The sequence below is a fragment of the Streptomyces varsoviensis genome (assembly GCF_000718635.1).
In the GTDB taxonomy this organism is placed as follows: Bacteria; Actinomycetota; Actinomycetes; order Streptomycetales; family Streptomycetaceae; genus Streptomyces; species Streptomyces varsoviensis.
In genome coordinates this window covers 804,935-861,472 of the sequence record NZ_JOBF01000003.1, presented here as the reverse complement: position 1 = coordinate 861,472, position 56,538 = coordinate 804,935, and the positions used below count along the sequence as shown (strand labels likewise).

At 72.8% G+C, this 56,538-nt stretch carries 51 protein-coding genes and 3 tRNA genes (2 of these 54 only partly in view); 29 read left to right on the top strand and 25 right to left on the bottom strand.

Annotated elements, in window-relative coordinates; all coding sequences use genetic code 11:
- The 3 genes from IF55_RS08200 to IF55_RS08190 all read left to right on the top strand — a co-directional run.
- A protein-coding gene (locus IF55_RS08200; RefSeq protein WP_048831695.1) for a class E sortase crosses the window boundary here: on the top strand, positions 1-179 show its 3' end. It extends 619 nt beyond the left edge of the window; the window shows 179 of its 798 coding nt (coding positions 620-798); the start codon falls outside the window, past its left edge; its stop codon occupies positions 177-179.
- Positions 180-335: 156 nt separating this feature from the next.
- Complete coding sequence (locus IF55_RS08195) at positions 336-554, top strand: DUF3311 domain-containing protein (RefSeq protein ID WP_245661093.1); 219 nt, start codon at positions 336-338, stop codon at positions 552-554.
- On the top strand, positions 551-2,077 hold the full coding sequence (locus IF55_RS08190; RefSeq protein ID WP_030875259.1) for a sodium:solute symporter family protein: 1,527 nt from the start codon (positions 551-553) through the stop codon (positions 2,075-2,077). The genes IF55_RS08195 and IF55_RS08190 overlap by 4 nt, the downstream gene beginning before the upstream one ends.
- Here IF55_RS08190 and IF55_RS41155 read toward each other — a convergent pair.
- Positions 2,064-2,714, bottom strand: coding sequence for a hypothetical protein (locus IF55_RS41155; RefSeq protein WP_078643824.1), 651 nt, complete (start codon positions 2,712-2,714; stop codon positions 2,064-2,066). The genes IF55_RS08190 and IF55_RS41155 overlap by 14 nt on opposite strands.
- Before the next feature lie 664 nt (positions 2,715-3,378).
- On the opposite strand from IF55_RS41155, the gene IF55_RS08180 reads away from it, so the two are divergent.
- Entirely contained in the window at positions 3,379-3,705 is a 327-nt protein-coding gene (locus IF55_RS08180; RefSeq protein ID WP_030875265.1) for a DUF6412 domain-containing protein, read from the top strand.
- Positions 3,706-4,005: 300 nt separating this feature from the next.
- Here the strand turns inward: IF55_RS08180 and IF55_RS08175 are convergent, their stop codons facing one another.
- Both IF55_RS08175 and IF55_RS08170 read right to left on the bottom strand, forming a co-directional pair.
- The gene (locus IF55_RS08175) at positions 4,006-4,473 is read right to left on the bottom strand and encodes a heme-degrading domain-containing protein (protein ID WP_030875266.1); all 468 of its coding nucleotides are present in this window, start codon (positions 4,471-4,473) and stop codon (positions 4,006-4,008) included.
- 32 nt (positions 4,474-4,505) lie between these two features.
- Positions 4,506-5,624, bottom strand: a complete 1,119-nt coding sequence (locus tag IF55_RS08170) for a Gfo/Idh/MocA family protein (protein WP_030875269.1) — start codon at positions 5,622-5,624, stop codon at positions 4,506-4,508.
- Positions 5,625-5,680: 56 nt separating this feature from the next.
- Here IF55_RS08170 and IF55_RS08165 point away from each other — a divergent pair, with 56 nt between their 5' ends.
- From IF55_RS08165 to IF55_RS08120, 10 genes are all read left to right on the top strand, one after another.
- Positions 5,681-6,865: an ROK family transcriptional regulator gene (locus tag IF55_RS08165; protein WP_037962531.1), complete on the top strand. Its 1,185-nt coding sequence runs from the start codon at positions 5,681-5,683 to the stop codon at positions 6,863-6,865.
- Between the two features lie 197 nt (positions 6,866-7,062).
- Positions 7,063-7,995: a hypothetical protein gene (locus IF55_RS08160; RefSeq protein WP_030875274.1), complete on the top strand. Its 933-nt coding sequence runs from the start codon at positions 7,063-7,065 to the stop codon at positions 7,993-7,995.
- A 29-nt stretch (positions 7,996-8,024) separates the two neighbouring features.
- Positions 8,025-8,837 carry a GntR family transcriptional regulator gene (locus tag IF55_RS08155; RefSeq protein WP_048831692.1) on the top strand — a complete coding sequence of 271 codons (813 nt, stop codon included), beginning with the start codon at positions 8,025-8,027 and terminating at the stop codon, positions 8,835-8,837.
- Positions 8,838-9,032: 195 nt separating this feature from the next.
- Entirely contained in the window at positions 9,033-10,157 is a 1,125-nt protein-coding gene (locus IF55_RS08150; protein WP_030875278.1) for a TIGR03364 family FAD-dependent oxidoreductase, read from the top strand.
- A 5-nt stretch (positions 10,158-10,162) separates the two neighbouring features.
- Entirely contained in the window at positions 10,163-10,915 is a 753-nt protein-coding gene (locus tag IF55_RS08145; RefSeq protein WP_048831769.1) for a phosphonatase-like hydrolase, read from the top strand.
- Entirely contained in the window at positions 10,912-12,009 is a 1,098-nt protein-coding gene (locus IF55_RS08140) for an ABC transporter ATP-binding protein (protein WP_048831690.1), read from the top strand. Before IF55_RS08145 ends, IF55_RS08140 begins: the two co-directional genes overlap by 4 nt.
- A gap of 280 nt (positions 12,010-12,289) precedes the next feature.
- Positions 12,290-13,216 carry a 2-aminoethylphosphonate ABC transporter permease subunit gene (locus IF55_RS08135; RefSeq protein WP_078643921.1) on the top strand — a complete coding sequence of 309 codons (927 nt, stop codon included), beginning with the start codon at positions 12,290-12,292 and terminating at the stop codon, positions 13,214-13,216.
- Positions 13,203-14,000, top strand: coding sequence for an ABC transporter permease subunit (locus IF55_RS08130; RefSeq protein WP_030875292.1), 798 nt, complete (start codon positions 13,203-13,205; stop codon positions 13,998-14,000). The genes IF55_RS08135 and IF55_RS08130 overlap by 14 nt, the downstream gene beginning before the upstream one ends.
- A gap of 75 nt (positions 14,001-14,075) precedes the next feature.
- Positions 14,076-15,158 (top strand): 2-aminoethylphosphonate ABC transporter substrate-binding protein, encoded by a 1,083-nt coding sequence (locus tag IF55_RS08125; RefSeq protein ID WP_030875295.1) that lies wholly within the window; start codon positions 14,076-14,078, stop codon positions 15,156-15,158.
- 186 nt (positions 15,159-15,344) lie between these two features.
- Positions 15,345-17,312: a hypothetical protein gene (locus tag IF55_RS08120; RefSeq protein WP_037962534.1), complete on the top strand. Its 1,968-nt coding sequence runs from the start codon at positions 15,345-15,347 to the stop codon at positions 17,310-17,312.
- A 120-nt stretch (positions 17,313-17,432) separates the two neighbouring features.
- On the opposite strand, the gene IF55_RS08115 is transcribed toward IF55_RS08120, so the two are convergent.
- Positions 17,433-18,212 carry an HAD-IIA family hydrolase gene (locus IF55_RS08115; RefSeq protein ID WP_030875298.1) on the bottom strand — a complete coding sequence of 260 codons (780 nt, stop codon included), beginning with the start codon at positions 18,210-18,212 and terminating at the stop codon, positions 17,433-17,435.
- Positions 18,213-18,491: 279 nt separating this feature from the next.
- On the opposite strand from IF55_RS08115, the gene IF55_RS38300 reads away from it, so the two are divergent.
- The 3 genes from IF55_RS38300 to IF55_RS08100 all read left to right on the top strand — a co-directional run bounded on the left by IF55_RS38300 (position 18,492) and on the right by IF55_RS08100 (position 21,488).
- On the top strand, positions 18,492-19,187 hold the full coding sequence (locus IF55_RS38300) for an LPXTG cell wall anchor domain-containing protein (protein ID WP_048831684.1): 696 nt from the start codon (positions 18,492-18,494) through the stop codon (positions 19,185-19,187).
- 19 nt (positions 19,188-19,206) lie between these two features.
- Positions 19,207-19,899, top strand: coding sequence for a class F sortase (locus IF55_RS08105; RefSeq protein ID WP_037962536.1), 693 nt, complete (start codon positions 19,207-19,209; stop codon positions 19,897-19,899).
- Positions 19,900-20,450: 551 nt separating this feature from the next.
- Positions 20,451-21,488: a glycoside hydrolase family 6 protein gene (locus IF55_RS08100; RefSeq protein ID WP_030875307.1), complete on the top strand. Its 1,038-nt coding sequence runs from the start codon at positions 20,451-20,453 to the stop codon at positions 21,486-21,488.
- A 53-nt stretch (positions 21,489-21,541) separates the two neighbouring features.
- Here IF55_RS08100 and IF55_RS08095 read toward each other — a convergent pair whose 3' ends face one another.
- The 5 genes from IF55_RS08095 to IF55_RS08075 all read right to left on the bottom strand — a co-directional run bounded on the left by IF55_RS08095 (position 21,542) and on the right by IF55_RS08075 (position 28,193).
- Positions 21,542-22,948, bottom strand: coding sequence for an FtsW/RodA/SpoVE family cell cycle protein (locus IF55_RS08095; RefSeq protein WP_037962539.1), 1,407 nt, complete (start codon positions 22,946-22,948; stop codon positions 21,542-21,544).
- 278 nt (positions 22,949-23,226) lie between these two features.
- Entirely contained in the window at positions 23,227-25,182 is a 1,956-nt protein-coding gene (glxA, locus tag IF55_RS08090; protein ID WP_030875312.1) for a radical copper oxidase GlxA, read from the bottom strand.
- Positions 25,179-27,068 carry a glycosyltransferase family 2 protein gene (locus tag IF55_RS08085; protein ID WP_048831682.1) on the bottom strand — a complete coding sequence of 630 codons (1,890 nt, stop codon included), beginning with the start codon at positions 27,066-27,068 and terminating at the stop codon, positions 25,179-25,181. The genes glxA and IF55_RS08085 overlap by 4 nt, the downstream gene beginning before the upstream one ends.
- A 277-nt stretch (positions 27,069-27,345) precedes the next feature.
- Complete coding sequence (locus tag IF55_RS08080; protein ID WP_030875317.1) at positions 27,346-28,032, bottom strand: FadR/GntR family transcriptional regulator; 687 nt, start codon at positions 28,030-28,032, stop codon at positions 27,346-27,348.
- Positions 28,033-28,119: 87 nt separating this feature from the next.
- A tRNA-Lys gene (locus IF55_RS08075) sits at positions 28,120-28,193 on the bottom strand.
- Between the two features lie 286 nt (positions 28,194-28,479).
- Between IF55_RS08075 and IF55_RS08070 the strand changes: the two genes are divergently transcribed.
- From IF55_RS08070 to IF55_RS08035, 7 genes are all read left to right on the top strand, one after another.
- Positions 28,480-29,850 (top strand): peptidoglycan-binding protein, encoded by a 1,371-nt coding sequence (locus IF55_RS08070; RefSeq protein WP_030875320.1) that lies wholly within the window; start codon positions 28,480-28,482, stop codon positions 29,848-29,850.
- 11 nt (positions 29,851-29,861) lie between these two features.
- Positions 29,862-31,805, top strand: coding sequence for an SPFH domain-containing protein (locus tag IF55_RS36885; RefSeq protein ID WP_245661092.1), 1,944 nt, complete (start codon positions 29,862-29,864; stop codon positions 31,803-31,805).
- A gap of 108 nt (positions 31,806-31,913) precedes the next feature.
- Positions 31,914-33,065 carry a C40 family peptidase gene (locus IF55_RS39260; protein ID WP_157854251.1) on the top strand — a complete coding sequence of 384 codons (1,152 nt, stop codon included), beginning with the start codon at positions 31,914-31,916 and terminating at the stop codon, positions 33,063-33,065.
- A gap of 43 nt (positions 33,066-33,108) precedes the next feature.
- Positions 33,109-33,546 carry an SsgA family sporulation/cell division regulator gene (locus tag IF55_RS08050; protein WP_030875328.1) on the top strand — a complete coding sequence of 146 codons (438 nt, stop codon included), beginning with the start codon at positions 33,109-33,111 and terminating at the stop codon, positions 33,544-33,546.
- A gap of 108 nt (positions 33,547-33,654) precedes the next feature.
- The gene (locus IF55_RS08045) at positions 33,655-34,761 is read left to right on the top strand and encodes a hypothetical protein (protein ID WP_245661091.1); all 1,107 of its coding nucleotides are present in this window, start codon (positions 33,655-33,657) and stop codon (positions 34,759-34,761) included.
- A gap of 149 nt (positions 34,762-34,910) precedes the next feature.
- A complete protein-coding gene (locus IF55_RS08040; protein ID WP_030875332.1) occupies positions 34,911-35,501 on the top strand; it encodes a lytic polysaccharide monooxygenase auxiliary activity family 9 protein in 591 nt (196 codons plus the stop codon).
- A 220-nt stretch (positions 35,502-35,721) separates the two neighbouring features.
- Positions 35,722-36,117 carry an ATP-binding protein gene (locus tag IF55_RS08035; RefSeq protein ID WP_030875334.1) on the top strand — a complete coding sequence of 132 codons (396 nt, stop codon included), beginning with the start codon at positions 35,722-35,724 and terminating at the stop codon, positions 36,115-36,117.
- A gap of 17 nt (positions 36,118-36,134) precedes the next feature.
- Here IF55_RS08035 and IF55_RS08030 read toward each other — a convergent pair whose 3' ends face one another.
- The 9 genes from IF55_RS08030 to ehuB form a co-directional block, all read right to left on the bottom strand.
- Positions 36,135-37,022, bottom strand: a complete 888-nt coding sequence (locus IF55_RS08030; RefSeq protein ID WP_030875336.1) for a cytochrome c biogenesis CcdA family protein — start codon at positions 37,020-37,022, stop codon at positions 36,135-36,137.
- Complete coding sequence (locus IF55_RS08025; protein ID WP_037962542.1) at positions 37,019-37,804, bottom strand: DsbA family protein; 786 nt, start codon at positions 37,802-37,804, stop codon at positions 37,019-37,021. The genes IF55_RS08030 and IF55_RS08025 overlap by 4 nt, the downstream gene beginning before the upstream one ends.
- A gap of 706 nt (positions 37,805-38,510) precedes the next feature.
- Positions 38,511-39,035 (bottom strand): hypothetical protein, encoded by a 525-nt coding sequence (locus tag IF55_RS08020; RefSeq protein ID WP_245661090.1) that lies wholly within the window; start codon positions 39,033-39,035, stop codon positions 38,511-38,513.
- Positions 39,036-39,261: 226 nt separating this feature from the next.
- A tRNA-Lys gene (locus IF55_RS08015) sits at positions 39,262-39,335 on the bottom strand.
- A gap of 54 nt (positions 39,336-39,389) precedes the next feature.
- Complete coding sequence (locus IF55_RS08010) at positions 39,390-40,151, bottom strand: IclR family transcriptional regulator (RefSeq protein WP_030875341.1); 762 nt, start codon at positions 40,149-40,151, stop codon at positions 39,390-39,392.
- A gap of 242 nt (positions 40,152-40,393) precedes the next feature.
- On the bottom strand, positions 40,394-41,200 hold the full coding sequence (gene ehuA, locus IF55_RS08005; protein ID WP_030875342.1) for an ectoine/hydroxyectoine ABC transporter ATP-binding protein EhuA: 807 nt from the start codon (positions 41,198-41,200) through the stop codon (positions 40,394-40,396).
- Positions 41,190-41,840, bottom strand: a complete 651-nt coding sequence (ehuD, locus tag IF55_RS08000) for an ectoine/hydroxyectoine ABC transporter permease subunit EhuD (protein WP_030875344.1) — start codon at positions 41,838-41,840, stop codon at positions 41,190-41,192. The genes ehuA and ehuD overlap by 11 nt, the downstream gene beginning before the upstream one ends.
- Positions 41,837-42,559 carry an ectoine/hydroxyectoine ABC transporter permease subunit EhuC gene (gene ehuC, locus IF55_RS07995; RefSeq protein WP_030875346.1) on the bottom strand — a complete coding sequence of 241 codons (723 nt, stop codon included), beginning with the start codon at positions 42,557-42,559 and terminating at the stop codon, positions 41,837-41,839. Before ehuC ends, ehuD begins: the two co-directional genes overlap by 4 nt.
- Positions 42,556-43,458 carry an ectoine/hydroxyectoine ABC transporter substrate-binding protein EhuB gene (gene ehuB, locus IF55_RS07990; RefSeq protein ID WP_030875349.1) on the bottom strand — a complete coding sequence of 301 codons (903 nt, stop codon included), beginning with the start codon at positions 43,456-43,458 and terminating at the stop codon, positions 42,556-42,558. The genes ehuC and ehuB overlap by 4 nt, the downstream gene beginning before the upstream one ends.
- A 176-nt stretch (positions 43,459-43,634) precedes the next feature.
- On the opposite strand from ehuB, the gene IF55_RS07985 reads away from it, so the two are divergent.
- On the top strand, positions 43,635-44,135 hold the full coding sequence (locus IF55_RS07985; protein WP_030875351.1) for a DUF3830 family protein: 501 nt from the start codon (positions 43,635-43,637) through the stop codon (positions 44,133-44,135).
- Here IF55_RS07985 and IF55_RS07980 read toward each other — a convergent pair.
- Both IF55_RS07980 and IF55_RS07975 read right to left on the bottom strand, forming a co-directional pair.
- On the bottom strand, positions 44,116-45,537 hold the full coding sequence (locus IF55_RS07980; RefSeq protein WP_030875353.1) for an amidase: 1,422 nt from the start codon (positions 45,535-45,537) through the stop codon (positions 44,116-44,118). The genes IF55_RS07985 and IF55_RS07980 overlap by 20 nt on opposite strands.
- On the bottom strand, positions 45,534-46,523 hold the full coding sequence (locus IF55_RS07975) for a D-2-hydroxyacid dehydrogenase (RefSeq protein ID WP_048831676.1): 990 nt from the start codon (positions 46,521-46,523) through the stop codon (positions 45,534-45,536). Before IF55_RS07975 ends, IF55_RS07980 begins: the two co-directional genes overlap by 4 nt.
- 220 nt (positions 46,524-46,743) lie before the next feature.
- Between IF55_RS07975 and IF55_RS07970 the strand changes: the two genes are divergently transcribed.
- The 3 genes from IF55_RS07970 (at position 46,744) to IF55_RS07960 (ending at position 49,946) form a co-directional block, all read left to right on the top strand.
- Complete coding sequence (locus IF55_RS07970; protein ID WP_037962544.1) at positions 46,744-47,736, top strand: maleate cis-trans isomerase family protein; 993 nt, start codon at positions 46,744-46,746, stop codon at positions 47,734-47,736.
- A 63-nt stretch (positions 47,737-47,799) separates the two neighbouring features.
- The gene (locus IF55_RS07965) at positions 47,800-48,585 is read left to right on the top strand and encodes a maleate cis-trans isomerase family protein (protein WP_048831675.1); all 786 of its coding nucleotides are present in this window, start codon (positions 47,800-47,802) and stop codon (positions 48,583-48,585) included.
- 233 nt (positions 48,586-48,818) lie between these two features.
- The gene (locus IF55_RS07960) at positions 48,819-49,946 is read left to right on the top strand and encodes an LLM class flavin-dependent oxidoreductase (protein ID WP_245661109.1); all 1,128 of its coding nucleotides are present in this window, start codon (positions 48,819-48,821) and stop codon (positions 49,944-49,946) included.
- A 228-nt stretch (positions 49,947-50,174) separates the two neighbouring features.
- Here IF55_RS07960 and IF55_RS07955 read toward each other — a convergent pair whose 3' ends face one another.
- Positions 50,175-52,067, bottom strand: coding sequence for a putative bifunctional diguanylate cyclase/phosphodiesterase (locus IF55_RS07955; protein ID WP_078643821.1), 1,893 nt, complete (start codon positions 52,065-52,067; stop codon positions 50,175-50,177).
- Between the two features lie 279 nt (positions 52,068-52,346).
- Between IF55_RS07955 and IF55_RS07950 the strand changes: the two genes are divergently transcribed.
- On the top strand, positions 52,347-53,594 hold the full coding sequence (locus tag IF55_RS07950) for a M6 family metalloprotease domain-containing protein (protein ID WP_030875368.1): 1,248 nt from the start codon (positions 52,347-52,349) through the stop codon (positions 53,592-53,594).
- A gap of 65 nt (positions 53,595-53,659) precedes the next feature.
- On the opposite strand, the gene IF55_RS07945 is transcribed toward IF55_RS07950, so the two are convergent.
- The 4 genes from IF55_RS07945 to IF55_RS07930 form a co-directional block, all read right to left on the bottom strand.
- Positions 53,660-53,733, bottom strand: a tRNA-Lys gene (locus IF55_RS07945).
- A 56-nt stretch (positions 53,734-53,789) separates the two neighbouring features.
- Positions 53,790-54,455: a bifunctional DNA primase/polymerase gene (locus IF55_RS07940; protein WP_106980325.1), complete on the bottom strand. Its 666-nt coding sequence runs from the start codon at positions 54,453-54,455 to the stop codon at positions 53,790-53,792.
- A gap of 165 nt (positions 54,456-54,620) precedes the next feature.
- On the bottom strand, positions 54,621-54,989 hold the full coding sequence (locus tag IF55_RS07935) for a hypothetical protein (protein ID WP_030875374.1): 369 nt from the start codon (positions 54,987-54,989) through the stop codon (positions 54,621-54,623).
- A gap of 328 nt (positions 54,990-55,317) precedes the next feature.
- Positions 55,318-56,538: the 3' portion of an AAA domain-containing protein gene (locus IF55_RS07930; protein WP_030875378.1), read on the bottom strand. It continues 132 nt past the right edge of the window; the window shows 1,221 of its 1,353 coding nt (coding positions 133-1,353); its start codon lies beyond the right edge, outside the window; its stop codon occupies positions 55,318-55,320.

The following is a 56,538-nucleotide window of genomic DNA, read 5'->3' as shown; positions in this document are numbered from 1 at the left end:
CGCGGACCTTGCCGTCCGACGGCACGGTCATCGCCCCGGTCCCGTACAGCTCGGCGCACCCCGCCTACCACTACGCGGAGCCCGACTCGTATCTGACGCTGACGACCTGCACGCCGGAGTTCACGTCGACATACCGGCTGGTGGTGTGGGGGCGGCTGACGGCGATCGAGCCCCGCTGAGGGCCGGAGCCCTGCCACCGCCCGCGTCCCGCTGAGGGTCGGAGCCCTGCCACAGCCCGCGCCCCGCTCGGGACAGCGCTGAAGCCGGCGCCCCGTGAGGGACAGCGCTGAAGCCGGCGCCCCCGCGAGGGACGGCGCCCCGTTAGGGTCTCCGTCGTGCTGAAACGTGCCTCTCTGCTGTGGCTGCTCGTGCCGTACGTGCTCTTCCTGGCGGTCCTGCCGCTCGTCGACCGCGTCCGCCCGACCGTGCTCGGCCTGCCCTTCCTCTTCTTCTGGCTGCTGCTCGCCACGCTGCTGACGCCCGTCGCGGTGTGGCTGGCCTGGCGCGGCGACCGGCGGCGCCCCCGCCGCGAGGAGCGGGGGCGCGCCGCGTGAACGCCGCCGTCGCGACGTCCGTCTTCGGCGTCTTCATGGTGCTCACCGTCGGCCTCGGGCTGCTCGCCGTGCGCGGGCGCGGCTCAGGCGGCGGGCTGGCGGACTGGTCGGTGGGCGGCCGGAGCCTGGGCCCGGTCTTCATCTGGGTGCTGATGGCGGGCGAGGGCTATACGAGCTTCAGCTATCTGGGCGCGGCGGGCTGGGGCTACAACTACGGCGCGCCGGTCCTGTACGTCATCGCGTACATGTCCTGCGGCTACGCGCTCGGCTATGTCGTCGGGCCGATGCTGTGGTCGTACGCCCGCCGGCACGGCCTCGTCTCGATCACCGACATGGTCGCGCACCGCTACGGGCGGCCGTGGCTCGGCGCGTTCGTGGCGATTCTGGCGACGGTCTGCCTGCTGCCGTACATCCAGTTGCAGATCATGGGCATGGGCGTGGTCGTCACGACCATCTCGTACGGCGCGATCAGCCTGAACTGGGCGTATTTCGTGGCCTTCGCCGTCACCACCGGGTTCGTGGTGGTCAGCGGGCTGCGCGGCAGCGCCTGGGTCTCGGTGCTCAAGGACGTGCTGGTGGTGGGGACGCTGGCGTTCCTGGCGATCTACGTGCCGCTGCACTACTTCGACGGCTACGGGCCGTTCCTGGACCGGATCGTGGCCGAGAGGCCCGAGTGGCTGACGTTCAGCGGGCACGGGGGCAGCGGGATGGGCGGGGGCTGGTTCGTGACGACGACGTTCCTCAACTCCCTCACCGTGGTGATCTTCCCGACGACCGTGGCGGGCTATCTGGGCGCGCGCGGCGCGGACGGGCTGCGGCGGAACGCGGTCTTCCTGCCCTTCTACAACGTGCTGCTGTTCGTGCCGATGCTGCTGGGCATGGCGGCGATCTTCGTGGTGCCGGGGCTGGTCGGCGCGGACTCCAACCTGGCGCTGTTCAAGCTGGTGGTGGACGCGCTGCCGGCCTGGGCGGTCGGCGTGGTGGGGGTGGCGGCGGCGCTCTCCTCGATCGTGCCGATGGCGGTGTTCATGCTGGTCATCGGGACGATGTGGGGGCGCAGCGTGCTGGGCGCGGTGCCACGGCTGGCGCCCCGTCAGAAACTGTTCTCCCAGGTCGTGGTCGTCGTCGCGGGCGCGCTGGCGCTGCTGCTCACGTACACGGTGCCCCAGACGCTGGTACGGCTCTCCCTCATCTCGTACGAGGGCATGGCGCAGCTCGTGCCCATGATTCTGCTGGGGCTGGTGTGGCGGCGGATCACTCTGTGGGGCGCGCTGAGCGGGCTCGCCGTCGGGGCCGTCATCGTCTGCGGGCTGGTCTTCACCGACCACGACCCCGTGTGGGGCATGAACGCGGGGATCGTCGCGCTGGCCGCGAACACCGCGGTGGCGCTGGCCGTCAGCCGCTGGGGGCCGCGCACGGCCGACCCGCGGCCGGACGGGGAGGTGCTGGCGCGGGACGACGAGGACTTCGCCGGGCCCGGCGCGGACGGGAGTGTGCGGGGAGCCGCGGTCAGTACCCCGTAGCGGGCCCGGCCTCGGCGGCCGACGCGGTGACCTTCTTTCCGGCGCCGGAGACCGCGAACCACAGGCCCATCTTCCCCTGGCCGTTGGCGTCGCCCGCCTTCTTGTCGCCGGTGAACCAGTAGACCGGCCAGCAGTCGACGGCGAGCTGCTCGGCGCCGTCGGGGCGGGTCACGGTGGAGATGAGCTTCGCGGGAACGGCGGCGTCGAGCTTCGACTTGTCGGCCGGCTTCGCGGGCTTCCAGGTGTCGAGACAGGCTCCGGTGCAGCCGAACCTCATCGGCCAGGCGCTGTCCTTGTCGAAGCGGTAGAGGGTGCGGCCCTTGCCGTCGGTGAGGACCTTGCCGAGGCCGGGCACGCTGCGTACGCCCAAAGCTTTGGCGGCTGCGCCGGTACCGGCACCGGTATCGGCACCGGCACCGGTATCGGTATCGGTACCGGCTCCGGTGCCGGCCTTGGGCGCGGCGCTGCCGTAACCGTCGTCGTCGCCCGGCGCGACCGAGGAACTGCCCCCGGCCGGCGCCGCCTTGCCGCCCCCTTGGCCCCCTTGGTACGAGTCCCCGCCCCCGCACCCCGCGGCGGCCAGCGCCAGCACTGCGACAGCCGTGCCCGCGAACACCGCGTGACGTCGATTCCCCATGATCTCTCCTTGGTCTCTGATCCGCCTGTGATCCGCTGCTGGTTGGCACGGAGCGCGCGTGGCCCCGCCGTCGCTGTGGGGGTACGGGGGCGGAGAGGGCGACGTTCAGCCATCGTGAGAGTTTTCAATTTCCGCCAAAACACGGCCAGTTGCTGACGCCGGGCCGGTCGCCCGGGCACCATGAGCCGCACCATCGCCTCCGGTCCGGGCAACCTCCGACCGTTGTCGGCTCCATCTGGTAGGGCGGGCGGCGCCCCGGCAGCCGCACCGGGGGCATCGGCTGGGAGGTCCTGCTGCTGACCCGCCACGCCCCCGACATCCTGACCACCGCTCCGCCCGCCCTGCGTGCCTACCCTCGCGGCTCCGAGCCGCTGTGGGACGTCCATTACCGGACGCGGTGGGACGCGCTCCAGCGCCTCATCCGCGAGGAGGCGGACCCGGAGTACGACGCCGCCCCGCCGCCGAGCCGTACCGTGCCGCGTACGGGCGGTGACCCGGTGAACTCCTGCGCCCTGTGAATGCCTTGTGACCGTCGGCGGAATTCCGCCGTGCTACGGGACGATTGTCAGTGGTGCCCGGTAGTATCTGTGGGACAGAACAACATCGCGTGATACGGCACGGCATCGAGCGGTAATCGAGTACGGCGGCGGAAAGGAGGCAGCCCATGACGACGGTCTTGCGCACATACGTGGGTTTGTTCCTGTTCCTTGTCGCCGGGCTGCTGCTCAGCGAAACCGGCTGGCTGAGCGCGATGGCGCTCGCCGCCACCACCGCGGTCGCGGCGGCACTGATGACCTGTGCGGTCATCGCGTCCCGTACGGGCTATCCGCTCGCGACGAACCGCGTACGTACCGCGATAAGGGACCGGGAGCGTCGCACGGCGTTCCTGGCCCAACGCGATCCCGACGCCCCCGGCCGCGCCCGGCCGCGAGCGCCCGGCCGTCCCCTCCCGACGACCGCGCAGGCGCTCCTCTTCCCCGTACTCGCCTGAATTCTCTCGTTCCGATCCGGCCTTTCCCGGTTCTTTCCGGTTACTTCTGGTTCCTTCCGGTTCTTCTGGTTTCTCTGGTGCTCCGGCATTTCCGGCCGCACCGGTTGGCATGGCTGTCCCGGTCCGATTCCCGTACGCGATATGGAGCCCGCGCGGCTCGTCACGCCGATATTTCGATCCGGCACGACGAGACCCCGTGGAGGGTTCACCCATGTCCGTATTCACCGCGCCGTTCGCCGCGCTCGGCGCGCTTCTCGCGCACGCCGGGGCCCGGTGCGGGGGCCGAGGAGTGATGGGGCGTCAGCCCAGGTGGCGTTCCAGGGCCTCGACGACCAGGGCGTGGTCCTCGGCCTGGGAGAGGCCGGAGACCGCGACGGTCCCGATGACGCCCGTACCGCGCAGCCGGATGGGGAACGCCCCGCCGTGCGCCGCGTAGCGGTCCAGGTCCAGCCGGGAGGAGTCCTCGAAGGTGCGGCCCTTGGCGCGGAAGCGGGCGCCGACTAGGTAGGAGGACTCCGCGTACCGCTCCACGACGCGGCGCTTGCGGTCGGTCCAGGCGTCGTTGTCGGCCGAGGTGCCGGGCAGGGCGCAGTGGAAGAGCTGCTGCGCGCCGCGCCGGATGTCGACGGTGACGGCCGCGCCGCGCTCGCGCGCCAGCTCGACGAGGAGGGCGCCGAGCCGCCAGGCGTCGTCGTTGCCGAAGCGGTCGAGGACCAGGCGCTGTTCCTGCTCGGTCAGTTCCGCGATCAGGTCGGCTTCGGCGGTCAGACCTGCTTCGGCGGTCCGGTCCGCTTCGGCGGTCACCGCGTCCCTCCCTCTCCCGCCCCCGCCTGCGCGATACGGACCGTACGGGCCTCGGCGGCGCTGGCGCGCGCCGCTTCCAGCACCCGCAGCGTCGCGGCGGCCTCGGTGGCGGTGACCGGCGGCGCGGCGCCGTCGTGCAGGGCCTCGGCGATGGCCGCGTAGTACGCGGGGTAGTCGCCCGGCAGGGTCGGCACGGGGTCGCCGCCGCCCGTGCGCGGCGACTCGCCCGCCCCGATCCGGCCCCAGGCCGACTCGGGCTCCACGCCCCAGGCCGGGCCGTCGTCGCCGGGCCGGCGGCCCTCGCGCAGCGCGGCCTCCTGCGGGTCGAGCCCGTACTTCACATAGCCCTGGCCGGTGCCCAGCACCCGGAAGCGCGGGCCGAGCTGGGCGGTGGTGGCGCTCATCCACAGGTGCGAGCGGACGCCGTTCACATGGGTGAGCGCGATGAACGTGTCGTCGTCGGCCTCCGCGCCGGGCCGCCGCACATCGGCCTCCGCGTAGACGGTGGCGGCCGGGCCGAAGAGGGCGAGGGCCTGGTCGACCAGGTGGCTGCCGAGGTCGTAGAGGAGCCCGCCCAGCTCCGCCGGGTCGCCGGACTCCCGCCAGCCGCCCTTGGGCCGGGGCCGCCAGCGCTCGAAGCGGGACTCGAAGCGCAGCACGTCGCCGAGGTGCCCGTCGGCGATGAGCTGCCGGACGGTACGGAAGTCGTTGTCCCAGCGGCGGTTCTGGAACGGGCTCAGCAGCAGCCCGCGGTCGGCCGCCAGCGCGGCCAGCTCCTCGGCCTCGGCCGCGGTCGCCGCGAGCGGCTTGTCCACGACGGCCGGGAGCCCGGCTTCGAGCGCGGCGCGGGCGAGCGGCACGTGCGTGCGGTTGGGGGAGGCGATGACCACCAGGTCCAGCTCGGCCGCGCGGCCGAACAGCTCCTCGGCCGTGTCGACCGTACGGACCCGCGGGTGCTCGGTGAGCGCCTGCTGCCGACGTTCGGGGCTGGCCGTCACGACGGTGTCGAGGGCGAGGCCGTCGGTGGTGGCGATCAGGGGGGCGTGGAAGACGGAGCCTGCCAGGCCGTAGCCGATGAGGCCGACGCGGAGCGGGGAGCCAGTGGTGCCATCCATGCCGCCCACTTTGACAACGCTGTTGCCAAAGTGCAAGCGCCTGGGACTATAGGTCGGTGCACAGATCAGATTCAGGGGCCAACCTCACCGCTCTGCGCGGGCACAACACCGCCCTCGTACTGGGCCTGCTGCGCGACGCGGGCGAGGGGGGCGTCAGCCGCCTGGAGCTGGCCGGGCGCACGGGTCTCACCCCGCAAGCCGTCAGCAAGATCACCGCGCGGCTCCGCGCGGACGGTTTCGCCGCCGACGCCGGCCGCCGCGCCTCCACGGGCGGCAAGCCCCGCACGGTCCTGCGCCTGGTCCCCGACGCCGGGCACGCCATCGGGCTGCACATCGACCGGGACGAGCTGATAGCCGTACGGACCGACCTGGCCGGCCGCACCGTCGCGTCCCGCCGCGCCCCGCTCGACTTCGGGGCGGGGGCGGCGGAGGTCGTGGAGACCGCCGCGCGGGCGGCCGAGGCGCTGATGGGCCCGGCGGGGGAGGGGCGCGCCGTGCTGGGCGTGGGCGTGGCGGCCCCCGGGCCGCTCGATCACCGGGACGGGGTGCTGGGGCGCATCACCGGCTTCCCGCGCTGGGACGGCTTCCCGCTGCGCGCCGCCCTCGCCGCGCGGCTGGCGCTGCCCGTCGTCGTCGACAAGGACACCAACGCCGCGGCCCTCGGCCTCGCGCTGAACGCTCCGGGGACGGGGGTGAGGCACCCCGACTCGGTCTCGGACCCGGCCCCGGGCCCCGACCCGGTCGCGGACTCCTTCGCCTATCTGCACCTCGGTACGGGCCTGGGGGCCGGGCTCGTGCTCGGCGGCGGGGTGTACCGGGGCGAGCGCACGGCCGCGGGCGAGTTCGGCCACCAGGTCGTCCAACTGGACGGCCCGCCCTGCGGCTGCGGCAGGCGCGGCTGCGTCGAGGCGCTGTGCCTGGCGGCGGTCGCGGCCGGCGACCCGGCGCGCGCGGCCCGGCTGCTCGGGGTCGGCGCGGCCAACCTCGTACAACTGCTGGACATCGGCCGGGTGCTGCTCGGCGGCCGCACCCTGCTGATGGCCGCGGACACGTACGTACGGGGGGTGGGCGCGGTGCTGGCCGAGGACGCGGCGCGCGCGGACGGGCGTACGGTCCCGGTGGCCCTCGCCCCCGGCGGGGAGCGGACGGTGGTCGAGGGGGCGGCGCACCTGGTGCTGGCGCCGCTGTTCGGGCGGTCCGGAGGCGCGTTTCCGGCGCCCCCGCCAACGCGGTCTGATTGACAGAAAATCCGCTGATCGGGCGGGATGTGGAGACCATTCGGGGGTAGCCGGCCGGGTCGTGCGGCGGCATCGGGGCGCACGATGCGATGTTCCTGACGGTTCGTGATGTCCGTCGCCTTCCATCGCCGCACATCGCTTTCCGGCCCCTCTCGTCACCCCCGTCCTTCCCGTCACCTCCCCTCAGCCGAGGTCCGCCGATGCGCCTGCCCCGTGTCCTCGCCGCCCTGAGCGCCGCCGCGCTCGCGCTCGTACTCGCCCCGGACACCGCCCGCGCGCTCGCCCCGGAAGCGACCCTCGTACGCGCCCCAGCCCTCGTACGTGCCTCAGCCCCAGCCCTGGCACGTGCCCCGACGCAGGTACGTACGGCGCCCGGCGACTCCGGCGGGAAGCCGCCGAGCTGCGGTGCCGCCCGCGGCGCGGAATACCCCGTCACCGCGCGGCTCAGCGGCGGCCCCTCCACATACGGGAGCGGGGCCGGGTGGCGCGGCTGGCGGCTGGAGCTGCGCGCCGCCACGGGGGCGGGGTGCCGCGCCGTGCACCCCGTCGCGGTCCTCGCCGACCGGAACCGGGCCCTGCGGCCGCGCGACATCCGGATGGAGTTCTACGACGAGCGGGCGCGCCGCTGGCGGCCCGTACGGTTCGTACGGACCGTACGGGCCAACGCGGCCGAGAACGTCGGGGTGTTCGGCGGTGGATCGCCCGGCACCTCGGGCGCCCCCGACACCCCCGCTGCCCCGGGCTTCCCCGGCTTCGACGTCCCCGCCGGGCGGTCCGTCGTGGTGCCGGTGCGGCAGCGGTTCGCGGCGGGCGCGCCGGAGGGGCCGGTGACGGAGCACGTCGCCGCCGCGCGGCGGCGCGTCGACGACGGCCACTGGGCCGGCCGGTCCGGCGACTACGCGTTCACCGTCCGGCGGGCGCACGCGCACGGCGAGCGGCGGCTGCCGGCGCTCAGCGCGGGGCGGCCCTCCGACGGCTACGGCGACGACATCACGGGGGGCCGCGCCGCCCTGCCGCCCGCCCTCGCCGACACGGGCTCGGGCACGCCGCTCCTGGGGCTCGGCGTCGCCGCGGCCGTACTCGTGCTGGGCGGCGGGGCGCTGCTGGCCGGGGCGCGGCGGGAGCGGCGCTGAAGTGCGAGGATCACGCCGTGGACTACCCAGTGGACTACCTGATGGACCAGGCGCCCGGCGCACCGATCCGGTCCGGCATACCCGAGCACGGGCGCATCCCCAAGTACTACGCGGTGAAGGTTCAAGTCGCGTCCCTGCTCGATGAGTTGGGCGAGGGCGGGCTGCTGCCGCCCGAGCGGGACCTGGCCGTCCGGTTCGAGGTCTCGCGGGAGACGGTGCGCCAGGCGCTGCGCGATCTGCTGCTGGAGGGACGGCTGCGGCGGCTGGGGCGGGGCACGGTCGTCGCCGGGCCCAAGCTGGAGCAGCCGCTGTCGCTCGCGAGCTACACCGAGGGCGTCCGGCGGCAGGGCCGCCGGCCCGGCCGCGGGCTGATCGGCCTGGAGCGCTCCCCGTGCTCGGCCGCGCTCGCCGCCGAGCTCGGACTGGAACCGGGCGAGCCGGTGTGGCACATGGAGCGGGTGCTGCTCGCCGACGACGAACGGGTGGGGCTGGAGAGCACGTACGTGGCGGTGGAACGCGTTCCGCACCTCGATACGGACTTCGAGCCCGACTCCTCCTTCTACGGGTATCTGCGCGACCGGCTCGGCATCCGCTTCGGCAGCGCGGACGAGCGGCTGGAGACGGTGCTCGCGACGCCGCGCGAGGCGCTGCTGATCGGGACGCCGCCCGCGCTGCCGATGCTGCTCATCCACCGGATGTCGCGGGACACGGACGGGCGCCCGCTGGAGCGCGTGCGCTCGCTCTACCGGGGGGACCGCTTCTCCTTCACGGCGCGCCTGGAGGGTTCGGGCCAGGTGGAGGGCTGGGAACAACCGGAGGACGAGGGGGGCCAGGAGGGCTGAGAGGCGGGGGCGGTGTCTGCCGCCCCCGCCCCTCGCCTGTGTCGGAAGTCACCGCACGGCACCCCGGGCGACACCTTTCGCTCCCTCCCCCAATCACGGAAGGATAACGGGTCTAGGCCAAACTTGGTGGCCTGTTCACCGCGGCGCCGCCTCCCGGTCCGCCGCGGGCCAGCCGATCAAAGGAGCGTTCCGGACATGCGAGTGATAGTCGTCGGAGCCGGCGTGGTGGGGACCATGCACGCCTGGCACGCCATAGAACGCGGCCACGAGGTCGTCCACATCGAACGGGAAGCCGAGGCCAGAGGCGCCTCGGTACGGAACTTCGGGCTCGTCTGGGTCAGCGGCCGGGCCGGCGGCGAGGAACTGGACACCGCGCTGCGCGCCCGTGAGCTGTGGGAGGCCATCGGCGAGCGCGTGCCCGGCCTCGGCTTCCGCGCCAACGGCTCGCTGACCGTGCTCACCGACCCGGCGGAGCTCGCCGTCGCCGAGGCCGCCGCGGCCCGCCCCGACGCCGCCGCCCGCGGCTACGCGCTCCTCACCGCCGAGGAGACCCGCGCCGCCAACCCGGCCCTGCGCGGCAGTGCCGTCCTCGGCGCCCTGCACTGCGAGCGCGACGCCGCCGTCGAGCCCCGCGTCGCGCAGCGCGCCCTCAAGGACAAGCTGCTGGAATCCGGCCGCTACACCTTCCTCGGCGGGCGCGAGGTCCGCGAGATCACCGGCGAACGCGCCGTCCGCGACGACCACGGCGACGTGCACACCGCCGACGCCGTCGTGCTGTGCACCGGGGCCTGGCTCGGCGGGCTGGTCAAGGAGCTGGCCCCGGACCTGCCCGTACGGCGCGTACGGCTCCAGATGATGCAGACCGACCCGCTCGGCGAGGCGCTGACCACCTCCGTCGCCGACGCCGACAGCTTCCGCTACTACCCCGCCTACGCGGGCGGCGCCCTCGACGCCATGGCGGCGGCGCGGCAGCAGCCGCCGGCCGCCGCCGAGCACCGGGCGCAGCTCCTGATGGTCCAGCGCGCCGACGGCGGGCTCACCATCGGCGACACCCACGAGTACGACGCGCCCTTCGACTTCGACGTCGTCGAGGACCCGTACGAGCACCTGGCCGGGGTCGTCGAAGGGCTGCTCGGCCGCCCGCTGCCCACCGTCCGCCGCCGCTGGGCCGGGGTGTACGCGCAGTGCACGGACACCGCGCGCGTCGTGCACCGGCAGCGGGTACGGGACGGGGTCTGGCTGGTCACCGGGCCCGGCGGCCGAGGCATGACCTGCTCTCCGGCGATCGCCGAGCGCACCGCGAACGAACTGGGATGGTGAAGAGAATGACCGTGACCACGCAGGACACCGCGGAGAGCGTTCAGCTCGTCGTGCTCGACATGGCGGGCACCACCGTCGCCGACGGGGGCCTCGTCGAGCTGGCCTTCGACGCCGCCGCCCGCGGCCTCGGCGTCGAGCCCGGCTCGGCCGACCACGCCGCGAAGCTCGACTACGTACGCGCCACCATGGGCGAGTCCAAGATCTCCGTCTTCCGGCACCTCTTCGGGGACGAGGAGCGGGCTCAGCGCGCCAACGCCGAATTCGAGTCCACCTACGGGAAGTTGGTGGCCGACGGCCGGTGCGAGCCGGTCCCCGGCGCCCGGGAGGCCATCGAGCGGCTCAAGGCCGACGGCCGCCGGGTGGTTCTGACCACCGGGTTCGCCCGCGTCACCCAGGACGCCATCCTCGACGCGCTCGGCTGGCGGGACCTGGTGGAGCTCACCCTCTGCCCGGCCGACGCGGGCGGGCGCGGCCGACCGTACCCCGACATGGTGCTCGCCGCGCTGCTGCGCACCGGCGGCGCCGACAGCGTGCGGCGGATCGCGGTCGCGGGCGACACCTCGTACGACATGATCGCCGGGCGGCGGTCGGGCGCGGGCGTCGTCGCGGGCGTCCTGACCGGCGCGCACGGCGCGGACGCGCTGCGGGAATCGGGGGCCACGCACGTCCTGGACTCCGTGGCCGACCTGCCCGCGCTGCTCGCGGACGCGGCGGGGGAGAACGGGCGTCCGGCCGGGCACCCGGAGCCGCGGACGTGACCACGTCGACGACGGCCGGCGGGGCGGTGCTCGCCCCGCCGGGCGGCGGCATCGCCTTCGAGGGCGTGACCGTCGCGTACGGCGAGCACACCGTCCTCGACGGCCTCGACCTCACCGTCGAGCCGGGCGAGGTACTGGCCCTGCTCGGGCCGTCCGGCTCCGGCAAGACCACCGCGCTGCGGGCCGTCGCCGGGTTCGTACGGCCGGTGGCCGGGCGGGTGCGGATCGGCGGCCGGGACGTGACCGCGCTGCCGCCGTACCGGCGCGGCGTCGGGATGGTCGTCCAGCAGTACGCGCTCTTCCCGCACCTGCGGGTCGACGCCAATGTGGCCTTCGGCCTGAAGGCGCAAAAGACCCCGCGCGCCGAGATCGCGGGCCGCGTCGCCGAGGCGCTGGAGATGACCGGCATGGCCGCCTACGCCAGGCGCTACCCGCGCGAACTCTCCGGCGGCCAGCAGCAGCGCGTCGCCATCGCGCGGGCACTGGCGATACGGCCCGGGGTGCTGCTCCTCGACGAACCGCTCTCCGCCCTCGACGCGCGGCTGCGCTCCGGGATGCTCGCCGAACTCGCCCGGCTGCACCGGGAGTTGCCCGATGTCACCATCCTGTACGTCACCCATGACCAGGTGGAGGCGCTGACGCTGGCCGACCGCATCGCGGTCATGGACCGGGCCCGCCTTCAGGACTGCGGCACCCCGCAGGACCTCTACCGCCGCCCGCGCACCGAGTTCACCGCCTCCTTCGTCGGCAACTCCAACCTGCTGCCCGTCACGGTCCGTTCCGGCGGCGTCGCCTTCGCCGGCACGCGGCTCACCGTCGACACCGGCGCCGCCGCCGAGGGGGCGACGGCCACCCTGTGCGTACGGCCCCACCTCGTCGGCCTCGGCCCCGGCCCCAACGCCCTGCACGGCAGGATCGCCGAGGTCCAGTGGCGCGGCTCCACCCACCGCCTGTACGTCGACATCGCCGGCCACCGCGTCAAGGCCGACGTACGGGAACTCCGCGAGACCCCGGCCCTAGGCGACGAGGCCACCCTGCACTTCGCGGCGGACGACGCCGTACTCCTCCCGGAGGGGGCGGCGTCCGATGGCTGAGCTGAAGCGGACCCCCGGCCCCGAGCGGGACGCGCCGCTCCGCACCCCCGGCCTGCCGCCGCGTCCCGGCTCCGCCCCGGCCGGGGCCACCGGCCCCGAGCACGGGCCGGAGTCCGCCCCGGCCGGCGGCCTCGGCTCGGCACCGCGTCAGCGGTCCGGCCCGGCTGCGGACCGTGGCCCCGAGCCTGCCCCAGGCTCTGGACCCGAGTCCGCCCCAGTGCCCGGGGCTGAGGCCGCCGACGTCTCCGTGCCCGGCCGGCGCGCGCCCGCGCGAGGCGTGGTGGACGCGCCCGGCGCGGCGGGGTACCCCGCCCCCGGGCCCGTACCCGGAAAGCCGCGCCGCACGGCGCGTTGGCGATCCGTACCGGCCTGGATATACGCCCTTCCTCCCGTCGCCGCCCTCGGCCTCGTCTTCCTCTATCCGCTCGCGCTGGTCGGGTGGCAGTCCGTGTCGCCGGACGGCGGCGGGCACTCCGTCGCCGCGTACGGGGACGTGCTCGGGGAGGCGTCGTTCCGGGAGGCGCTGGGGAACACGGTCGTCATCGCGGTCGCGGCGACCGTCGGGTGCCTGGTGCTCGGGTTCGTGCTGGCGCTCGTCATCGCCTTCGTGCCGTTTCCCGGGGCCAAGGCGGTCGGCCGGTTCATCGATATCTTCCTCGCCTTCCCCTCCTTCCTCATCACGCTCGCGCTCCTCTTCCTCTACGGCACCGTCGGCATGGCCAACGGGCTGTGGACGGACGTGACGGGCGCGGTGAGCGGCCCGTTCGACTTCCTGCACACCCCGTACGGCGTGCTGCTCGCGGAGATCACCTACTTCACGCCGTTCGTGATGCGGCCGCTGCTGGCCGCGTTCTCGCAGGTGGAGACGGGCCAGTTGGAGGTGGCGGCCTCGCTCGGCGCGCGGCCCGCGCGCATCGTGCGGCAGGTGATCCTGCCCGAGGCGCTGCCGGCCCTCGCCGCGGGCGGCAGCCTCGTCCTCGTCATGTGCCTCAACGAATTCGGCATCGTGCTCTTCACCGGCGCCAAGGACGTCACGACCCTGCCCATGCTCGTCTACAGCAAGGCCATCCTCGACGGCGACTACACCGGGGCGTGCGTCGTCGCGGTCGTCAGCGTCGCCCTGTCGGCGGCGCTCTACGGCCTCTACCGCGTCCTCGTCGCCCGTACCGCGCCCACCGCCGGAGGCCCCCGCCGTGCTCGTGCATAGCCGCGCCGCCCGCTGGGCGCTCTGGGCCCTGTTCCTCGTCCTCTTCGTGCCGGTCTTCGCGCTGCCGTTCCTGGTGATCCTGGCCGCGTCCTTCTCGACGTCCTGGAGCGGAGCGCTCCCGTCCGGCGCGACCCTCGCGCACTACCGGGACATCGCCGGCGGCGACTCGCTGCGCGCCCTGACCGCCAGCCTCGGCACCGCCTTCGCCGCCGGAATCCTCGCCCTGGCCGCGGGGACCTGGGCCGCGCTCGCCGCCGACGCGCTGCGCAGGCGCGGCCGGCGCGTCGTCGACGCGCTGTTCATGCTGCCCGTCGCCGTGCCCTCCGTCGTCGTCGGACTGGCGCTGCTGGTCGCCTTCTCCCAGCCGCCGATCCTCCTCAACGGCACCCGCCAGATCGTGATCGCCGCCCACGCGATCCTCGTCACCGCCTTCGCCTACCAGTCCGTCTCCGCCGCCGCGGCCCGCCTCGACCCGGCGTACGAGCAGAGCGCCGCCAGCCTCGGGGCGCGCCCCTGGTACGTACTGCTCCGCGTCAAACTCCCCCTCCTGCTGCCCTCCCTGACGGCAGCGGCCGGGCTCTGCTTCGCCCTGTCCATGGGCGAGTTGAGCGCCACGATGATGCTCTACCCGCCGGACTGGCTGCCCCTCCCCGTCAAGATCTTCGGGGCTACGGACCGGGGCTCGCTCTTCGCCGGCGCCGCCCTCGCCGTGGTGCTCATGGCGGCGACCCTGCTCGTCCTGCTCGCCGTCGGCCGGATCCGGACCCGCGCCTCGTACCGGTAGCAGCCCCCGGTAGCAGCCCTTCCTCTTCCTGTCCTTCCGCCCTTGCTCCCCCCTCCACCAGGAGTACGACACGTCATGCGCAGCCACCACAAGCCGATCGCCGCCGCCTGCGGAGCCCTGCTCCTCGGCGCCACCGTCACCGCCTGCGGCGGGGCCTCCACCGCCGACAGCAAGGCCAAGGAGGTCACCGTCTACAGCGCCGACGGGCTCAAGTCCGCGAACTCGGGCAACTCCAAGGAAGGGGGCGGCTTCTACGACAAGGTCTTCAAGGACTTCGAGCGGCGGACCGGCATCAAGGTCAACTACGTCGAGGGCGGCTCCGGGGCAATGGTGCAGCGGCTGATCCGCGAGAAGTCCAACACCAAGGCGGACATCGTCGTCACCCTCCCGCCCTTCATCCAGCAGGCGGCCGGCAAGGGACTGCTGGCCCCGTACAAGCCGCGGGGCTCGGAGCGGGTCGCGGCCGGGGACAAGGACGCCGGCGGCGCGTGGACGTCCATCGTCAACAACTACCTCTGCTTCATCTACAACAGCAAGGAACTGAAGCAGCCCCCGAAGAGCTGGCAGGACCTGCTGGACGGCAGGTTCAACGGCAAGCTCCAGTACTCCACGCCGGGCGTCGCGGGCGACGGCACGGCCGTACTCGTCAAGGCCATGCACGACTTCGGCGGCAAGGACGCCGCCATGGGCTACCTGAAGAAGCTCCAGGCCAACAACGTCGGCCCGTCCTCGTCCACCGGGCAGCTCGCTCCCAAGACCGACAAGGGCGAACTCCTCGTCGCCAACGGCGATGTGCAGATGAACTACGCCAACATGAAGTCCATGCCGCACCAGGGCATCTTCTTCCCCGCCGCGAGCCCCACCGGCAAGCCCACCACCTTCGCCCTGCCCTACGCGGCCGGGCTCGTCAAGGGCGCCCCGCACAGCGCCAACGCCCGCAAGCTCCTCGACTACCTGCTCAGCGAGGACGTGCAGCGCGAGGTCTCCGCGGTCGGCGGCGGCTTCGCGGCCCGTACGGACGTCAAGGCCACCGACGCGAACGCGACCGCGCTCGCCCAGATCATGAAGGGCGTCGAGATCTTCCAGCCCGACTGGGCCGACATCGACAAAAACCTCCGGTCGTACATCGAGGACTGGAAATCGGCCACGTCGAGTTGAGGGGACGACTGGGGCGCTGGTGGCGGCTGTCGCGTCAGCGGCGGTCGGGAGCGGGGAGCCGCGGCGGTCCGGATGATCGGCGGGGCAGCGAAGTCTGCCCTCGATCGTGACCCTGAGCGCCTGTTTTCGGCCACGGATGTTCGCGACCATCGCCGTTCGCCCGGAATGACCGTCAGGAAGGCAGCGATGCGCCCGCACGACGAACGTCCGCGTACCTCGGCCCCGGGCCCCCGGACCGAGGACCGGCCGACGGTACGGGCCGCAGACCGCCCCGCCGGGGCCGGCGCGGGTTCCGCGGCCCGCCTCAGGGCGCTCCAGTCCGTGGCCGGAAACCGCGCCGTCGTGCAGACGCTGAGCCAGGAGCGGCGGGCCGGCACATGGCCGGCCGAGCGCACGGGCGAGACCGAGCATACGGACCAGATCGAGCTCGCTGAACTGCCCGCGCGTCCGGAGCCTGTCGCTGCGCGCCCCGCGCCCGCTGTCGACCGTACGGAGCCGGTCGACCGTACGGAGCCTGCCGAGCGTACGGGCGGCGTCGAGACCGCCCCCGCCCCCGCCGCCGAGCCGCGCGGCGCCCGCAACTGGATCAAGAAGCTGCTGTCGAAGCCGTCGGAGAAGCTGGCGACCGTCAAGAACCTCCTCGACCCCGTCGACTTCGCCGCCAGCCGCGTCACCATGCCCGCCGTGACGGGCCGGGGCGCCGAGGCGTACGCGAACCCCTCCGACAAGGCGGAGATCCTGCGGGTGGCCGACGCGACGCTCGCCACCGACGCCGAGGGCGGGCTGGTGGACTCGGTGGCCGCGGTCCACGACACGAGCGGGGCCCTGAAGGCGCAGCGCGGCCTGAACGGGCTCAAGGAGAAGAAGGGCGTCGACTGGCGCACCCTGCGCCGCGACCGCAACGCGAAGAGCGCCGACGCCGCCCAGGACGTCGCCCTCACCGCCAGTGACGGCCTCTCGATGGCCAGGACCGGGGTGAAGGTCGCCGGCAGCCTCGCCCCCGCGGCGGTCGGCGAGACGATCGGCGCCCTGACGATCGTCGTCTCGATCAGCAAGGTCGTCCGGGACGTCCGCTCCGTGGTGCGCACCCACCGCATGAAGCGGAACCTCGCCGGGGTCAACGCGCCGCCCGCGAAGTTCGACGACACCATCGAGAACAAGTTGCTGCGCAGGGACATCGCCGCGGCCCGCGCGGCGATGGCGGCGCCCCGCGCCGATCTGGCCGAGCGGCGGTCCCGGCCGACCTCGTCGTCCCGGCCGGACGGCACCCCGGAGAACGCCGCTGCCATGCGCCGCCTGGAGGCGGAGATCGCCGGGCTGACCGCCCACATCGAGCAGCTCGAAGCGGAGGCGGCGCGCAAGGCACCGGCCTACGAGGAGTCGGCGGACCGGCTCGCGGCGGTCGGCGCGTACGCGATGAAGAAGCGCGGCCGCCGCCGGGTGAAGAAGGGCGTGTCGGCCGCCGGCAACTTCGTCAAGGTCGCGGGCGGAGCCGTGGCCATCGCGGCCGCCGCCGGGGCCATCGCCTTCTCGTCGCCGGCCGGCTGGGCGCTGGCCGGCGCGGCGGCCCTGCTGCTCGGCGGGCTCGCCCTCTACAAGGCGTGGAAGTCGGTCCGTAAGCGGTACAAGATCATCATGGCGGAGCAGGCGAAACAGGGGGAACGGGCCACCACCTCGCCGACGGCCGAAAACCCCGACAACGCTCAGGCCGAAGGGACCGAACGAAATGAGGGGGTCGAACGGACCGAAGGGACCGAACGGACTGAAGGGACCGAACGGACTGAAGGGGCCGAACGGACCGAAGGGGCCGAGCACGCCGCCGGCGTGGAAGCCGCCACGGCTGGCCCCGCCACCGCCGACCCGGCCACCGCGGAGGCCGCCACCCAGCTCACCCCCGCACAGGCCATGCGCAAGGCCCTCGCCTTCTGGAAGTCCGTCGGGCCGGGCAAGCGGCAGCGGATGGCGGGCGAGCTGTACGACCTGGCCAACGGCAACGACGACGAGGTGCGCACGGCCGCGCGGGAGCTGCTGCGGCAGCTCAACATGGGCCCGGAGGGCCTGCGCATGAGCACCGGCGACTGGGAGGCCGAGCTGAAGGAACCGGAGCGGAAGGAGAAGTGGACGAAGCTGATCGAGGACCGGCTGGCTTCCTGAGCCGCGCCGCTCAGGGGGACGCGGCCCCTGCCGGCACCGCGCCCGCCGTCGCCCGCTGTTTCTTCGGCCGCCCCGCTCGCAGACGAGATCTGTCGGACGGGACCCCTCGGACGAGACCTCTCAGACCAGATCCACCAGGTCAGCGATGGAGTCCACGACGCGCGTCGGCCGGTACGGGTAGCGGTCGATGTCGTCCTTGCCGGTCAGCCCGGTGAGCACGAGGAACGTCTCCATCCCCGCCTCCAGGCCCGCCAGCACGTCCGTGTCCATCCGGTCGCCGATCATCGCGCTGGTCTCGGAATGGGCGCCGATGGTGTTGAGACCGGTCCGCATCATCAGCGGGTTCGGCTTGCCGACGAAGTACGGCTCCTTGCCCGTCGCCTTGGTGATGAGCGCGGCCACCGAGCCCGTCGCGGGCAGCGCCCCGTCCGGGGAGGGCCCGGTGTTGTCGGGGTTGGTCGCGATGAATCGGGCGCCGTTGTTGATGAGCCGAATGGCCTTGGTCAGCGCCTCGAAGGAATAGGTGCGGGTCTCGCCCAGGATGACGAAATCGGGGTCGGCGTCGCTCAGCACATATCCGGCGTCGTGGAGCGCCGTGGTCAGCCCCGCCTCGCCGATGACATAGGCCGTGCCGCCGGGGTGCTGGTTGTCCAGGAAATTGGCGGTGGCCAGCGCCGAGGTCCAGATGTTCGCGACCGGCACGTCGAGCCCGATCCGGTTCAGCCGCGCGTGCAGGTCGCGGGCCGTGTAGATGGAATTGTTGGTGAGCACGAGAAACGGCTTGCCGGAGTCGCGCAGCTTCTTGATGAAGGCATCCGCTCCGGGCACCGGAACGCCCTCGTGCATCAGCACGCCGTCCATGTCGGTCAGCCACGATTCGATGGGCTTGCGCTCTGTCATGGGTGCGAACTCCTGCCGATAAGCGGAATCATGGGACGGCCATCTTATTCATGCGCGGGATCGCGGTGACTTCGCTCGCGTTTCTCCCTCTTTTTGACGTTCTTGACGTTCTACGGCCTTCGTCTTCTTGACGTTCTACGGCCGTCCTCGCTCGGCGTCCACTTCGCCGCCCGGACCGTCCCGCATCGCTGTTTCATCACCTGATGGAGTAATACGGACACGGAGCGGATGCGCGCGGCGGCGCCGGGGTGAACCTTCGAAAGCACCAGGAGGTTCGCCATGGGTTCTGACCGCGGCACAGTCCGCCTCACGCTCTGCGGCGCGTTCGCCGTCGCCGCCCTCGCAGCCGCCCCCGTCTGCGCTCAAGCCCAAGACTCGACCGAGCCGTACGCGACCGACCCGTACATCGCCGAGCCGTACGCGACCGCGCCGTACTCCCCGGAATCCGCCGACTCCGCCGGCACCGCTGATCCTTCCGGCCCTTCCGGCCCTTCCGGCGCCTCCGATCCCTACGCGGCCGGGCAGTCGCCGGGCGCCGTGCGCATCGATCCGCTCGCCGCCGTCCCCGGCGGGGAGGTCGCGCTGCGGGTCTCCGGCTGTCGGGCGGACAAGGCGGTGGCCACGTCGGAGGCGTTCGTCGCCGACGTCAAACTGGCGAAGGACGCCGACGGGCTCTTCGGCGAGGCCGCCATCCGCTCCTCGGTGAGCGTCGGCGAGTACGCCGTCACCGTCGCCTGCGGCGGCGAGGGCCAGACCGTCCAGGGGAACCTGACCGTGACGGCCGAGGGCTCCGCCACCGCCCCGGCCTCGCCCGTCGCGCCCGTACCGGCCGGAGGCGGCGGCACCGCGCCCCGGATCGACGACGCGGGCGGCCCCGAGCCGTACGGTCTCGTCCTCGCGGGCGGCGCCGCGCTGATGCTCGGCGGGCTGTTCCTGCACCGCCGCCGGCGCCGCGGCGCGCCGTCGGGGCGCTGAGGGGAACGGGTCGCGGGATATGGACGACGCGCGCGGCGGCTACGGCCGGCTGGTGATCGGGGTGGTCTGGGCGGCGCTGCTGCTGGGGCTGTGGCTGTGGGGGCGGGAGATCACCGAGGGGCGGGGCAGTGCGACGCCGACGACCGGCGATGTCGCCGCCGTCGGCCGGCCCGCGAGCCATCCGCTGCCCCCGGCGCACGGCCCGCTGCCGGACGCCCGGCCGCGCGGGGTCGCCATCGAGTCCCTGGGCGTCCGCGCCCCGGTCGTGGCCCGCGGCCTGGACGCGCGGGGCGCGGTCGACCCGCCGCCGTACGAGCACCCGGGGGAGGTCGCCTGGTACCGCGGCGGGCCGCGGCCCGGCGGCACCGGCGCGGCCGTCCTCGTCGGCCACCTCGACACCAGGACCGCGCCCGCCGTCTTCCACCGCCTCGGCGGCGTCAAGCCGGGGGCGCGGATCGACGTGACCCGCTCGGACGGCTCGGTCGCCGAGTTCACCGTCGAGGACGTCTCCGTCTTCGCCAAGCACCACTTCGACGCCCAGAAGGTCTACGGGCCGCGCCCCGGGCACCGGGCCGAGCTGCGCGTCATCACCTGCGGCGGCGCGTACGACCGGGCCCGGCACGCGTACTCCGCCAACGTCGTGGTCTCGGCCTACCTCACCGGGGAGCGGCCGGCGGCCGAGGGCCGAGGGGCCGCGGCGGCCGACGGCTGAGGGGGCGCGGGGCCGACGGCTGACAGCCGGGTGGCGCGTCGCGTCGTCAGGGCCCGGTGGCGCGTTGCGCCGAACGGGTGGGCGTCGGCGTGCCGTCCATCGGGAGGCCAATCGGACCGGGCCGACGGCCCGCTCCCCCCGGAGCCACCGACCCGGTCCGACCTCGACCGCGGGAGCCTGGACTGCGGGAGTGGTCCGGCGCGACCGCGGGAGGTTCGGCGCGGCCGGGGGCCCGGGCCACGGCGAAGACTTTAGAACGTCAGCCCCTCGGTCACTAGGGCGAGTTGACGCCAAGTTGTGCGGCGGACACGGAGCGCTGCCGGGGCGGGAGCGCCGCCGGGCGGACGGCCGGGCGGCCCGTACGGGCGTGCCGGCGTGCCGGTATCCGGCCCTTCCGCGTGGTGGCGTACGCCCGTTCCGGGGTCCCTGAATGGCCGTAACAGCTTCTCGACACGGGTCGGCTGCCGGGGCCTCCGTGTCAGGATTGGCGGGACCGGATTTGTCCCGCTGAGTACCTGGGCCGTCCCAGGGGTGCAGCCAAGGGGGAGTGGATGTACGGCAGTCGCAGGGGGCACGGGCAACGGGTCGGAATCGGCGTGGCGGGGGCGGCGGTGGGGGCGCTGCTGCTGGTCGCCGGCTGCTCGTCCGCCTCCTCCGGCGGGCGTGAAAAACCCGACCGGGATGAGCGCCCCGCCCAGCGGCCGAAGGCCATGGCCCCGTACTGGGTCAACCCGGACAGCACGGCCGCCAAGGAGGCGGCGAAGCTGCGCGCGGACGGCGAGAAGAGCGACGCCGCGCTGATAGACAAGATCGCCGCCCAGCCCGTCGCGGAGTGGATCGGCGTCGACGACCCCGAGGGCCAGGCCCGCGGCTTCACCGAGGCCGCGGAGAAGGCGGGCCGCGAGGCGCTGCTGGTCCTCTACAACATCCCGCACCGCGACTGCGGCCAGTACTCCCAGGGCGGCGCCGCCGACGGCAACGCCTACCGGGACTGGCTGGACAAGGCGGTGCGCGGCATCGGGGACCGTCGCGCGACCGTGGTCCTGGAGCCGGACGCGCTGCCGCACATCGGGGACGGCTGCACCCCCGCGCAGTTCCACGAGGAGCGTTTCGCGCTGCTCAAGGAGGCCGTGGACAAGCTGAAGGCGCTGCCCGCCACCAAGGTCTACCTGGACGCGGGCAACCCGAACTGGGTCACGCCCCCGGACCGCATGGTCGACCCGCTGCGGCGGGCCGGCATGGACGCGGCCGACGGGTTCGCCCTGAACATCTCCAATTTCCAGACCACCGAGGCGAACAAGGAGTACGGCGACAAGCTGTCCGGCCTGCTCGGCGGCAAGCACTACGTCATCGACACCAGCCGCAACGGCAACGGGCCGCTGGCCGGCGCCGACCACGAGAAGACCTGGTGCAACCCGGCCGGGCGCGCGCTCGGCGAGCCGCCGACCGTCAAGACCGGCGACCCGCGCGTGGACGCCTATCTGTGGATCAAGCGGCCGGGCGAGTCCGACGGCACCTGCAAGGGCGGCCCGGACGCGGGCACGTGGTGGGAGAAGTACGCGCTCGAACTGGCCCGCAATGCCCGCTGAACCGGCCGGGGAGCAGCGGGAGCACCAGCAAGGGCCTTGGGGCCCGGCCGTCGTCAGCGCCGTATGAGCTGCGTCGCCTGCTCGTCGAGGTCCACCGCCGGCTCCGGGGCCGGTCTGCGCGCCGCGTCGCTGATCTTCAGCAGCAAGGCGATGAGAACCCAGTTGGCCACCTGCGACGAGCCGCCCTGCGCGAGGAAGGGCAGCGCCTTGCCGGTGAGCGGGATCAGCCCCGTGACGCCGCCGGACACCACGAAGACCTGGAGCGCCAGCGCGCTGGCGAGCCCCGCCGCGAGCAGCTTGCCGAACGAGTCGCGGGCGTCCAGGGCGGCCCGGAGCCCGCGCTCCACCAGCAGCGCGTACAGCAGGAAGACCGCCGTCATGCCCGCGAGGCCGAGTTCCTCGCCGACGCTGGTGAGGATGAAGTCGCTACGGGCGGCGAACCCGATGAGGTCGGGGCGGCCGGAGCCGAGCCCGGTGCCGAGGATGCCGCCGCTGCCGAAGCCGAACAGGGCCTTGGCGAGCTGGTCGGAGCCGGCGCCGGGGTCGTTCAGGGCGGCGAAGGGGTGCAGCCAGGCGGAGATGCGGCCGTGTACGTGCGGCTCCATGGAGCCCACCACCGTCGCGCCGACCGCGAACATCAGCAGGCCGGTGACCACCCAGCTCGTGCGCTCCGTGGCCATGTACAGCATGATCACGAACAGCCCGAAGAAGATCAGCGAGGTGCCCAGGTCCCGCTCGAAGATCAGGACCAGCAGGCTCAGCAGCCACACGGCGGCGATCGGGCCGAACTGCCGGCCGCGCGGCAGCGAGAAGCCCAGCACCCGCCGGCTGGCCAGCGCGAGGGCGTCCTTGTGCATCGTCAGATAGCCGGCGAAGAACACCGCTATGACGATCCTGACGAACTCACCGGGCTGGAAGGACAGCGCCCCCAGCGTGATCCACCGCTTCGCGCCCAGGGTGTCCGCGCCGAAGAACACCGGCGCGATCAGCAGCACCAGGGCCGCCGTGATGCTGATGTACGTGTACCGCTGGAGATGGCGGTGGTCCTTGAGGAAGATCAGCACGGCCACGCAGACGGCCATGCCTATGGCGCTCCACACGAGCTGCGTCGGCGCCACCGTCACCGCCCGCTTGGGGGAGCTGAGGGCGAACGCGAGGTCGAGCCGATGGATGAGGATCAGCCCCAGGCCGCTGAGCACGACGGCGATCGGCAGGATCAGTGGATCGGCGTACGGCGCGAACCGCCGCACCGCCCAGTGCGCCCCCAGGGCCATCACCGTCATCCCGAGGGCGTACGCGGGCAGCTCCGCCGGCAGCTTCCCCTCCGTGGCCAGCCCCACCGACGCGTAGCCGAACAGCGTCAGCAGCACCGCGAGGGCCAGCATCATCAGCTCCGCGCGCCGGCCGCGGCCCCCCTCGGGCCGCACCCCGCGGGACGAACCCCTTCTGCCTGCGCCCATCCTCATCCCTCAGTCTCTCATCAGCCTCATAGCCGCCGCCCTCGGCGGACCCGGCTCCTGTGACACGGCACGAGTCCGCCCGCACGTCTAGAGACCCGGGAGGTCACGCAAGGTTGCGTGAAGATGCAACCGCCGAGGAGAGATTAGTCATGCGCGCGGGACCGCCCGACCGTGCACCCCCCTGTGCGGCGCCTGTGCGCGGCCTGTGCCGGGCCCGCGGCCGTACGCGCGTACGGGCCCGGACGCTCCGCGTCGCGTACGGGCCCGGGCGCTCCGCGTCACGGCCCGGCGGCCTCCGGGACCTTGAGCCACACCGCCTTCGAGGGGGTGCCCTGGTCGTCCACCACGTTGAGCATGTACCAGCCCGGCGGCACCAGCGAGGGGTCCTTGGGCAGCGTGACCGTGACGCTGTCGGCGGTCTTGGTGAAGTCGAGGGCGATGGAGCGCTGCTCGATGTTGGTCACGTGGGTGAACGAGCCGGGGCGGACCAGGCGGGCCTTGCGGATCGTCGCGGCGTGGCCGGTCCTGAAGGTGGCCTTGCCGCCCAGCCGCACCGTCGGCGGCCGGGCTCCGGTGTCCTTCAGGTCCGGGCGCGAGTCGTTGTAGAGGTATGGCGGGGTGTAGAGGTCGATCTGCTGCTGGAACTTGCCGGGCTTGGTGTTGTCCTTGTCGCTGAAGAGGGAGTCGGAGCCGAAGGTCATGACCCGGCCGTCGGGGAGCAGCAGCGCGCCGGAGTGGTAGTTGCGGCCGACCAGCGGGTCGGCGACGGACCGCTTCCGGTTGGTCTTGGGGTCGTAGATCTCGGCCTTGAGGACGTTGGAGTCGCTGCGCCCCCGGTAGTCGCCGGAGCCATTGGTGGTCAGCACGGTGTCGTCGGGGAGGATGACGCTGCTGGGGTAGCGGGCCTTCGCGTACAGGTCCGGGCCGTCCTTGAAGCGCGGGTCCTTCGCGTGCAGGTCCACGATGCGGGTCTTGGCGGTGGACTTCTCGTCCTCGCCGACCCCGCCGCCGCCGAGCACCATGTACCGCTGGTCCTGGGCGGGCGGCAGCAGCACCGACATGGAGGTCTCCAGCGCGTCCGGGTCGCTGATGCCGGGCACGGGCTTGAAGGCGTTGGTCTTGAGGTCCCAGATGCCGGGCGTGCGCCCCTGGTCGGCGGGGCCGTAGCCGGCGTTGGAGCCGGTGTAGAAGATCTTGCCCTGGTCGGTGAGGAAGAGGGCGGGGTAGGTCGGGAAGAACCGCTCCTTGGGCAGGTACGTCCACTTCTTGGTCTTCGGGTCGTAGATCTCGTTCTTGCCCGGCACCACCTGGCCGATCTCGTCGAGGCCGGAGACCGAGAGGACCTTGCCGTTCTGGAGCGTGGTCAGCGTCGGGTACCAGCGGGCCTCGTTCATCGGGTCGACGGTGATGTAGCGCTCGGAGACCGGGTCGAACTCGTAGGAGTCCTTTATCCCCTGGAAGTCCTTCTTGTCGAAGGACAGCTTGTTGGCGATGCCGTAGAAGTTGCGGGCGTCCGCGCCGGTCAGGCCCTTGATCGTGTAGTTGTCCGTGAGCCCGGTCTCGTACTTGGGCCCCTTGCGCAGGGCCTCCACGTAGACGCGCGCCGTGCTCGCGGTGACGGTGACCTTGCCCGTCTTCGGGTCCTGCGTCTTCTTCGCGCGGGGCACCAGCAGGTTGTCCTTGGACTCGAAGGACTTGCCGGTCGCCTTGCCCGTGAAGACCGTGCCCGCGGGGAAGGTCTTCGGCTTGTCGGGGTCCTCGTTGTGGACGATCATCAGCCCGCCCGCGCGGGTGACGTCGCCGCCCAGCTTCTCGTACCGCTGGGTGCCGCCCGCGACCAGCAGTTTCCCGTCCGGGAGCTGGGTGTGCCCGGCGCAGAAGAGGTCCTTGGGGGTGGGGATGTTCTTGAACGTGTTCTTCTCCGGGTCCCACAGGACCGTACGGAAGGACTTGGCCTTGAAGTTGGCCGCGTTGTTGCCGGAGCCCGCCACCAGCAGCACCTTGCCGGTGTGCAGCAGGGCCGCGTGAATGGTGTTGATCTTGTATTCCTTGGGCACGTCGACCACGTTCCAGTGCCCGTTCGCCGCCTTGTACTCGGGCTGGTTGATCTTGTACTCGTGGTACTTCTCGGAGGCGAACCCCCAGATCGCCGGGCCGTTCAACCCGGCCAGCACGAGCACCGCCGCCCCGCCGATGGCTATCCGGCGGGTGCGGCGGCTCGGTCGGTACGTCATCGGTCCGATCCTCCGAGGGCGAGCTGGGCCGGCTGGTTCCGCGTGGACGCTGCGTCGCCGGGCCCGGCCCGCCCGCGGCGCAGCGTCCACGCCCAGGCCAGCATCGGCGCCACCGTGATCAGCAGCGCCAGCGTGGCCCAGGTGCGCATCGCCACGTGCGTATGGCCGAGCAGGAACGAGGCCGCCAGGGAGCCGCCGAAGACCAGCACGAAGAAGAGGTGCACCCGGAAGGTGCCGAACAGCGTGTCGGGGCTGGCCGAGTCGCCCTTGGGCGTCACCACGAACGTGCTCCTGCGCCGCAGCACCGCGTCCATCAGCGAGCGCGCGTAGATCGGCGCGGAGAGCGCGGACATCACCATGCCGGCCAGGCCGCCCGAGCCCTCCGGCTCATGGGGCGAGACGTTGTGGCGGCGGTTCCAGATGTAGAGCCCGATCTGGAGGGCGGCGGCGTCGCTGTAGAGCATCATCCAGACCTCGGAGTTGATCTGGATGCCGGAGGCCCCGAGGCCCAGGAACAGCGCGCAACTGAGGCCGCCCAGCATCCAGTTGACGGCCGTCATCGGGTAGTAGATGACCATCAGCGTGTAGTTGAGCAGCTTGCCGGGGGACAGCGTGAACGGGCCCTTCCAGAACTGCTTGAGTATCGTCTCGTACGTCCCGCGCGACCAGCGCAGTTGCTGGGTGAAGAAGTCCGTCCACGCGTTCGGCCCCTCGCCGACGGCGAGCACGTCCGGCGTGTAGACCGAGCGCCATTTGCGGCCGGTGGCCGGGTTGCGGTGGCGGTGCAGCTCGAAGCCGGTGGCCATGTCCTCGGTGATCGAGTCGTAGAGGCCGCCGATGCCCTTGAGGGCGCTGACGCGCACGGCGTTGTTGGTGCCGACGAACATCGGCGCGCCGTAGCGGTTGCCGGCCCGCTGGATCAGGGCGTGGAAGAGGAACTGCTGGCTCTCGGCGGCCTTGGTGACGGCCGCGTCGTAGTTGCCGTAGACCTGCGGTCCGACGACGAAGGCGATGTCGGGGTCGCGGAAGTACCCCAGCATCCGCTCCAGGAAGTTCGCCAGCGGCACGTGGTCGGTGTCGACGGAGGCGAAGAAGTCGTAGTCGTCGCCGTGCGCGTCGAGCCAGGCGTTGTAGTTGCCGTGCTTGGTCTTCGCGCGGTGCGGGCCCTTCGGCCGGTTCCACTTCTCGACGCCCTTGCGGGAGAAGTGGCGCACGCCGAGCCGCCGGCAGACCTCCTTGACCTCGGGGTCGTCCCCCTCGTCGAGCAGCCATACGTGCAACAGCCCCCGGTGGCGCAGGAGTACGGCCGCCTCCAGGGTCTTCGTCACCATCTCGATCGGCTCCTTGCCGGGCACGAACGAGGTGAGGAAGGCGACCTTGGTGCCGGTTTCGGGCACCACCGGGATCGGGTCGCGGGCCACCAGCGTCGCGTGCGCGTTGGAGGTGACGTTCATCGTGCGGAACAGCTCGATCAGCCCGATCGACACCAGCATCACGGTGTCGAGGATCTTCATGGAGGTCGTGGCGTGGTCCCGGTCGGTCCAGTGCGCGGGCTGCATCAGCCACAGCAGCAGGGCCAGCGAGACGACGGGGGCGCCGCCGAGCAGCAGCGCGGCGCGTATCCGGTGCGGTTCGTCCGCGAGCAGGCTGCGGTAGCGGACCCGGTACGGGCGGCCCGGGTCGGGCTTGGTCAGCGGCCCCGCGAGCCGGCTGTAGTGCTCGTAGTCATAGCGCGACGGCGGCCGGCGGTGGCGCTGCGCCGGGGACCGGCCGGCGCCGGTGCGGTGCGGGTCGCCATGCTGGCGCGGCAGGCGCAGCCGGGCCGTCGCGGACGGGTCGTATGCCTGTTGATCATCGTGCCGGGCGCCGGTAGGCGTCGACGTCATGAGTCATCCCCCCGCACGCATGCTGGCTGCGTGTCAGTTTCCGAGCCCTGTGGGTCCCCCTCGACCGCGCGGGCTCGTCCGTGTCGGCCGCCACCTGGGCACGACGCGCGACGACCGTCTCCCGGCGGCCCCTTCCGCCACCGGAATCCCCCCTGTGCGAGTGTCCCGAGATTCCCCAACTCGGGTGTGGTACAGCCTCATTGGAGCCGTGGGAGCCAATGACGCCAGGCAAGGGTCCCCGACCCCGCCACATGATCGCAAGGGTGATACGAGGTGTTTACCGGGCAAAGCGGTGCGCTGAACCAAGTCGTGTACGGATGTTGCCAAAGTGGTCACGGATGGCCGCTTCCGCTCGTACGGCGTCACCCGAGCGCACCGCCGCGATGATCTCCCGATGCTGCGCGCAGGTGACCGCGGGGTCGGTGCGCACCTCGACCAGATCCGTGCGCACCCGGTGGAAGGCGACCCAGAACGCCTCCAGGACCTCGCTCAGCAAGGGGTTCTCCAGACCCCGGTGGAGCGTCGCGTGGAAGGCCCGGTCGGTCTCCGCCCGTACGGCGCCGGCGGCGGCCTCCTCCTCCATCCGGTCCACCAGCGCGTCGAGTTCGGCGAGATCGGCCGCCGGCACCCGGCCCGCCAGCCGCGCTATCAGGCCGGTCTCCACGGCCTCCCGCAGTTCGAGGAGCTGGAGCAGGTCGTCCTCGCCCCGGTAGTGCCCGGCGACGGTGCGGAAGACCAGCCCCTCGATCATCGGCGCCATGGTCATGGGGCCCACATAGGTGCCGAAGCCGTGCCGGATCTCGATGATGCCCATCGCCTGGAGCGCCTTCTGCGCCTCGCGCACCGAATTGCGGCTCACCCCGAGCAGCTCCATCAGCTCGGTCTCGGTGGGCAGCGGGGCGCCGGAGGGGAGCCGCTGGTCGATGATCAGCTTCTTGATGCGTTCCTGGATGTCGTTCGCCATCCCGCGACTGTGCACCGCTGCCTCCGATGTGAACAGAGATAAAGACTGAGGCCCCCTCGCCATTGGCGAGGGGGCCTCAGTCCTACGTGCGCCGCCAGGGACTCGAACCCCGGACCCGCTGATTAAGAGTCAGCTGCTCTAACCAACTGAGCTAGCGGCGCGCGCTGACGGAGAAAACTCTACCGGATGCGCGGGGGTGCTCCGGACCATCCGCGCGCGACGCCGCCGCGCGGAGGAGGTGTGGTGAACGGAGCGCCCGAGTAAAGGGCCGAAAGTCCTTTGGTTTATGGACCAAAGACTGCACAACCTCCCGTTTTGCTCTGTGAAGATCATGTCTGTCGGGCAAGATCATCAGTTGCTCCGTCAACATGCGGTTTGTCCGGGTAGTTGAGAAGCTGTGCCGAGTGCGAAGCGCGACTGGAACTTCACGGCCTGGAGGGGACTCATATGTCGACGCCGGTGTTTGAGGAATTCGATCCCCCGGGCGATTGCGCGTGCGGGGGCTGCGTACAGCGCCGCCGGGCCCTGCTGCGCGCGGTGCCGCTCCGCGACGGCGGCCACCCGGGGGCGCACGGCGCCCGTCGCGCCGTCGTCCTCGTCGCCGCGGCGGGCACCGTGCTCGGCGGCGGTACGGGCGCGGCGATAGCCGCCGGCCCCGCCCCGACCGAGGTCAGCGGCGCGGAGCTGCGAGGTGACGGGGCGTCGGGCACGGCCGTCGGGGCCACCCCGCAGGGCCGCGTCGGCCCGCTGCACGGCGCCGACCGGCAGTCGGCCGACGGCCCGCGGCGGGCGATGGCGCTCACCGTGTCGAGCCGCACGATCACCCGGGCCGCGATACTCGACCGCGCCCAGCGCTGGGTGAACCAGCAGGTCCCGTACAGCATGAACCGCTACTGGTCCGACGGCTATCGGCAGGACTGCTCGGGATTCGTCTCGATGGCCTGGAATCTCGGCAGCAACCAGTGGACCGGCAGCCTCTCGCAGTTCGGCACCCGGATATCGAAGAACCAGTTGCAGCCGGGCGACATACTCCTCTTCCACAATGCGGCGAACCCCGGAGCCGGTTCCCACGTCACCATCTTCGGCGGCTGGACGAATTCCGCGCATACGCAGTACGTCGCCTACGAGCAGACGCGCCCGCATACGCTCAAACGCTCCACCCCCTATGCCTACTGGAACAACTCCAGCCGCTATGTGGCCTATCGCTACAACGGCGTCGTGGGCGGCGGCAGCGGCAGCGGCAGTAATGGCGGGGGCTCCACCGCATTTCCCGGCGCAGGTTCCTTCGGGCCGGGCGCGAACAACGCCCAGGTGACCCGGCTCGGGCAGATGCTCGTGAAACGCGGCGGCGGCACGTTCTACTCCGAGGGGCCCGGGCCGCGCTGGTCGGAGGCGGACCGCCGGGCCACCCAGGCGTTCCAGAAGGCCCAGGGCTGGTCGGGCGGAGACGCGGACGGCATACCCGGCCGGGCCACCTGGGACTACCTGGTGAACGGCAAGGGCAAGGACATCGGCGGCTCCGGGAACTCCGGCGGCTCCGGCGGAAACAGCGGCTCCGGCGGCAGCAGCGGGAGCAAGGCGCCCGCCTACCCGGGCGCGGCCAAGTTCCGTCCCGGCCAGTCCAACGCGTATGTCGCACAGCTCGGCAAACAGTTGGTCAAAAAGGGCTACGGCAAGCACTACTCGCAGGGCCCCGGCCCCCAGTGGAGCGAAAGCGACCGCCGGAACGTCGAGGCGTTCCAGCGGGCGCAGGGCTGGAGCGGCCGGGACGCCGACGGCTACCCCGGACCCGAGACCTGGCGGCGTCTCTTCGCATGACGGAGCGGAAGATGAAGAAGGACAGCAAGGAGCCGGGGCCCTCAGCGGGCCCGGCCAACCCCCGCAAGCAGGGGGGCCGGCACGACCAGCACGGACGGCCGGCGGAGGAGGACGGTGGTGCCGCCGGGCCGCGGCCGGGCGCGCACGGCGGAGCCCAGGCGGGCGCGCACGGCGGGCCCCACTCGGGCGCGCACCCCGGCCCGTACGCCGGATCGCAAGCCGGCCCGTACGCCGGTCCGTCGTCCGGCCCGTCCACCGGCACCCGGATGCGCGCCATCTGGCACGGCGAGGGCATCCCCATGGACATGCTCTTCCGCGACGACCGCGACGGCCACGGACACGGCCCCGCGCCCGTCGAGGAGCGGGAAACACCAGGTCAGCAGCGCCAGACCGACCGGCCGGAGTCCCCGGTGGCCGTCATCGACGGCGGCCGGGGCCCCGCCGTCGCGCCCGAGGAGACCGAGGGCGTGGAGACGGCGGGCGAGGGGGCCCGGACGCCCGAGGGGGCGCGGGCTCCCGAGGACGACACGACCGAGCAGCCGCTCATCCTCGTGCCGCTGATCGACCCCGACACCGGGAAGGAGTTCGTCTACCCGCCCGACCTCGCCGACCCGACGCCGGCCGTCAGACGCTCCGGCCCCGCGAGACCGACCGGGACACCGGCCGCGCCCGACGCCGCGCCGGCTTCCGCGCCCGCCGCCGCCCAAGTGCCCGCTCCCGCCCGTACGGAGAACCCCCCCGCCGCGGAGAGCCCTGCCGGTGCGGAGACCACCGCCCGGATGGGGGGCATCACCCGTACGGAGGACACCGCGACGGCCATCGCGGGGATAGCGGCGGCCACCGCGCTCGCCGACGCCGCGGGCCGCCCCGCCGCGTACGACACCGCTCGTACGGGCACGGGTACGGGCCAGGACGGCCGTACGGACCGGGGCGCGCGTACGGGCGGCGGCGACCGGGACGTGCGGACCGGCGGCGCGGCGGGCGCGTCCGGCGGGCGCAACCGGCGGCGGGCCGACTCGCGGCCCGATACCCGCGAGGCCCCCGAGGGCGACGCCGACCTCGTCGAACGCTCCGGCCCCGCGCTCTCCGGCTGGTGGGCCATCCTCGTCGGACTGCTGGCGCTCGCCGGCTGCGGCTGGCTGCTGTGGCGCGTGGGCGTCCTGCCGGAAGCGGCCCTGAAGGCCCTGCGGCTGCCGGTCCACGAGCGTACGGACGTACGGCCCTGGGAGTGGGCGGCCGTCGCGGCGGGCGGCGCGATCGCCCTGCTGGCCTTCGGCGGACTGACCCGCGGCCGGGTCGGCTGCGCCTGGGTGCTCTCCCTCTTCGGCCGGTACCGCGGGAGCGTGCGCCGCACCGGCCTGGTGTGGATCAGCCCGCTGGTGCTGCGCCGCCGGGTGGACGTACGGCTGCGGCACTGGCGCAGCGAGCCGATGGCCGCCGTGGACGCCAAGGGCGTCGCGCTGCGGGTCGTGGTCCTGGTGGTGTGGCGGGTGCGCGACACGGCGCGGGCCACGCTCTCCGTCGACGACTACGCCGGCTATCTGAGCGAGCAGGTCGAGGCGGCCATGGCCCGCGTCCTGTCCCAGCTCCCGGCGGACGCCTTCCACGACGACGCGCCGACGCTGCGCGACGCGGAGGCCGTCGGGGACGCCCTGACCCAGGTCCTCTCCGACCAGGTGCGCTCCATCGGCGTGCAGGTCTTCTCGGCGCAGCCGACGCGCATCGAGTACGCCCCGGAGGTCGCGGCGGCGATGCAGCGCAGCCAGATCGCGGCCATCGACGCCAAGCACCGCGACTCCGTGCTGACCTCGGTGGTGGACGCGGTGGACGACACCGTCACCAGGCTGACCGCCCGCGGGCTCGTGGAGCTGGACGACTACGAACGCAAGGCGCTGGTCAAGGACCTGACCGTCGCCTTCTACACGGCGCGCGGCAACTCGGCCGAGAAGCACTGAGCCGACGGGCGCCGGGCCGACGGCACCGGGCTGACGAACACCGGCGGCGCGGGGCCGACGCGTGACAGGCGGCCGCGAGCCGCGACACCAGGAGAAAGGCGGTAAAGAGTGCGTACACCGGCATTCAGCGAGGAGATACCGACCGACTGCGCCTGCGCGTTCTGCACGGGCGCGGCGGTCGAGTCGGCACGGCGCAACGGCGGCACCCCGCAGCGGTGCACGGTGCGCGGCGCCATCGCGGCGGCGGTGGGGGCCGCGGCCCTGGTCGGCGCGGGAGCCGGCACGGCCGCGGCCGAACCGGCGCCGAGCCACGCGGGCTGGGACGGCTCCAAGTACTGGTACAAGGACGGCACCGGCTGGTGGCGCTGGACGAGCCACTACGACAAGTACAAGGCGTACGCGGGCGGTTCGTCGTCGGCTTCTTCCTCCTCATCCTCCGGTTCCTCCTCGTCGTCGGCCGGGCGCTCGACGGCGGGCCACAGCACGAACCCCACGTTCCGGGGCAAGGCGGGCTGGGACTCGACGGACCGGGTGTACTGGTACCAGAGCAACGGAAGCTGGTGGTGGACCAGCCACCAGGACAGATACGAGCGGTACGCGGGCGGTTCGTCGTCTTCTTCCGGCTCGTCTTCTTCCTCCGGTTCCTCCTCCTCGTCGTCGGCCGGGCGCTCGACGGCGGGCCACAGCACGAACCCCACGTTCCGGGGCAAGGCGGGCTGGGATTCCACGGACCGGGTGTACTGGTACCAGAGCAACGGAAGCTGGTGGTGGACCAGCCACCAGGACCGTTACGAGGCCCATACCGGGAAGTCCGGCGGCTCGTCCTCTTCTTCGTCCTCGTCTTCGCGGGGCTCCGGCTCCGGGTCGCACGGCGGCGGCTCGGGCTCCTCCACCGGGTACGGCACGGAGGCCGCGATCTCGTACGCCATGGGGCACCTCGGCGACCCGTACGTCTGGGGCGGCAACGGCCCGCACGCGTGGGACTGCTCCGGCCTCGTCCAGCAGGCGTACCGCCGGGCGAACATCAGCCTGCCGCGCGTCGCCGACGACCAGTACCGCGCGGCCAAGAAGATCTCGCGCGGCGATCTGCGCCGCGGCGACCTGGTCTTCTGGTCCAGCAACGGCTCGGCCTCCGGCATCCACCACGTGGCGATCTACCTGGGCGGCGGCCAGTACTTGGAGGCGCCCCGGCCGGGGAAGACGGTCCGTATCTCGTCGTTCGCCTACTACAACCCGAACATGTACGGCCGCGTCGGCTGACGAGTGGTGTGGACCGGTTCTCATCGACGAAAGGTTGCTCGCAGTGGCCACGACAGCGAACCGCACGCTGATGCTGGAACTCCTCCCGGCCTCCGGCGAGGAGGGCCGCCCGCCCGTCCCGGTGCTGGGCCGCTTCAGCTATCGCAGTGACCGCCCGTACGAGGTCGCCGTCGACTTCTCCTGTCGCGGCGAGACGGTCGCGAGCTGGCTCTTCGCCCGCGAACTGCTGCTGCGCGGGGCGCGGGGCCGGGTCGGCGAGGGCGATGTGTCGGTGTGGCCGGTCCACGGCCGGGGGCGCCCCGCGCGGGTCCACATCCAGCTCAGTACGGAGGAGGGGCGCTGCGTGCTGGCGGTGCGCGCGGCGGACCTCGCCGACTGGACGGCGGAGACGACGCGGCTGGTGCGGCCGGGCACGGAGGGCCGCCACCTCGACCTCGACGCCGCGGTGGCGCGGCTGCTGGCGGGGACCGGCCGGCCGTGACGCCGGGGGCGGCCGGGTTTTTCCCTGGTTGATGGAACGTCTGGTGCCTCTCGGACGTTTGGGGTGAGTGGGACGATAGGGATGGCTGGTACGAGAGGGATGGCCGTAATGACGACCGCGATCGAGACCGCGCCGCAGGACCCGCGCCTCCACGGATTCCTGCCGCCGCGCACACCCGTACGCACCATGATCGGCACCTGGGTGCGGCTGGACGCGCTCGCCGCCGAGGCCGCCACCGCCGCCGACCGCGGCGCCGCCCGCGACCTGGTCGAACGGGCCGCACGCAATGGCGACCTGGCCGCTTTGCGGGTCCGCGTCTCCCGGCTGTCGCCGCGCAACGCCGAGGCCGCCGGGATGCGCGTCGCGGTCATCGCGGCGGCCTGCGGCTGGGCCCACCTCGACCCCGACGCACCCGCCTCGGCGCGGGGCGCCGACGCGGCCTTCCTCGACCTGTGGGCGGCCGTCGCGCACCGCCTGGACCGCCCGCACTTCGTGGCCCTGCCCACGCTCGCCCTCCTCAACTGGGGCCCGGCCCGCAAGCCGCGCCGCCAGATCCCCATCGACCAACTGGCCCGCACCGAGGAACTGGTGCCGGTCGTCCGCTGGTCGGGGGAGGGGCAGCGGCTGAGCCGCCTCGACCATCTGATGCTCGCCGCCACCCGGCTGGAAGCGCACGGCATCTGGCTGTTCCGCCTCGCCGACACGCTCGCCGAGGACGGCCCGCAGGCCGCCACGGCCACCGCGCTGCGCCGCCTCACCCGCATCCAGCACACCCTCCGCGCCCAACTGCACGCCGAGCAGAGCACCCTGGAGCTCGCCCCGAGCACCCCCCAGCAGCGCGCCGTCCTGACCGCGCTCGCCGCCGACGGCCAGGGCTCCGCGGGCGGCCGCTCCGGCACCGGGCTGCCGGGCCCGCTGGAGCCGCCCGTCCTCCAGGCCGCCGAGGCCGTCCTGGGCATGGGCGCCCGCCGCCTCGGCGAAGGCGGCCGCCAACTGGTCCGCCGCCACCTCCCCGCCCCGCACCGCGCCTGGCTCACCGCCATGGACCGCCACTGCGCCCCCGTCCGCACCCTCGCCCACCGCGGCGGCACCGCCTCCCTGGCCTACCGCGAGGCCCAGGAATCCCTCATCGCCCTCCGCCACGCCTACGCGGGTCTCCTCCGCACCGCCGCGGAACCCCAGGTGCCGGCCGCCCGCATGGACGCGGCCGCGTAACCCGCGCGGGGCCGGCTACGTACGTACTGCGAGGGAATCCAGGCCGTCATTGGTCTGGACATGATGAACGGCTGGTACTAGCCTCCCAGTTGGTCTAGACCGCACTTCACTCGACTCACAGAACCCCCCACGTTCTCAGGGAGCGAAGCATGCGCAAGAAGATCGGTGCCGCCGCCATCGGGCTGTCCATAGCGGGTGTCTCACTGTTCGCCACGGGCAGCGCGTCCAGCCATGGCTACGTCGACTCACCGGCCAGCCGGCAGGCCTACTGTGCCAAGGGCACGGTGAAGAACTGCGGGGAGATCCAGTGGGAGCCGCAGAGCGTCGAGGGGCCGAAGGGCTTCCCCAAGGGCGGGCCCGCCGACGGCAAGATCTGCGCCGGCGGCAACAGCCGGTTCGCGGAACTCGACGACCCGCGCGACGGAAAGTGGCCCGCCACCAAGGTGACCGCCGGACAGGGCTTCCAGTTCCGCTGGAAGATCCCGGCCCAGCACGCCACCACGGACTTCAAGTACTACATCACCAAGGACGGGTACAACCCCAACAAGCCGCTCACCCGCGCCGACCTGGAGTCCCAGCCCTTCATGTCCGTGCCCTTCGGCGGCCGCATCCCCCCGAGCACCGTCACCCACCAGGGCACCATCCCCACCCAGAAGACCGGCAAGCACCTGATCCTCGGCGTCTGGACCATCGCCGACACGGGTAACGCCTTCTACGCCTGCTCGGACGTCCAGTTCTGAGCCCCCGCGGCCGCGCGCACTGACCGCTCGACAGGGCGCACGGCACCACGAAGGGCCTCCCTCCCACCCCCGGGGAGGCCCTTCGCCCGCTCGGCCTCGTAAGAGATTGTCGAGATTCCCCCGCTCCCGGCTTCGCGCACCCCTGCTCGTCTCGTAAGATCCACAGACACAGCAGCCAACTCTTCGTGGCCGGGGGCGAGTAGGAGGAGCCATGTCCGCCATGGCCGAACACCCCCCGCAGCGCTTCGAGCGTCAACTCGTCGCCCAGCCGCGGGCGTTCGCGCGCGTCCGGCGCGCCGTCGCCTCCCAGCTCCGGCTCTGGGGCCGCGCTGACCTTGTGCCCGGCGCGGCCATGTGCGTCACCGAACTCCTCAGCAACGTCCACAAACACACCGCGACCGCCGAATGCGTGCTGACCATCGACAACCTCCCCGGCGGCATCCGGGCCGCGGTCAGCGACGCCGACGCCGGCATGCCGACGGTCAAGGAACCCGACTACTTCGCGGAGAGCGGCCGCGGCATGTTCCTGCTCTCGGAGACCGCCGACACCTGGGGCGTGGACCTCAACTCCACCGGAAAGACCGTGTGGTTCAAGCTGGAGACGGGCGGCCGGTGAGGCGCGCCCGCCGCGCCTCATGAACCCGCCTTCGCCCCGGCCTTCTCCCCGCTCTTGACTGCCTTCTCGGGCTGCTCGGCCTTCTTGGGCTTCTCGGGCCGCAGCGCGATCCGGCCCAGCACCGCCGCCACGACCAGCGCGACGACCGCCAGCAGCACATAGTCCGGCACGGCGTTCCCGATCCGCGACGCCACCTCCTCCAGATGGAACTCCTGGTCCGCGTCGAGGATGCCGGGCAGCCCCGTCGTACCGTCGAAGGCCAGGAACAGCGCCCCGATCCCGATGAAGAACAGCCCCGAGACCAGCGACGTGGTGTGCAGCTCAAGGCGGCCCACCCGGAACGCCCGGCCGCGCAGCCACCCCCGCCGGCCGAGCTGGAAACGGTCCCAGAACAGGGCCAGCACGAACAGCGGCAGCGCCATCCCCAGGGCGTAGACGGCCAGCATCGACGCCCCGTACACCGGGTTGCCGTTCACCGCCGTCACCGTCAGCACCGCCCCGAGGATCGGCCCCGCGCAGAACCCGGCCAGCCCGTACACACACCCCAGCAGAAACGTCGACGCCGCCGACCGCGGCGTGATGCGCCCCGCCGCCGCCTGCGCCCGCTTCGACGCGAAGCCCAGGCCGACGATCTGCGCCACCCCCAGCGCGATGACCACCCAGCCGCCGATCGTGATCAGCAGATCGCGGTGGCCGTTGAAGAGCCGGCTGGCGGCGGTGGAGGCCGCGCCGAGCGGCACCAGCGTGGTGGCCAGCCCCACGTAGAAGACGCCGGTACGGGCCAGCAGCTTGCCCGGGCTCGCGAGCGAGTACGCGAAGAACGCCGGCAGCAGCAGCGCGCTGCACGGGCTGAGCAGCGCGAGCGCGCCACCGAGAAAGGCGGCGAGATATCCGATGTCGCTCACTTGGACCCCGCCTTCGCGTGGTCGCGCGCCGCGTCGATGGCCTCCTCGAAGGCGCTCATCGGCTGCGCCCCGGCGATCGGCCGGCCGCCGACGACGAAGGACGGGGTGGACTGCACGCCGAGGCTGAACCCCTCGTTCTGGTCCTTCTTCACGGCGGCCGTGGCGGCCGACCCCTTCAGGTCCTCACGGAACCGGTCGACATCGCCCACGCCGCTCTTGCGCGCGAGGTCCACCAGCTTGTCCTCGGCGAGCGCGTCGCCCTTGCGCAGCTTGGCGTACAGCTCGTCATGGAACGCCCAGAACTTGCCCTGCCGGCCCGCCGCCCAGGACGCGCGGGCCGCCCGCTCCGAGTCCTTGCCGAAGATCGGGAAGTTACGGAACTCGATGCGCAGCGTGCCGTCGTCCACGTACTTCTTGACCAGCTCCGGCTGCGTCTCACGGGTGAACCGGCCGCAGTACGAGCACTGGTAGTCGGCGTACTCGACGAGCACCACCGGCGCGTCCTTCTTGCCGAGCGCGAGCGCGTCGCCGTCCTCCCGGCGCGCGGTCGCCTTGTCCAACTGGTCGTACATCTTCTGCTGCTCGGGATCGGCCTCGGCGGCGCCGCCCTGCTTTCCGGCGCCGGCCGACGCGTCGGAGGAGGCGGCCGCGCCGGAACCGCCGCCGTCGTCGTTCATGTTCTCGCCGACGGCGATGCCGGTGGCGACGAGCGCCACGATCAGGGCGAAGACCGCGCCGATGGCCGCGACGCGGCGGGAGGGGGTGGTGATACGAGAGGACATGGGTGATCGGGCTCCAGGGCTCGAAGGGCTCGATGGGTTCGCGAAGAGGCGTCGGACGGCCGGCCCGCCATGACGGGCCCGCCCCTCGACGAAATCAGCACATGCCGATATCCGGCCTGCTCACAGGCCGGGTGTCGGGGCGGTATGGCTAAATTCGCAGAACCGGCAGAAGCTCAGCACAACCGGCGACCGGCAACGGCGGAGCCCGCGCCCCAGCAACCTCGGGCAGCGCCGCCGCCACATACGGCACAGCCGCACCCCCCGGCCCCGGCAACGGATCCGCATGCGGATGCCCCACAACAACATCAGGCCCCTGCCGCACAGGCACCCGATCCGGCGCGCACTGGGTGGGAACGGAGACCGAGGAATCCGGGAGGGCCGGTGCCATGGCCGGGCGGCCCGGCGTCGATGTCTCCGGGGCCGAGGAACCCGGCTCAGCCGCCGCCGGCGGGGTCGGCCGCGCGGCGGCCGCGAGGGCTGTCCGCGCCGCGGACTCGGGTAGCCCGCCCGCGAGGGCGCACGGCTTCGGGGCGAAGAGCGCGGCGAGGAGAAGGAGCAGCGCCGTGACGGCGAGCGGCCGGCGGGAGCGCGGCATGCGGCTTCTCCTCTCTGGTGACCGGTCTCTGCCGCCCGGTGTGGGTCCGGGCCCGGGTCCGGACCCGGGCCCGGTCGGCGGCCACCATCGTACGGGCCGCCCTCGCCGCCGTCAGGCGGCAGCGGCGTCGTCGCGCTCGATGGCGCGCAGCGCCGTCCGCTGCGCGTACCAGAGCAGGGTGACCGTGGTGGCCGACATCAACACGGCGAAGAGCAGATGACCGAACGTACCGGCGACGGCCAGCCCGACCGCCCCCAGCACCACGTGCGCGCCGAGCCGCAGCAGGACCAGCGCGATGGCCACCTTCCGGGTGCCCTTGCCGCGCCACAGCCGCTTGGCGAGCCGCACCCGGGACCGCAGCACGGTCAGCGAGATCACGATGTTGACCACGGCCATGGCGATCAGCGGGTACATCGCCTGCGGGTAGGCGCGCAGCAGGTCGTAGGCGGAGGACATGAGGCCCTCGAAGGCGAAGAACCAGACGGGGAGGGGCTTGATGGGCTTGCCGTCCGCGGTCTTGGCCGGCCGGGCCGCCTCCGCGGCCACCGTGTCCGCCACCGCGGCGTCCGCCACCGCGGTCGTCTTCGCCTGGTCGGTGTGGTGCGGGGCCTGGGGGAGCGGGAGCGTCGTCGTCATGGGGATAAGCCTGCTCGCCGCAGCCGCGGCCGGGCAGAGCCGCCGATAACGGCCTGGCCATGACATAAGTCATCGGCCCCCGGCAGCGGACGAGCGACCCCGGCGCGTACGAGATCCTGGCCGCCCGGCCCGTACGAGCACCCGGGACCCGCCCGTACGAGAGCACGGCACCCCGCCCGTACGAGAAAAGGCCCCCCACCGAAGTGGAGGACCCTTTCCCTGTCTGTGCGCCGCCAGGGACTCGAACCCCGGACCCGCTGATTAAGAGTCAGCTGCTCTAACCAACTGAGCTAGCGGCGCTCGCTGACAAAAGAAATACTACCTGCTCCCAGGGGGTGCTCCTGACACCCGCCGTCACAGCGTGAGCGACAGCAGCAGCGGGGCCGCCGAGCGGTTCAGGGTGTCGGCCGCCTGGCGCAGCCGGTGGGCGTGTTCCAGGGGGAGGGAGAGGGCCAGGCAGCCGACCGCGTGCCCGGCCGTGATGGGGACGGCGGCGCAGACCGTGCCCACCGCGTACTCCTGGAGGTCGAGTACGGGGACGGTCGCGGGCTGGCTGTCGAGCTTGGAGAAGAGGACCTTCTCGTTGGTGATCGTGCGGGACGTGAGCCGCGCGGTCTTGTGGCGCGAGAGGTGGTCGCGGCGGTCGTCGTAGTCGAGCTGGGTGAGCAGGCACTTGCCGACGGCGCTGGCGTGCGCGGCGGAGCGGAAGTCGACCCACTCGTTGACCTTGGGGGTGCCCGGGCCGTCCGCGTACTGCGTGATCTTGACTTCGCCGTCGATGTAGCGGCTGATGTAGACGGCCGCGCCGAGGGAGTCGCGCAGCGCGTCCAGGGACTGCTGGAGCTTGCCCTCCAGGGCTCCGCGCCGGTCGCCGCCGCCGGAGCCGAGCAGGAGCAGCGCCTCGCCGACGGCGTACGTGCTGTCCGTGACCTGCTCCACGTAGCGCTCGCGGCGGAGCATGCGCAGGAGGTGGGCGAGGTGGCCGGCGGGCAGCCCCGTCTCGCGTGCTATCTGCGCGTCGGTGACGCCGCCGACGTGCTTGGCGACCGTTTCGAGCACGCGCAGGGCGTACTGAACCGAGTGGAACGGCGCGGTCGGCTCGGGCTTGAGCGCCACGGATTCCCCCTAGCAGTTTCCAGCAGGTTGCCGCTTGCGCTTCCACGATAGCCGCCAAGAGGGGGAAATGGGGCGGTTGTTGGCGAGAATTGTGGCGCGCTCCGACGCTGTGTTCAGGAGCGCACCACCCTGGCATATGTCAGTGGAATAGAAGTGAGGGTATGGACTCCATACGGACTCCTACCGCGCCGATCTCGCGCCGTGCTGATCTCACACTGTGCCGATCTCACGCCGCGCCGATCTCACAGCACCGCGCTCAGGAATTCCCGGGTCCGCTCGTGCTCCGGCTCGGTGAAGATCTTCTCCGGCGGGCCGGACTCGATGACCCGGCCCGCGTCGAACATCAGCACATCGTCGGAGATGTCGCGGGCGAAGCTCATCTCGTGCGTCACGCACAGCATGGTGATGTCCGTGGTGTGCGCGATGTCGCGCAGCACGTCCAGCACGCCGGCCACCAGCTCCGGGTCGAGCGCCGACGTCACCTCGTCGAGCAGCAGCACCTGCGGCCGCATGGCCAGCGCCCGGGCTATCGCCACCCGCTGCTGCTGGCCGCCGGAGAGCTGCGTCGGGTACGCGTCGCACCGGTCGCCGAGCCCCACCAGGTCCAGCAGCTCGCGCGCCCGTTCCCGCGCCGCGTCCTTGCCCAGCCCCAGTACGTGCACGGGGGCCTCCATCACATTGCGCAGCACCCGCATGTTGGGGAAGAGGTTGAACTGCTGGAAGACCATCCCGATGTGCTTGCGCACCTCGCGGGTGTGCTTCTCGCCGGCGGGGACGAGCCTGCCGTTTCTCTCCTCGTGGGTGAGGTAGTCGCCGGCCACCTTGATCGTTCCCTCGTCCGGCCGCAGCAGCGTCATCAGCAGCCGCAGGATCGTGGTCTTGCCCGATCCGGACGGGCCGATGAGGGTCACGTGCTTGCCGGGCGCGACGGTGAAATCGAGGCCGTCGAGGACCGTATGGTCGCCGAAGCGCTTGGTGACGCCGTCGAAGCGGATCAGTTCGCGGCCCGCGTCGGGGGCCGCGCTCGGGGTGCGGGATTCAGTGGCCAAGGCGTCGCTCCAGGGCTCGCATCAGTAGAGATGCCGGATAGGCGATGACGATGAAGGCGATGCCGACCATCGTGAACGGCTCCACGTACTGGAAGGTCCGGGCGCCCTCCAGCCGGGCGTTCTGGAGCATGTCCAGGACGCCGATGATCGCGAGGATCGGGGTGTCCTTGAGCATCGCGATGACGTAGTTGCCGAGCGCCGGGACCACGCGGCGGATCGCCTGCGGCAGGATCACGGCGGTCCAGGTGCGGGCGCGGGAGAGGCTGAGCGCGGTGGCGGCCTCCCACTGGCCGACGGGCACGCCGTCGATGCCCGCCCGGTAGACCTCGGCGGTGTACGTCGAGTAGTGCAGGCCGAGCGTGATCACCCCGGTGGTCAGCGCCGAGAACTTGATGTCCCAGGTCGGCAGCACGTAGAAGAAGAAGAACAGTTGCACCAGCAGCGGCGTGTTGCGGATGAACTCGACCACCGCCGTCACCGGCCAGCGCACCCAGCGCGTGGGCGAGCGGTAGGCCAGCGCCCACACCAGGCCCACCGCGAAGGCCAGCAGCGCGCCGAGCGCCGTCGCCTCCAGGGTGACGCCCAGCCCGTGCAGCAGCTCCGGCCAGAACGCGCGGGCGGCCTCCCAGTCCCAGCTCACCGCTCACCTCCGGCGGGCAGCGCGGTCCCCGGCCTCGCCCCGCGCCGCGGGAAGACGCCCTTCTCGGGGGCCTGGCCGAGGCCGGCCTTGGCCTTGCGCTCCAGCAGCCGCATCAGCCGGGTCAGCACGAAGGCCAGCACGAAGTAGATGGCCAGGATGATCGCGTAGATCTCCAGGCTCGCGCCGGTCGCCAGCCGGGAGAGCTGGGCGGCGAAGGCGATGTCGGCGACGCTCATCACGGAGACCAGCGCGGTGCCCTTGAGCAGTTCGATCAGGAGGTTGTTGAAGGGCGGGATCATCTCCGGGACCGCCTGCGGCAGGATCACCCGCCGCATCCGCTGCGCGGGGGTGAAGCTCAGCGCCACGGCCGCCTCGCGCTGCGCGGGCGCCACCGCGGCCAGCGCGCCGCGCACGATCTCCGAGCCGTACGCCCCGTAGGACAGGCCCAGCGCGAGGACGGCCGCCCACATCGGGACGAGCTGGAGCCCGAAGGCCAGCGGCATCACGAAGAACAGCCAGAACATCAGCACCAGCGCCGACGTGCCGCGGAAGACCTCGACGTAGACGCCGGTGACGAACCGGACGATCCACAGCGGGGAGGTGCGGGCGATGCCGACGCCGAAGGCGACGACCGCCGCGAAGGCCGCGCTGTAGACGGTGAGCTGGATGGTGACCCAGATACCGGGCAGCAGCCAGTGCTGCCAGAGGCCCGTTGTCATTTCCCGCACAACTCCTCTGCGGTCAGATTGGTCATCTCGGTTCTGGTGAAGCCGAACGGGCGGATGATCCGCAGCAGTTCGCCGGACTTCTTCATCTTGTGCAGCTCGGCGTTGAAGGCGTCGCGGAGCTTTGTCTCGCCGGGCCGGAAGGCGAACGCGCCGGCGCCGTGCACATCCTTTCCGTCCATTTGCGGAAGGAATGGTTCCGTGGATTCGACCTTGGCGCCGGGGTTCTGCCGAATGACATTGCGCACGGTCAGGCTCGTACCGGCGAAGGCGTCGACGCGGCCCTGTTCCACGGCGAGCAGCCCGGCCAACTGGTCCGGGTAGACCTGGACGTCGGCGACGCCCGCGTTCTTCGCGTACTCCAGTTCGGCATAGGCGGTGCCGCTGCCGAGCCGGGCCCCGGACCGCTTGACGTCGGCGTAGGTGCGCAGTTGCTTCGGGTTGCCCTTGCGGACGATGAACGCGTCCTGGACCTCGTAGTCGGGGTCGGCGAAGATGACCTGCTCGCAGCGGCCGGGGTTGATGAACATCCCCGCCGAGATGCCGTCGAACTGCTGGGAGTTGAGGCCGGGGATGAGGGAGTTGAACTCGGTCGGCACCGGCTGGACGCGGGCCACCCCCAGGCGCGGGAATATCACCTTCGCCAGCTCCGGGGCCTCGCCGGTGAATTCGCCGTTCTTGTCGATATAGCCGAAGGGGATCTCTCCCGCGATCCCCAAGCGGATCGTGCCCTGCGATTTAAGTCGCGCCAGCAGATTCCCCCCGTCCTCCGCGTCCGCCGTCGACACCCGGCCGCAGCCGACGGCGCCCAGCAGACCCACTGCCGCCCCGCCCGCGATCAGCGAGCGGCGGCGCATCACCATTCTCCTGTTGTTCTCCATGGATGGAGCCATGGGCGCGCGGGTACCCCGCTCAACTGAATATATGCAGATCGTTTTCGTACCTTGATACGGCCGTTGTCCGGCGGGTCGATGTGCCGCAATCAGCTGTGAAATCAGGCAAGCTGAGAGGCAGTCAGGAACAACCGAGCGGAGAACCGAAGGCGAGCCGAAGCAGGAGAGGAACGGCGATGAGTGATCAATTCATTGAAGTCTCGCTCGACAAGCGGGGCGTGCGCTGCACGGCCCGGCTGCTGACCGACCGGGCCCCGCTGACCTGCGCGGCCGTATGGGACGCGCTGCCGCTCGGCGGCGACGTCTACCACGCGAAGTACGCGCGCAACGAGATCTACGCGCTGCTGCCGACGTTCGCCCTGGAGGAGCCGCCGCTGGAGAACCCGACCGTCACCCCGATCCCCGGCGACCTCTGCTACTTCACCTTCTCCGAGACCGAGTTGGGCACGAAGGCGTACGGCTACGAGACCCGGGCCAAGCACCGGGGCCGCTCCCAGGTCGTCGACCTCGCGCTGTTCTACGAGCGCAACAACCTCCTGATCAACGGCGACGCCGGCTGGGTCCCGGGCATCGTCTGGGGCACCGTCGTCGACGGCCTCGACCGCATGGCGGACGCCTGTCAGGACCTGTGGCGGGCCGGGGCGCTGGGGGAGACCCTCAGCTTCCGCCGGGCCTGACCCCCTCGGCGACCCCCGCCTCGTACAGCGCGTGCGCCGCGCGCAGCACCACGGCGTCCGCGTGCCGGGCCGCCACCAACTGCGCGCCGATCGGCAGCCCGCCCTCCGACAGGCCGCACGGCACCGTCGCGGCGGGCTGCTGCGTGAGGTTGAACGGGTAGGTGAAGGGCGTCCACCCCGTCCACCGCGTGTGCTTCGAGTCCGGCGGCACCTCGTGCCCCGCCTCGAACGCCGTGATCGGCAGCGTCGGCGTCAGCAGCAGGTCGTACTCGCTGTGGAAGCGCCCCATGGTCTGGCCGAGCGCCATCCGCGCGTCCACCGCCGCCAGGTAGTCCAGCGCGCTGTACGACTCGCCCAGCTCGACGATCTCCCGCAGCCCCGGGTCCAGCAGTCCCCGCTCCGCCGCGCCGAGCGGCTGCACGACGCGCGCCGCGCCGCTGAACCACAGCGTGTGGAACGCCTCCACCGGGTCCGTGAACCCCGGATCGGCCTCCTCCACCCGCGCGCCCAGCCGCTCGAACAGCTCCGCCACCCGCCGCACGGCCGCCGCGACCTCCGGGTCGACCACACCCTGCCCCTCCGGGCCGCCCGCGCCCAGGCTCGGGCTGTACGCGATCCGCAGCTCCCGCACGCCGCCGCGCAGCGACTCCTGGAACGTCGTGCCGGGCGGCCCCAGCCCCGACCAGTCCCGCCAGTCCGGGCCGCTGATCACATCCATCAGCAGCGCCGCGTCCGCCGCGTCCCGCGTCATCGGCCCGACGTGCGAGAGCGTCCCGAAGGGGCTCGCCGGATACAGCGGAACCCGCCCATAGGTGGGTTTGAAACCGAAGATTCCGCAAAAGGAGGCCGGAATGCGGACCGAGCCCCCGCCGTCCGTCCCCAGGCTCAGCGGCCCCGCCCCCAGCGCCACCGCCGCGGCGCTGCCGCCGCTGGAGCCGCCCGCGGTGCGCGACGGGTCGTACGGATTGCCGGTGACCCCCGTCAGCGGGCTGTCCGTGACGCCCTTCCAGCCGAACTCCGGCGTCGTCGTCTTCGCCAGGAACACCGCGCCGTGCTCGCGCAGCCGCGCCACCGAGGGCGCGTCCTCGTCCCAGGCCGGCCCCTCGGCCCGTACGGTCCGCGAGCCGCGCAGCGTCGGCTCGCCGCGCATCAGCAGCAGGTCCTTGACGGTCACCGGCACGCCGTCCAGCAGCCCCGAGGGCTCCGCCCGCAGCCACCGCGACGCCGCCGCCTCGGCCTCCCGCAGCGCGGCGTCGGCGGCCACCCGGGTGAAGGCGTTGACGCCGCGCGGCGCCTCCTCGATCCGGGCCAGGTTGGCGCGGACCACCTCCACCGGGGAGAACGCGCCCGAGCCGTAGCCGGCGAGCAACTGGAGGGCCGTGAGATCGGCGAGTGAGGTCATACGGTCCTCCGCGAGGAATCGGTGGTGCCCGGCGCCCCGGAGTCGGCCGGCACGTAGCCGAGCCGCTTGTCCACGACGTTCAGCAGCGGTTCGCCCGCCGCCCAGCGGTCGAAGTTGTCCTGGAACTGTGCCGCGAGATCGTCCCGCCAGCCCGCCGTGTCCCCGCTCATGTGCGGCGAGACGAACAGCCCCGGCACATCCCACATCCGGCTCTCCACGCCCAGCGGCTCGCTCTCGAACACATCGAGGGCCGCGCCCGCGATCCGCCGCTTGACCAGCGCCTCCACGAGATCGTCCTCGACCACCAGCGGGCCCCGGCCGACATTGACGAAGCGGGCGGCGGGCTTCATCCGGGCGAACGCGGCCCGGTCGAACATCCCCCGGGTGGCCTCCGTCAGCGGCGCCGCGCACACCACCCAGTCGGCGGACGGCAGCAGCCCGTCCAGCTCGTCCGCGCCGCGCACGCCCGCCCGGGCCGTACGCCCGACCAGCTCGGTGACGATGCCCAGCGCCGCGAGCGTACGGGCCACCGCCTGGCCGATCGGCCCGCCGCCGACCACCACGGCGCGCGTGCCGGCCAGCCGCTGCGTCTCGCGGTGGCGCCAGCGGCGCTGCCGCTGCAGCTCCCAACTGCCCGAGAAGTCCTTGGCCATGGCGATCACCAGCCCGGCGACGTACTCGGCGATCGGCTGCTCGAAGACGCCGCGCGCGTTGGTGAGCAGCGTCGAGCCGGCGGCCAGCGCGGGGCAGAGCAGATGGTCCACCCCGGCGCTCGCGGTGTGCACCCAGCCGGGCCGCGGGCCGGGGCCCGGCCACGCGTCCGGGACGGCCCGGCTGGCGAAGTCCCAGACCAGCAGCACATCGGCGGTCGGGAGCAGTTCGGGGAAGGAGGCGTCGTCGCAGACCACCACGGTGGCGCGGGCTTCGAGACGGTCGAGCCGGACCGGTGGTTCGGTGCCGAGGACGAGAACGGTGCTATCGGACATAGGCGGGAAACCGTTTCGAAATGGGGGTCCGCTTGTGTGTCGGGAGGCAGTCGACAAGTAGCCGGAGATATGAGGATTGACCACGCTAGGGACCTGAAACTACCGTCGTCAATAAGGCGCTGATTATGCCGACGGAACACCTTCTGTCCCGACGTCCCGGCACTGGCCGGCATCCTGTTTCACCAGGTCAATGGCCCTGCTCTCCGTATTGGAGCGCGATATGGACGTCTCCTCCTTTCTGGGCGGTCCGCGGCCGCAGTGCGGCGTGGGGGTGGTGGCCCCCTTCGATTTCGCGCTGGACCGGGAACTGTGGCGGTGGGTCCCCGACGAGGTCTCCCTGCATCTGACCCGGACGCCCTTCGTACCCGTGGAAGTCAGTCTCGACCTCGCCCGGCTGGTCAGCGAGCGCGAGACGCTGCGCCACGCCGTGCAGGCGCTGTCCGCGGTCGAGCCGGACGTGGTCGCGTACGCCTGCACCTCCGGCAGCTTCGTCGGCGGCGTGGCCGGCGAGCGCGCGATGTGCGCGGCCATGACGCACGAGGGCGCGGTCCCCGCCGTGACGACCTCCGGTGCGCTGCTCGACGCGCTCCGCGAGATCGACGCCCGGCGCATCGCCGTGGTCACGCCCTACACGAGGTCCGTGACCGACTCGCTGGAGGAGTATCTGGCGGGCGCGGGCATCACGGTCACCGGCCGCGCGTACCTCGGCCTCACCCGGCACATCTGGAAGGTGGCCTACCGGGACGTCGTCGACATGGCCCGGCAGGCGGTGGTGGGCGCGGCCGACGCGCTCTTCATCAGCTGTACGAACCTGCCGACGTACGACGTGATCCCGCAGTTGGAGGCCGAGCTGCGGATGCCGGTGCTCTCCGCCAACCAGGTCACGGTCTGGGCGGCGCTGCGGCTGATCGGGGCCCAGGCCGTGGGCCCCTACCAGGCGCTGCTGGACCCCGTCGCCAGATCGGGCCCGGCGGGAATGGCGTCGGCGCCGCCGGCCCGGTCGTTGCCGCTCCCGGCCGCCCCGTCCCTGCCCCCGGTGCCGTCCGTGCCGTCTGCGCCCGCCGTGCCCGCTGTACCGCCTCCTCCGCCCGAGGCGACGTCGATACCGCCCGTCGCCGGGGCCGCGCTCGCGGGCCCGGCCGCCGTGCCGGACGACGAGCCGGCCGAGGGGTTCGACCCGCCGGGCCGGGCGCTGTCGGAGGACCCCGGCTAGCGCGACCGCACCCCTCTCCTCTCCCTTCGCCCCTTTTCCATCCCTCTCAGCCAGGAGCCGCAGATGCCCCACGCGCCGCAGACGGGACCCCGAACGGCCCCCCGGGCAGCCCGGACGGAGCAGCCGCCCACCGTCGGTTTCCTCTACCCCGGATACTCCGCGGAGGACGACTACCCGCGCCTCGCGTCGCTGATCGGCGGCGTCCGGCTGCCGCTCGTCCACACCGACATCGGCGAGGACGCCCACCGGGTCGACACCCTGCTGGAGATGGGGTCCACGGCCCGGCTCGTGGCGGGCGCGGCCGAGCTGCGGCGGCGCGGCGCGGGGGCCGTGGTCTGGGCCTGTACGAGCGCGAGCTTCGTGTTCGGCTGGGACGGCGCGCACGAGCAGGTCCGCGAGGTGTCGGCCGCCGCGGGGCTGCCCGCCTCCAGCACGTCGTTCGCCTTCGCCCACGCGGTACGGGCCGTGGGCGCGGAGCGCGTCGCGGTGGCCGCGACCTACCCGGCGGACGTGGCCGAGTACTTCACGGCCTTCCTGAAGGCGGCCGGGATCGAGGTCGTCGCGACCCGGGGCAGCGGCATCATCACGGCCGCCGAGGTCGGCACGTGGGGCCGCGAGGAGGTGCTGGCCCTCGCGCGGGCCGGCGACCACCCCGCGGCCCACGCCGTGCTCCTCCCGGACACCGCCCTCCACACGGCGGCCCACCTGCCCGCCCTGGAGGCCGCCGTGGGCAAGCCCGTGCTCACCGCCAACCAGGTCACGGCCTGGGAGGGCCTGCGCCTGATCGGCCACGCCGCGGCCTGCCCGGCCCTCGGCAGGCTCTTCGGGAGCGACCGCCCGGCCCCGTAGCCGGCGGGGTGCGTACGGCCCGCTCGTACGGGCGGGGGCCGGGCAGCTCGTACGGCGGTGCGTACAGTCCGCTCGTACGGCCCCTCCCTACGGCCCCTCCCTACGGCCCGGAAATTCCGCGGCGGCGGGAATAAACGGAGAGCAACTCCGGTTGGTCGTGGGTGACCGATGGGCGGACCAGCGCGGATCCGCCGCCGACAGAGCGACCGGAGAGGCGGGCCACCGTGGCCGAAGTGCGGGACAAGGACGGCGTCGACGAGACCCACGACACCATCCGGGCCGAGCCCAGGGGCAGCGCGCCCGTACCCCTGTCCGTGCTGGACCTCGCGACGGTCGGCAGCGGGCTGACCGCCGGCCAGGCGCTGCGCACCACGGTCGAGCTGGCACAGCTCACCGAGCGGCGCGGGTTCCAGCGGTTCTGGGTGGCCGAGCACCACTCCATGCCCGGCGTCGCCTCGTCGTCCCCGGCCGTCATCCTGGCCCACCTCGCGGCGCACACGGACCGCATCCGCCTCGGCTCCGGCGGCGTGATGCTCCCCAACCACGCGCCCCTGGTCATCGCCGAGCAGTTCGGCACCCTCGAAGCCCTCGCGCCGGGCCGGGTCGACCTCGGCCTCGGCCGCGCCCCCGGCACGGACGGCGCGACCGCCGCCGCGCTGCGCCGCACCGACCGCCTGCACGAGGGGGCCGACGAATTCCCGCAGCAGCTCGCCGAGCTGACCCGGTTCCTGGACGACGACTTCCCCGATGGCCACCGCTACGCCCGTATCCACGCGGTCCCCGGCCCCGTACAGGGCAGCGTCCCCGGCGGCGTGCAGTCCGCGGACCGGCCGGTGATCTGGCTGCTGGGCTCCTCCGGGTTCAGCGCGCGCCTCGCCGGGACGCTCGGGCTGCCGTTCTCCTTCGCCCACCACTTCTCGGCCGCCAACACGATCCCCGCGCTCGACCTCTACCGCGAGTCCTTCCGCCCCTCGGCGGTCCTCGACCGGCCGTACGCGAAGATCGGCGTGCAGGCGTTCGCCGCCGAGGACGCGCGGGACGCGCTCGGCCAGGTGCGCACGGGCGCGCTGTCGATGCTGCGGCTGCGCACCGGCCGGCCGGGCCTGGTGCCGTCCCCCGAGGAGGCGGCGGCGTACGAGTTCAGCCCCGCCGAGCGGGAGTTCGTCGACAGTTGGCTCGCCAACGTGGTGTACGGCACGCCCGACGAGGTGCGCGCGGGGCTCGACGGCCTCGTCAAGCGGACTGGCGTGGACGAGCTCATGATCACGGCCAACGCGCACGGCCGGGACGCGCGGCTGCGCTCGTACGAGCTGATCGCGGACGCGTACGACCTGCCGCACCTCCCGGCCGCGGGCGCCTGACGAGCCCGCGCGGCATGTACCGGGCCGCGCGCGCGAAGCCCGGTCGGCGCTCGTACGAGCCGCCTCACCTTGCTGCCGCGGGCGCCTGACGAGCCCGCGGCACGTCCCCGGCCGGGTGCGCGAAGCCCGGCCGGCGCTCGCCCGGCTGCCGGTGGGAGAGGAGCGCCCGGTGCCACCGCTCGGCCGCCGGCGGGGGAGGCGCCCTCTCTGCCAGGGGGCGGCCAGGCTTCAGCCGCCGCTGTACGGGTGGCCCTCCCCGGCCGCGCGGCCGTCCTCCGCGGGGTGGCCCTCCTCCGTGGCGCGGCCGTCGTCGGCCTGGTGGCCCTCGGAGCCCACCAGCGCGGAGATCAGCTCCGGTGTCACCGGCCGGGAGTAGAACCACCCTTGGCCGGTGTCGCAGCCGATCCGCCGGAGCCTGCGCGCCTGCTCGGCGCTCTCCACGCACTCCGCCGTGACCTTGAGCCCCAGCCGGTGCGCCAGCTCCACCAGCGCCTCGACGATGGTCTCGTCGGCCGGGTTCGGGTGCTCGTCGGTGCGGAAGCCCCGTACGAACGAGCCGTCCAGCTTCAGCGCGGAGACCGGCAGCCGGCTGAGGTAGGCGAGGTTGGAGTAGCCGGTGCCGAAGTCGTCGATGGCGATGGCCACGCCCATGTCGCTGAGCTGCTGGAGCTGTTGCAGCGGCCGCCCGGCCGAGCCCATCACCGCGGACTCGGTCAGCTCCAGTTGGAGGAGGCGGGAGGGCAGCCCGGTCTCCCGCAGCACCGCCGCGACATCGGCGACCAGATCCGAGTCCCAGACCTGACGCACCGCCACATTGACGCTGACGGTGATCGGCGCCTCGGGGTGCGCGAGCTGCCAGCGGCGGGCCTGGCGGCAGGCGGTGGCCAGCACCCAGCGGCCCAGCGGGACGATCGCGCCGTTCTCTTCAGCAAGTCCGATGAACCGATTCGGCGCCAGCGTGCCGAACTGCGGATGGCGCCAGCGCACCAGCGCCTCGACGCCCCGTACGGCCCCGTCGTCCAGCCCCACCAGGGGCTGGTACTCCAGCACGAACTCGTCCCGGTCCACGGCCGGCCGCAGCGTGCTGGACAGCGCCTGGCGCGTCATCCGGTGCGCGTTGCGCTCCGGGTCGAAGAGCGTCCAGCGCGCCTTGCCGTCCTCCTTGGCCCAGTACAGCGTGGTGTCCGCGGCCTGCATCAGCTCCGTGGCGTGGGTGCCGACGGACGGCCGCTCCACGACGCCGATGGACGCCGAGACCGCGAGCCGCTGCCCGGCCACGTCGAACGGTCGCTGCAGCGCGGCCAGCACGGCGGCGGCGAGGTCCGCGAGCTGCTCGGTCCCGGAGGAGCCCTCCACCAGCAGCGCGAACTCGTCGCCGCCGAGCCGCGCCACCAGATGGCCGCCGGGCGCCGCGCACTCCGTCAGCCGCTGCGCGACCTCGGTCAGCAGCCGGTCGCCCACCCGGTGGCCCAGCGTGTCGTTGACGGCCTTGAAGCCGTCCAGGTCGAGGTAGCACAGCCCGATCCGGCCGCTGCCGCCCAGCTCGTACGTCGCCGACTCCAGCGCCATGGACAGCCGCTCGAAGAACAGCCCGCGGTTGGGCAGCCGGGTCACCGGGTCGTGCATCTGGAGGTGGCGCAGCCGCGCCCGCAGGTCGTAGCGCTCGCTGATGTCGGCCACCGACAGCAGCGCGTTGCAACTGTCGGGGAGCGGCGCGACGACGATCTCGGCCCACAGGGCGCCGCCGCCGGGCTGGGGGAGCCGGCGGGTGACGCGCAGCCGGTCGCGGCGGCCGTGCAGCACCTCGCGGTACGCGGCCCAGGTGCGCGGGTCGGCGCGCAGGTCGGCCAGGTCCGCGGCGGGGGTGGCGGTGAGCCGCGCGGGTTCCGCGCCGAGCAGCGCGCCGAGCGCCGCGTTCGCGGTGAGGATGAAGCCGCCGCGGTCGACCACGGCCATCGCCAGGTGCGCGCCGTCGAAGGCGGCGCGGTAGTCGGCGAGACAGTCGGGCCGGTACTCGGCGCGGTATCCGGCGGGGTGGGCGCCGGTGGCTGCGCTACGTTCAGTGATCGTTGGCAGCGCCGTTGCGGGCACGCCGCCCTGGCCGTCGGGGGTTCCGCTCACCGCTCGCTCCCGCGTGGCTTTGCTGGAAATGTGGCGATCATAGAGGTTCACGCGAGGGCCGTTCCAGCGACTCAGTCGTGATCAACGGCACTCAGGGTGAGCGTTTGACCGGTTCCGATCGGTTGATTGGGGACTGTGTCGACTGGTTGATCGCACGTGACTGAGTGTTACTTACCCCGTAGAGGGCCGAGTCACTCGACTGGGGCAGTGGAACAGGGCGTACCACCGCGAACCGCCACAGGGTGGGTGGGTATCCCGATCCCACCCCGGGAGGTCGACGTGGTGCGTCCGCAGCCACCCGAGGGAGTGCACCGGTCACGGCTGCGCCGCGCCGCCGCCCTGCTCTCCTCCCTCTGCGCGGTGATCGCCAGCAACATCGTCGCGGCCCCCGTCCAGGCCGCCGGGTCCGCCGGGCCCTGCGCGCTGCCGCGCAGCGAGGCGCACCACTCCGAGGGCCTGGACTCCTGGGACCCCGCCTACCCGCGCCCCCGGGGCCGCCTCCACGCCGTCATGATCTTCCTGTCCTTCCCCGACGCCGCGCCCGCCACCGGCCCCGGCGAACTGGCCGCCGACCACTTCCCCGGCACCTCCCGGTTCTTCGAGCGCGCGTCGTACGGGAAGTTCGCCCTCGACGTCCACCCCGTGAAGCGCTGGCTGCGGATGCCCCGGAAATCCACCGCGTACCGCATACAGCGCGACTGGGACGCCGAGCACCGCACCGCGTACCTGCGCGACGCCATCGCCGCCGCCGACCCCGCCGTGGACTTCAGCCGCTACGACGTCGTCTACCTCGTCGCCGACCCTGACGCGCCCGGAGTCGACTCGGACGCCACCAAGGTCATAAACCTCGACGAGCCGCTCTCCGTCGACGGCGCCCGGCTCAGCCGTGTCGTCACGGTCTTCGAGCACCACCCGCCCGACCGCAACGTGCTCGCCCACGAGACCCTGCACGTCTTCGACCTTCCCGACCTCTACCACCGGCCGACCGACGGCAAGGGGGACTGGGACACCCACGTCGGCGACTGGGACCTCATGGGCAGCCAGTTCGGACTGGCCTCCGAACCCTTCGGATGGCACAAGTGGAAGCTCGGCTGGCTCGGCGCGCGCCAGATCGACTGCGTCCGCGGCCCCGGCACCGGCCTGCACGTCCTGGAGCCCCTGGAGACCCCCATGCAGCCGCCCGGCGACGACCGCACCCGGCTCGTCGTGATCCGTACGAGCCCCACCGAAGCCGTCGCCGTCGAGGCGCGCGGGGTGGGGGGCAACGACTCCGGGTCCTGCGCGGAAGGGGTGCTCGTCTACCGCGTACGCAGCGACACCGCGTCCGGCGACGGGCCGGTGCAGGTGCAGGACGGGCACCCCCGCACCGCCGCCTGCGTGGGCGCCTCCGTCTACCCGCCGCTCGCCGACGCCCCGCTGGACATCGGGGACAGCTTCGGGATGGGCGGGACCGGGAACGGGGTGCGCGTGACGGTGGAGGGCCGCACGACGGCGGGGGCGTGGACGGTGAAGGTGACCACGAGGTGAGGCGCGCGGGTTCATGGGAACGACTGAGGGCCCCTCGCTCTCGCGAGAGGCCCTCAGTCCGTCGGTGCGCCGCCAGGGACTCGAACCCCGGACCCGCTGATTAAGAGTCAGCTGCTCTAACCAACTGAGCTAGCGGCGCCTGCTGACGTAGAAGACCTTAGCACCCCCGTACGGGGAAGCGAAAATCGATGGGTTTCAGCTCGGGCTGAGCGCGTGTTGGCTGGTCGCGGGCGTGTCGGCGGGGACGGCCAGGCCCGTGCGCGCCGCCCGTATGCACCCCCACAGCAGCACCTCGGGCCCCGGCAGCCAGGGGTGCCGCAGATCGGGCGCGACCAGCCAGCGGGAGGGCGGGCCGGGCTTCGTGTCGGCCTCCGGGGAGTCGAGGAGGTCGACCGGGAGCGTCGGCGGCACCGCCACCTCGTCCCCCTTGCCGTGGCACAGCGGCGGCGGCACCAGCGCGCGCCACTCCTCCCAGTCCAGCAGCGCCGGCAGCCGCTGCGCCGTGCCGACGGAGGCGAAGAGCAGGATGCGCCCGCGCTGCGCGGCGACGGGCCCCGAGCCGGGCCCGTTCGACCAGAGCTGATCGGCGAGCCGCCGGCCGAACAGCGCCGGCACGCTGACCACGTCGAAGGCCGTGCCGCACGGCAGCACGACGGACGCGGCCGGATCGGCGGCCCAGAGCGCGTGCACGCTGCGCGGAAACGGACTGGCCGACGCCAGCCAGTCCGCCCCGGCGAGGGTGACATAGGCGGCCGTATGACGAGCCTGCCGCGGCTGCCGCCGCTGCGACCAGTGCGGCCGCCCGGCGGCCTGAGAGCGGATGGGGCGGACGGGGGTGGGTTCGCTGGACCAGGTGCTCATGCCCGACAGGTTTACCGGTACATGGAGTTCCGTTTCTGCGAATTGCCAGAAACGAGGACGCGACACCCCCCAGTGCAGTACCGTCCGCCCCCGCATATGCCAACGGCCCATGATCGCCCGATCATGGGCCGAAACGGGGGTGCCCCCCGGGGGTGACGGCCCGGGTCAGGTGGGGGGCTGGGTGGGGTCGGGGAGGAGGCTGCGGCCGAACTCGATCATTTTCTTGGCGTAGTCCTCGGTCCAGTCGGCGCGCTCGCCGATCGCGGAGGCGGAGAGGCGGTCGAAGCGCTTGGGGTCGGCGAGGAGCGCGGCGGCCATCGCCTGGAACTCCGTGGCCCGGTCCGCGGCCGCGCGAAACGCCAGCGTCAGCTCCGTGGCGCGGGAGAGCAGCTCGCGCGGGTCTTCGATCGATTCGAGGTCGAAGAAGTGCTCGGCCTCCGCCACCGTCTCCGGCGGCTCGAAGAGCAGGGGCGCGGGCTTCATGCGCCGCGGTGCGGCCTCGCGCGCTTCGCCTGCCGACTGCGGCTCGGACATGTGCCTACCTCCAGGATCGTGTGCCGCGTTCCATTGTCCCGCCCCGCGCAAGTGCGCCCCGGATCAACGGGCCGCCCTGTTCACGCCACCGGACCGGCCCGCCCGGGCCCCCGGGGAGCCGGACGTTCCGTTCGTACGACCACCGCGTACGGGCGTGCCGGTCCCGCCGGAGGCAGCGTGGAGCGGACGGGGCACGCGCCCGGCCACCCGGGAGCGTGGTGGCCCCGTCGGAGGCGCGCGGTCTCGGGGCGTTCGCGGGGCCGGCGTCCCGGCAGGGGGCCCCGTGCGCCGCGCACGGAGCTGCCGGGGCGCGCCCCGGGTGGCCCGCTCACGGGCGCCAGGGGACGCGGTGGTTGGACCAGTGGTCCCAGGTGGCGCACATCGCTTCCCAGCCGTCGGGGAACTTGACGGCCACGCCCAATTGCACCGGTTCCGCCGATGGGTGGTCGTCGAGGAGTTCGGCGACGCCGGCGCGGCAGACGACGATGCACGCGTGCCGGTGGCGGGAGGCGAGGACGCACAGCCGGCCGGTCTCCAAGTGGAACGCCGTGGCGTCGGGGCGGCCGGAGAGCGGGTGCAGCATCACCGTCACGTCGAACTCCCGGCCCTGGAGCCGGTTCGCCGTGTCCACCGCCACGCCGGTCACGCCCAGTTCGGCCAGCGCGGCCCGTACGGCGGCGGCCTGGTCGCGGTGGGCGGTGCCCACGGCCAGCCGGTCGGGGGTCAGCGGCACCGGGTCCGGCGACCGCTCGCTGACCGCCGCCGCGCCGCGGTCCAGCAGCCGCCGGATGACCAGCGCCACGGCCCGTACGGCCTCCGGGTCGGTGCGCGGGGTGCTGCGGGCGGGCAGTTCCAGCAGCCCCCACCCCGATTCTGCGGCCTCGTCCAGCACCCGGTCCGGCCCCGAGCCGTCGGAGCGCCCGCCGAAGGAGAGCCGCCGCTCGCCGGGGCCCGTACCGCTGCGGAAGGGCGTGTACGGGTAGAACGCGCCCGAGACCAGCGGCGCGGCCGAGGCGGGCAGCCGCCAGGAGACGGGGAGCCGGTGCTGGGGGAGGTCGGGGTTGTGGGCCAGCAGCGTGGAGACGGCGCTCGCGGACGGGTCGTACGACAGCCCCGCCCACTGGCCCGTGCCGTCGCCGCCCACCACGCTGAACGGGTCCAACTGGCCGGGGTCGCCCACGAACAGCGCCCGCTCGAAGAGCCCGGCCACGGCCAGCAGCGCGTCCGAGCGCATCTGGTACGCCTCGTCGACGATCGCGTGCCGCCACGGCTCGACGCCCTTGGTGTGCGCCCACTTGGCGGCCGTCGAGATCACGATGTCGAGCCCGGCGAGGGACGCGGCCTTCGAGGACTTCACGACGGAGGGGTACGCGTCCAGGGCCGGGTCGTACGGCTGCGGCTCGTTGCTGTGCAGCCGGCCCACCGGGAGCTCCGGGTCCTGGCTCGCGAGCCGGTCGACCAGGTCGTCCACCTGGGCGTTGGTCTGCGCGACGATCATCAGCGGGCGCCCGGCGGCGGCCAGTTCGCGGGCGGCCCGTACGACGAGCGT

Bases quoted from the DNA above. Each gene is read 5' to 3' on its own strand.
- IF55_RS41155 (WP_078643824.1), bottom strand. From the start codon at position 2,714: ATGGGGAATCGACGTCACGCGGTGTTCGCGGGCACGGCTGTCGCAGTG.
- IF55_RS08180 (WP_030875265.1), top strand. From the start codon at position 3,379: ATGACGACGGTCTTGCGCACATACGTGGGTTTGTTCCTGTTCCTTGTC.
- IF55_RS08170 (WP_030875269.1), bottom strand. From the start codon at position 5,624: ATGGATGGCACCACTGGCTCCCCGCTCCGCGTCGGCCTCATCGGCTAC.
- IF55_RS08160 (WP_030875274.1), top strand. From the start codon at position 7,063: ATGCGCCTGCCCCGTGTCCTCGCCGCCCTGAGCGCCGCCGCGCTCGCG.
- IF55_RS08150 (WP_030875278.1), top strand. From the start codon at position 9,033: ATGCGAGTGATAGTCGTCGGAGCCGGCGTGGTGGGGACCATGCACGCC.
- IF55_RS08145 (WP_048831769.1), top strand. From the start codon at position 10,163: ATGACCGTGACCACGCAGGACACCGCGGAGAGCGTTCAGCTCGTCGTG.
- IF55_RS08125 (WP_030875295.1), top strand. From the start codon at position 14,076: ATGCGCAGCCACCACAAGCCGATCGCCGCCGCCTGCGGAGCCCTGCTC.
- IF55_RS08120 (WP_037962534.1), top strand. From the start codon at position 15,345: ATGCGCCCGCACGACGAACGTCCGCGTACCTCGGCCCCGGGCCCCCGG.
- IF55_RS08115 (WP_030875298.1), bottom strand. From the start codon at position 18,212: ATGACAGAGCGCAAGCCCATCGAATCGTGGCTGACCGACATGGACGGC.
- IF55_RS38300 (WP_048831684.1), top strand. From the start codon at position 18,492: ATGGGTTCTGACCGCGGCACAGTCCGCCTCACGCTCTGCGGCGCGTTC.
- IF55_RS08105 (WP_037962536.1), top strand. From the start codon at position 19,207: ATGGACGACGCGCGCGGCGGCTACGGCCGGCTGGTGATCGGGGTGGTC.
- IF55_RS08100 (WP_030875307.1), top strand. From the start codon at position 20,451: ATGTACGGCAGTCGCAGGGGGCACGGGCAACGGGTCGGAATCGGCGTG.
- IF55_RS08095 (WP_037962539.1), bottom strand. From the start codon at position 22,948: ATGGGCGCAGGCAGAAGGGGTTCGTCCCGCGGGGTGCGGCCCGAGGGG.
- glxA (WP_030875312.1), bottom strand. From the start codon at position 25,182: ATGACGTACCGACCGAGCCGCCGCACCCGCCGGATAGCCATCGGCGGG.
- IF55_RS08085 (WP_048831682.1), bottom strand. From the start codon at position 27,068: ATGACGTCGACGCCTACCGGCGCCCGGCACGATGATCAACAGGCATAC.
- IF55_RS08080 (WP_030875317.1), bottom strand. From the start codon at position 28,032: ATGGCGAACGACATCCAGGAACGCATCAAGAAGCTGATCATCGACCAG.
- IF55_RS08070 (WP_030875320.1), top strand. From the start codon at position 28,480: ATGTCGACGCCGGTGTTTGAGGAATTCGATCCCCCGGGCGATTGCGCG.
- IF55_RS36885 (WP_245661092.1), top strand. From the start codon at position 29,862: ATGAAGAAGGACAGCAAGGAGCCGGGGCCCTCAGCGGGCCCGGCCAAC.
- IF55_RS08045 (WP_245661091.1), top strand. From the start codon at position 33,655: ATGACGACCGCGATCGAGACCGCGCCGCAGGACCCGCGCCTCCACGGA.
- IF55_RS08040 (WP_030875332.1), top strand. From the start codon at position 34,911: ATGCGCAAGAAGATCGGTGCCGCCGCCATCGGGCTGTCCATAGCGGGT.
- IF55_RS08035 (WP_030875334.1), top strand. From the start codon at position 35,722: ATGGCCGAACACCCCCCGCAGCGCTTCGAGCGTCAACTCGTCGCCCAG.
- IF55_RS08025 (WP_037962542.1), bottom strand. From the start codon at position 37,804: ATGTCCTCTCGTATCACCACCCCCTCCCGCCGCGTCGCGGCCATCGGC.
- IF55_RS08020 (WP_245661090.1), bottom strand. From the start codon at position 39,035: ATGACGACGACGCTCCCGCTCCCCCAGGCCCCGCACCACACCGACCAG.
- ehuC (WP_030875346.1), bottom strand. From the start codon at position 42,559: ATGACAACGGGCCTCTGGCAGCACTGGCTGCTGCCCGGTATCTGGGTC.
- ehuB (WP_030875349.1), bottom strand. From the start codon at position 43,458: ATGGCTCCATCCATGGAGAACAACAGGAGAATGGTGATGCGCCGCCGC.
- IF55_RS07985 (WP_030875351.1), top strand. From the start codon at position 43,635: ATGAGTGATCAATTCATTGAAGTCTCGCTCGACAAGCGGGGCGTGCGC.
- IF55_RS07980 (WP_030875353.1), bottom strand. From the start codon at position 45,537: ATGACCTCACTCGCCGATCTCACGGCCCTCCAGTTGCTCGCCGGCTAC.
- IF55_RS07975 (WP_048831676.1), bottom strand. From the start codon at position 46,523: ATGTCCGATAGCACCGTTCTCGTCCTCGGCACCGAACCACCGGTCCGG.
- IF55_RS07970 (WP_037962544.1), top strand. From the start codon at position 46,744: ATGGACGTCTCCTCCTTTCTGGGCGGTCCGCGGCCGCAGTGCGGCGTG.
- IF55_RS07965 (WP_048831675.1), top strand. From the start codon at position 47,800: ATGCCCCACGCGCCGCAGACGGGACCCCGAACGGCCCCCCGGGCAGCC.
- IF55_RS07940 (WP_106980325.1), bottom strand. From the start codon at position 54,455: ATGAGCACCTGGTCCAGCGAACCCACCCCCGTCCGCCCCATCCGCTCT.
- IF55_RS07935 (WP_030875374.1), bottom strand. From the start codon at position 54,989: ATGTCCGAGCCGCAGTCGGCAGGCGAAGCGCGCGAGGCCGCACCGCGG.